Genomic DNA, 57,671 nt, shown 5'->3' on the forward strand with positions numbered 1-57,671 from the left:
GGTTGATAGGCCAGATATGGAAGCGCCGTAAGGTGTGGAGTTGACTGGTACTAATAGGCCGAGGGCTTGTCCTCAGTTGCTCGCGTCCACTGTGTGGTTCCCGGGTTGCGAACAGTCGCAATCGCTGGTTGAACCAAGTTTCACCTTTTAATTGAAGAGTGTGCTTGTTCGCTAGAACCCGATAGGGTTTCGGTGGTCATTGCGTTAGGGAAACGCCCGGTTACATTCCGAACCCGGAAGCTAAGCCTTTCAGCGCCGATGGTACTGCAGAGGGGACTCTGTGGGAGAGTAGGACGCCGCCGAACAAATTTTACGCTCCGGCCCCCGGAAACCAGTGATGGTTTCCGGGGGCCGGAGCATTTTTGCGTTCGGTCATAGGTGGCCGTGTGGGCGTAACGCCGTGTTCACCTCGCGTGGTCAGGATCCGCGGCATGGGGACTGTGGAGACGCTCAAGTCGGCCGGGGTGCGCGCCGGTGACGAGGTCGTGGTGCCGGCGTACGGCAACGCCGAAGTGGCCGAGGCGGTGGTGGAGTTGGGTGCGCTGCCCGTCTTCGCCGACGTCGACGGAGAGAGCTACTGCCTCGATCCCGCCGCGGTGTCCGACGTGGTGACGCACCGTACCGCCGCCGTCGTCGCGATACACCGCTTCGGGCGGCGGGCCGACGACGGCTGGATACGGGAACTGGGGCGACGGCACGGACTGTTGGTGCTGGTGGTGGACGAGCCGGGGGCGGCGTCGGAAGGGGCCGAGCGCCGGCGGGCGCACGCGGCGTACCTCGACGGACGGCTCAAGGGGGTGGAGACGCCGGCGCCCGCCGCGGGGCACACCTATGAGCAGTACGTGGTGCGGGTCCCAGGAAACGGCCGCCCGGACCGGGATGCGTTCGCCAGGGCGTTGCGGGCCAAGGGCGTCGGCTGCCGGATACCCGTATCGGCGCCCGTGTACCGGATGCCGGGGCTGCGGCGGGACGTTTTCCTGCCGCAGACCGAGCGGGCCGTGGACGAGACGCTGGCGTTGCCGCTGCGGGCGGGAATGGAACGGCGGGAATTGCAGCGGATGGTGGGCGCCTGCAATGCGCTCGGGGGGTTGCTGCAGCCCGCGATGTGACGGGGCGACGGGCGGTTCGCGGAGTGATCCGTGCGCGATTCGGAGCTTCGGCGCAGGTCATGTATGATCTATTCCGCTGGCTCGCCCCAATAGCTCAGTCGGCAGAGCGTCTCCATGGTAAGGAGAAGGTCTACGGTTCGATTCCGTATTGGGGCTCAGAAGAAAAGGCCCCCGCCATCTTGGCGGGGGCCTTTTTGCATGTGGTGGACAGGAGGAGCGTCTCTTTCCCGCCGGGGCACCGGGCGGGAAAGAGACGGCCGCTCTACTGCTGTGCGGTGGGGATTTCGGGGACGCGCATCGCGAGGATTGCCATGTCGTCCGAGGCCGGTTCGGCCGCGAAACGCTCCACGGCGCGCAGGACCCGGGTGGCGACCGCGCCCGCCGTCAGGCCCGTACACGTCGTCAGGACATCGGTGAGGCCGTCGTCGCCGAGCATGCGGGTGCCCTCGCGGCGCTCGGTGACGCCGTCGGTGACGCAGAGGAGGACATCGCCCGGGTCGAGGGTGACGGTCTGTTCGTACAGCTCCAGGTCGTCCATGACGCCGAGGAGGGGCTGGGGTTCGGCGGCCGGTTCGACCGAGCCGTCCTGGCGGAGGCGGAGCGGCAGCGGATGGCCGGCGCAGACGACCTTCAGCAGGGCGCTGCCGTCCTCCTGCGGCCACAGTTCGCCGTAGAGGAGCGTCAGGAAACGGCTGCGGGCGCCCTCGTCGAGGATCGCGGCGTTGAGGCGCTCCAGGACGGCGGGGCCGCCGAAGCCCTCGCGGGCCAGGAGGCGCAGGGCGTGCCGGGCCAGGCCCGTGACGGCGGCGGCCTCGGGGCCGGTGCCGCAGACGTCGCCGATGGCGAAGCCGTACGCGCCGTCGCGGATCGGGAAGAGGTCGTAGAAGTCGCCGCCGACCTCGTTGCCCTCACCGGCGGCGCGGTAGATGACCTCGACCTCGACGTTGGGGACGTCCGGCAGTTCCGGGGGGAGGAGGCTGCGCTGGAGGGACTGGCTGATGGCGGTGCGCTCGGAGTACAGGCGGGCGTTGTCGAGGGCGAGCGCGGCGCGGCGGGAGAGGTCCTCGGCCAGCTCCAGGATCTCCTGGCGGAAGTGCTCCTCGGTCGGCTTGCCCAGGGTGAGCATGCCGATGACGCGGTTGCGGGCCACCAGCGGCAGGACGACGGTCTCGCCGCCGACCGCGGAGGCGGTGGCGAGGGAGGCGCCGGGGCCCGTGGAGGGCCGTGCGGAATCGCCGAGGCCCAGGCTGCGCAGGGAGGTGCGCAGCGCGGCGTCGTGTGCGGCGTCGGTGGGGGCGGTCCACACCCGGGCGCCCGGGGTGGGCACCGGCTCCGGCGGGTCGACCTTCAGCAGCAGGGTCTTGAGGCCGTCGATGCGGTCCTCGTCCTCGTGCAGGACGTAGGACAGCTCGGGCTCGGACGCCTGGTCGGCGACGGTGTAGACGGCGCACCAGGTGGCGAGGGTGGGGACCGTCATCTGGGCCATCAGCGCCAGCGTCTGGTCGCGGTCGAGGGTGCCGGCGAGCAGGTCGGACGCCTCGACGAGGAAGGAGAGGGAGCCGCGGCGGAGCTTTTCCAGCTCGGTCAGGCGGGCCCGTTCGACGGCGAGGGCGATGCGGTCGGCGGCGAACTGCAGATGCAGCGCCTCTTCGTTGGTGTAGCGGCCGGCGCTCTCCGCGGCGACGCCGAGCGAGCCGGTCAGGCGGCCCTCGACCTTCAGCGGGACGGTGACGACGGAGCGCATGCCCGTGTCGTTGAGAAGGGGGACGGCGCCGGGGACGGCGGTGAGGTCTTCGTGGACGGACGGCATCCGGGCGGAGCCGTAGCGGCCCGAGCCGGTCTCGACGGGGACGCGGGCGAAGCGCTGGCGGGCGGAGGGCAGGCCGGTGGAGGCGCGGACCTCCAGCTCCGTCTCGTCGTCGGTGGCGAGCAGCAGGTAGGCGGCGTCGCCGTCGAGCATGTCGCGGGCCCGCTCGACGGTGCGCTGGAGCAGGCCGTCGAGGTCGTCGGGGGCGGGGGAGCCGATGAAGACCTCGAACGGGTCGGACGGGCGGCCGTCGGCCCGGGAGGTCTGCGAGGCGGCGTCCGGTGCGGGGGTGCGGGTCGGGCTCTGCAGGACGGCGCGTTCGTGGTCGCGGACGAGGAGGCAGACGGTGGACGCCTCGCCGTCGGCGTCGCGGACCCGCAGGTGGGAGGCGTAGACGGGCAGGACGCGGCCGTCGGCGCCACGGACGCCGTACGAGCCCTCCCAGCGGGAGAGGCGCAGGGCCTCGGCGATGCCGGTGCCGGTGCCGGGGGTGTGCGGCCAGGCGGCGATGTCGGTGAGGGGCTTGCCGACGACCTGCTCGGCGTCGTAGCCGAAGAGGCCGGTGGCGTCGTCGTTCCAGGCGCTGATGGAGCCGGTGCGGTCGATCTGGACGACGGCGACGCGGACGCGGTGGTCGGCGACGGGCAGGGCGTCGACGGGGAGCGCGGGGCCGGCGGCGCGGGTGCCCGCCGGGCGCTCGGGCAGGTCGAGGCGGAACCAGACGTATTTGCGGTCGGGGGAGTACTCGACGCCCCAGCGGGCGGCGAGCGCGCCGCACAGGAGCAGTCCGCGGCCGCCCTCGCGGTCGGGGTGGACCAGGACGCGGCCGGTGTTCTGGAGCGGGATCTCGCGCTCGGGGTAGCGGTCGGCGACGGAGATGCGGACGCCGCTCTCCTCGCGCAGGCACAGGACGTCGGCGGCGGTGCCGGCGTGCACGACGGCGTTGGTGACCAGTTCACTGGTAAGGACGACGGCGTCGTCGACGATGTCGCCGTATCCCCAGCCCTGGAGGGTGTCGCGGACGAACGCACGGGCCTGGGCGACCGAGCGCCCGACCGGCTCGAAGGTGGCGGCGGCCCGCGCGGTGATCACTGGTCTCCTCATGCGTGTGTCGGTGATCTGGTCCCCCATACCTGCGGCGCCCCTCCGATTACCTGTCGTGCGTGTGCCACCGTCTCGGGCGGGAAGCCGTGCGGGTGGACAGCCCGGTGCCAGGTTACTTACCTTCGCCGCGGCTGCGGATGCCGGTCACGGGTGATTCCGCCCCGATCGTGCCCAGGGACGGTATGCGATGCTGCCGAACTGTTATGGCCTGGTTGGGCCATGGTGAAACACTGGGCAGGCATCAGGAGAAAGCCCGGGAACGGTCGACCCTTTCGGGAGGGACACGGTGGAGTCTGGCGCAGCGGCGCGGGGCGCAGGCACGCGCGCGAAAGGCGGACGATCCCGGAACAGCGGGACGACCGAGGTGGACACGGCGGCGCTGAACCGGCTGCTGGTCGCCCTGGCCGCCATGCGGGACGGCAACTTCCGCAAGCGGCTCACGGTCTCCGGCGACGGGGTCATGGCCGAGATCGCGGCGGTGTTCAACGAGGCAGCGGACCGCAATCTGCATCTGACGGGCGAGCTGGCCCGGGTGCGCCGGGTCGTCGGACGTGAGGGAAAGCTCACGGAGCGGCTGGAGGTCGGCGCCTGCGAGGGGTCCTGGGCGGCGGCGATCGACGCGTCCAACGCGCTCGTCGACGATCTCGTACGGCCCGTCTCCGAGGTGGGCCGGGTGCTGTCGGCGGTGTCCGAGGGCGATCTGGAGCAGCGGATGGATCTGCGCTCGCGCAGTTCGGACAGCTCCTCGGAGCATCCGCTGCGCGGGGAGTTCCTGAAGGTCGGGCGGACGGTCAACGGTCTGGTCGACCAGTTGTCGGCGTTCACCGACGAGGTCACGCGGGTGGCCAGTGAGGTCGGTACGGAGGGCAAGCTCGGCGGTCAGGCGCGGGTGCGCGGGATGTCGGGCTCCTGGAAGGACCTCACCGAGTCCGTCAACACGATGGCGGCGCGGCTGACCGCGCAGGTGCGTGACATTGCTCTCGTCACCACGGCGGTGGCCAAGGGTGACCTCTCGCGGAAGGTCACCGTCCACGTCGAGGGCGAGATGCTGGAGCTGAAGAACACCGTCAACACGATGGTGGACCAGCTCTCGTCGTTCGCCTCCGAGGTGACGCGCGTCGCCCGCGAGGTCGGCACCGAGGGGGAGCTGGGCGGTCAGGCCCAGGTGCCCGGTGTCGCCGGGGTGTGGAAGGACCTCACCGACTCCGTCAACCTGATGGCGGGCAACCTCACGGCGCAGGTGCGGGGGATCGCGCAGGTCACCACGGCGGTCGCCAACGGCGATCTGTCGCAGCGGGTCACGGTCAGTGCGCGCGGTGAGGTGGCGCAGCTCGCCGACACGATGAACACCATGACGGAGACGCTGCGGACCTTCGCGGACGAAGTGACGCGGGTGGCGAACGAGGTCGGGGCCGAGGGACAGCTCGGCGGGCAGGCGCAGGTGCCGGGCGCCGCCGGCACCTGGAAGGACCTGACGGACTCGGTCAACACGGCGTTCCGCAACCTCACCGCGCAGGTGCGGGACATCGCTCAGGTGACGACGGCGGTGGCCAACGGTGACCTGTCGCAGACGGTCACGGTCGATGTCGCCGGTGAGATGCTGGAGTTGAAGAACACCGTCAACACGATGGTGGGGCAGCTCTCCGCGTTCGGTGCGGAAGTCACGCGGGTGGCGCGGGAGATCGGCGTCGAGGGTGAGCTGGGCGGTCAGGCGGCGGTGCCGGGCGCGGCGGGCACCTGGAAGGACCTCACCGACTCGGTGAACACCGCGTTCCGCAACCTGACGGGACAGGTCCGCAACATCGCGCAGGTGACGACCGCCGTCGCCAACGGCGACCTCTCGCAGAAGGTGACCGTCGACGTCTCCGGCGAGATGCTCCAGCTGAAGAACACCGTGAACACCATGGTGGATCAGTTGTCGTCCTTCGCCGACCAGGTCACGCGGATGGCCCGGGACGTGGGGACGGAGGGCCGTCTCGGCGGTCAGGCGCGGGTGGACGGCGTCAGCGGCACCTGGAAGGAGCTGACCGACTCCGTCAACTTCATGGCGGGGAACCTCACCTCGCAGGTGCGGCAGATCGCGCAGGTGACGACGGCGGTGGCGCGCGGCGACCTGTCGCAGAAGATCGATGTGGACGCGCGCGGCGAGATCCTGGAGCTGAAGAACACCATCAACACGATGGTCGACCAGCTCTCCGCCTTCGCCGAGCAGGTCACCCGTGTCGCCCGGGAGGTCGGTACCGACGGTCGGCTGGGCGGTCAGGCGCAGGTGCCGGGCGTCGCCGGGGTGTGGCGGGATCTGACGGACTCGGTGAACGGCATGGCCGGGAACCTCACCGCGCAGGTCCGCAACATCGCGCAGGTCGCGACGGCGGTCGCCCGCGGTGACCTGTCGCAGAAGATCGACGCGGATGCCCGGGGCGAGATCCTGGAACTGAAGAACACGCTGAACACGATGGTGGACCAGCTGTCGTCGTTCGCGGACCAGGTGACCCGGGTGGCCCGGGAGGTCGGCACCGAGGGCATCCTCGGCGGCCAGGCCGAGGTGCAGGGCGTCAGCGGTACGTGGAAGGACCTCACCCAGTCCGTCAACGGCATGGCGAACAACCTGACCTCGCAGGTGCGCAACATCGCCGAGGTGACGACGGCGGTGGCCGACGGCGATCTGTCGAAGAAGATCACCGTCGACGCCAAGGGCGAGATCCTCGAACTGGTCACCACCGTCAACACGATGGTCGATCAGCTCTCGTCCTTCGCGGAGCAGGTCACGCGGGTCGCCCGTGAGGTGGGTACCGAGGGGCAGCTCGGCGGGCAGGCGCGGGTGCCGGGCGCCACCGGCATCTGGCTGGACCTCACCGACAACGTCAACCTGATGGCCAACAACCTGACGATCCAGGTGCGGAACATCTCGCAGGTCGCGGCGGCGGTCGCCAACGGTGATCTGACGAAGAAGGTCACGGTCGAGGCGCGCGGTGAGGTCGCGCAGCTCGCCGACACCGTCAACACCATGGTCACCACCCTCTCGTCGTTCGCCGACGAGGTGACGCGGGTGGCGCGTGAGGTGGGCACCGACGGCATCCTGGGCGGCCAGGCGCGGGTGCCCGGTGTCGCGGGGACGTGGAAGGACCTCACGGAGTCGGTGAACTCCATGGCCAACAACCTCACCGGCCAGGTCCGCAACATCGCGATGGTCACCACCGCCATCGCCAAGGGCGATCTGACCAAGAAGATCGACATCGATGCGCGCGGCGAGATCCTCGCGCTGAAGACCACCATCAACACCATGGTCGACCAGCTGTCGTCCTTCGCCGAGCAGGTCACCAGGGTGGCCCGGGAGGTGGGTACGGAAGGTCAGCTGGGCGGTCAGGCGCAGGTGCGGGGCGTGGCCGGCACCTGGAAGGACCTGACCGAGTCGGTGAACGAGATGGCGGGCAATCTCACCCGTCAGGTGCGGGCCATCGCCGCGGTCGCCGCGGCGGTCACCCTCGGCGACCACAACGTCCGTATCGACGTCGACGCGGCGGGCGAGATCCTGGAGCTCCAGGACAACGTCAACACCATGATCTCCACGCTCCGCGAGACCACGCTCGCCAACGAGGAGCAGGACTGGCTCAAGGGCAACCTCGCCCGGATCTCCGGTCTGATGCAGGGCAGGCGGGACCTCAAGGACGTCGCCACGCTCATCATGAGCGAGCTGTCGCCCGCGGTCTCCGCCCAGCACGGCGCGTTCTTCCTCGCCGCCCGGCCCGACGGCCAGGAGCTGGGCGCCGACGGCGGTGAGCGCGGCGCGTACGAGCTGCGGCTGATGGGGTCGTACGGCTACGCGATGGGGACGATGCCGACGACGTTCAAGCCGGGCGAGACACTGATCGGGACGGCTGCCGAGGAGGGCCGCACGATCCTGGTGGAGAACGTGCCCTCCGGCTATCTGAAGATCGCATCCGGTCTCGGGGAGGCGCCCCCGGCGAACGTGATCGTGCTGCCGGTGCTCTTCGAGGACAAGGTGCTGGGCGTGATCGAGCTGGCGTCGTTCCAGCCGTTCACCCAGATCCAGAAGGACTTCCTCAGCCAGATCGCCGAGATGATCGCGACAAGTGTCAACACCATCTCGGTCAACACCAAGACGGAGGTGCTGCTCCAGCAGTCGCAGGAGCTGACCGAGCAGCTGAAGGAGCGTTCCGCCGAGCTGGAGAGCCGGCAGCGGGCGCTGGAGCTGTCCAACTCCGAGCTGGAGGAGAAGGCCGAGCAGCTGCGGGCGCAGAACCGCGACATCGAGGTGAAGAACACCGAGATCGAGGAGGCGCGGCAGGTTCTGGAGGAGCGCGCCGAGCAGCTCGCGGTCTCGATGCGCTACAAGTCGGAGTTCCTGGCGAACATGTCGCACGAGCTGCGGACGCCGCTCAACTCCCTGCTGATTCTCGCCAAGTTGCTGGCCGACAACGCCGAGGGGAACCTCTCCCCGAAGCAGGTGGAGTTCGCCGAGACGATCCACGGGGCGGGCAGCGATCTGCTCCAGCTGATCAACGACATCCTCGACCTGTCGAAGGTCGAGGCGGGCAAGATGGACGTCTCGCCGACGCGGATCGCGCTGGTCCAGCTCGTCGACTACGTCGAGGCGACGTTCCGGCCGCTGACCGCGGAGAAGGGCCTGGAGTTCGCCGTCCGGGTCTCGCCGGATCTGCCCGCCACCCTGCACACCGACGAGCAGCGGCTGCTGCAGGTGCTGCGCAATCTGCTGTCGAACGCGGTGAAGTTCACCGACAGCGGCAACGTCGAACTGGTCATCCGGCCGGCCGGGTCGGACGTCCCGGTGGCCATCCGCGAGCAGCTCCTCGAACACGGTTCGCTGCGTGACCCGGACGCCGAGATGATCGCCTTCTCGGTGACCGACACCGGTATCGGCATCGCGTCCAGCAAGATGCGGGTGATCTTCGAGGCGTTCAAGCAGGCGGACGGCACGACCAGCCGGAAGTACGGCGGTACGGGCCTGGGCCTGTCGATCAGCCGGGAGATCGCGCGGCTGCTGGGCGGCGAGATCCACGCCGCGAGCGAACCGGGCCGCGGCTCGACGTTCACGCTGTACCTGCCGCAGAACCCGGGCGGGCTGCCGCCGCAGGGCTACCCGGCGCTGGTGGCCGGGGGCCTGGCGATGGACGCCGAGGCGCGCGAGACGGAGGTCGGGCGGCAGGCGGCCGAGGAGGCGGCGCGGGTGGCCGAGGAGCAGGCGTCGGTGGGCGCGCTGAGCCGCCGGCGCCGGCGCGGGCTGACCGGCGGCGCACGCCGACCGGCGCTGCCCGCCCCGCAGCGGCCCGAGAGCGCCGCGCCCGAGCCGCCGGTACGGCAGCCGGAGGAGCACTGGCTCGGCAACGGCCAGGATCTGGTGGAGCCGGCCGCGAGCGGCGGCTTCCACGGTGAGAAGGTGCTCATCGTCGACGACGACATCCGGAACGTCTTCGCGCTGACCAGCGTCCTGGAGCAGCACGGTCTGTCGGTGCTCTACGCGGAGAACGGCCGGGAGGGCATCGAGGTCCTGGAGCAGCACGACGACGTCGTCCTGGTACTGATGGACATCATGATGCCGGAGATGGACGGCTACGCCACGACGGCGGCGATTCGGAGGATGCCGCAGTTCGCGGGGTTGCCGATCATCGCGCTGACCGCCAAGGCGATGAAGGGCGACCGGGAGAAGAGCATCGAGTCCGGCGCCTCGGACTACGTCACCAAGCCCGTCGACACCGACCATCTGTTGTCGGTCATGGAGCAATGGATGCGCGCGAGGTGACGGAGCGTCCAGTATGGAAGCGGAAGAGGATCACCGGGTGCTGAGGCACGGTGGCCGCGGGCGTGGCGCGACGCACGGCGGGGGAACCTTCCGGCCCCCTCCGGCGTTTCCGCTACGTACACGGTGACATCGCGGTGACAGGGTGTGGCGACGAGCGGGGTGCAGCTACGATGACCGGCACAAGGACGGGCGGCATGACGGAGTCGCCCCTTGGGGCGGCGTCCGGTTCTTCCCCAAGTCCTTCGGACAGGGGAGGCCCCATGCCGGGGCGAGGAGGTCGGGCCATGGTGCAGAAGGCCAAGATCCTCCTGGTCGATGACCGGCCGGAGAATCTGCTGGCGCTGGAGGCGATCCTCTCCGCGCTCGATCAGACGCTGGTGCGGGCATCGTCCGGGGAGGAAGCGCTCAAGGCGCTGCTCACGGATGATTTCGCGGTGATCCTGCTCGATGTGCAGATGCCGGGGATGGACGGTTTCGAGACCGCGGCGCACATCAAGCGCCGCGAGCGCACCCGTGACATCCCGATCATCTTCCTGACCGCGATCAACCACGGTCCGCACCACACCTTCCGGGGCTATGCCGCCGGTGCGGTGGACTACATCTCCAAGCCGTTCGACCCGTGGGTGCTGCGCGCGAAGGTCTCGGTCTTCGTCGAGCTGTACATGAAGAACTGCCAACTGCGGGAGCAGGCGTCGCTGTTGCGCCTCCAGCTGGAGGGCGGCCGGGTCGACGAGGCGAAGGAGTCGGCCGGGCTGCTCGCGGAGCTGTCGGCGCGGCTCGCGGCGGTCGAGGAGCAGGCGGAGGCGCTGTCCAAGCAGCTGGACGAGTCGGCGGACGCGGCGGCGGTGGCGACCGCCGCCCATCTGGAGCGGAAGCTGACCGGGCTGCGGCGGGCGCTGGATGCGCTGGAGCCGGGCGCGGGCGGCTCCGCGGGATGACCGCCACGCCGCCGCCGTTCGGCTGACGACGGCTCACGTACCGCGGGGGACACCCACCCTGACATTCCGGTACGACACGTTCGGGTGAAGCGCCGTGCGCTCGTGTCTGCTCCGGCGGCGCCTGTAATCTCGTCACCATGGCCTCACGTACGTCCGGCAAGGGAACCCCACGCACGGCGGGCCCCTCGAAGCAGCGCGCCGGAGCGTCCGAGGGCGCCGCCAAGAAGACCGCCGCGAAGAAGACGGCGGCGCGCAAGCCGCCGGCGAAGAAGACCGCCGCGAAGGCGCCGCCCCGCAAGGCACCCGCCAAGCGGGCCCCGGCGAAGAAGGCGCCGCCGAAACCCGCACCGTCCCCGACCGGTGGCATCGTCCGTCTGCTGCGGGGCTGCGGCCGGGCGTGCGGGGTGGTCTTCCGCGGTATGGGCCGCGGCGCGAAGAACCTCGACCCGGCACACCGCAAGGACGGCCTCGGGCTGCTGCTGCTCGGCATCGCCCTGGTCGTCGCGGCCGGTACCTGGTCCAACCTCAGCGGTCCGGTCGGCGATCTCGTCGAGCTGCTGGTGACCGGCGCGTTCGGGCGGCTCGACCTGGTCGTGCCGATCCTGCTGGCCGGGATCTCCATCCGGCTGATCCGCCACCCCGAGCAGCCCGAGGCCAACGGCCGGATCGTGATCGGGCTCTCCGCGCTGGTCATCGGCGTCCTGGGACAGGTCGCGATCGCCTGCGGGTCGCCGGGGCGGGACGACACCGCGGGCGTGCGGGACGCGGGCGGCTATGTCGGCTGGGCGGTCTCCAAGCCCCTGATCTTCACCCTCGGGCAGATGCTGGCGGTGGCGCTGCTGGTGCTGCTGACGGTGTTCGGCCTGCTGGTCGTCACGGCCACCCCGGTCAACGCCATCCCGCAGCGGCTGCGCGCGCTCGGCGCCCGGCTCGGGGTGCTGGAGACCGGGCCGGAGGCGGAGTGGGTGGACTGGGCCGACGACGAGGAGGAGTGGGAGGAGCGCCCGGCGCGCCGCTCGCGCCGGTCCACCGCCGCGGAGGCGGGCGACCCGGACGCGCTGGAGGCGGAGGCGCTGGCCGGGCGGCGCCGCTCCCGCAAGGAGCCGGCGGCGCCCGCCGTGGCGCGGCCCAAGGACGCGGTGGACGTCGCGGCGGAGGCCGCGGCGGCGCTGGACGGCGCGGTGCTGCACGGCGTCCAGCCCTCCCCGATCGTCGCCGGTCTCAGCAGCAGCATCTCCGGCGAGCGCCGGGGCGGCGGCGAGGGGAGCGCCCCGTCCGGCGCGGTGCCCTCCGCCCGCGCCGCGCAGCCGCCGGCGGACGAACCGTCGTCGGTGCCGGACTTCACCAAGACGCCGAAGGAGCCGGACGGTGCGCTGCCCGCCCGCGCGGAGCAGCTGCAGCTGGCGGGCGACATCACCTACTCGCTGCCCTCGCTGGACCTGCTCGCCCGGGGCGGTCCGGGCAAGACCCGCAGCGCCGCCAACGACGCGATAGTGGCCGCGCTGACCAACGTCTTCCAGGAGTTCAAGGTCGACGCGGCGGTCACCGGCTTCACCCGCGGGCCGACGGTCACCCGGTACGAGGTCGAGCTGGGCCCGGCGGTCAAGGTCGAGAAGATCACCGCGCTGGCGAAGAACATCGCGTACGCGGTGGCCAGCCCGGATGTGCGGATCATCAGCCCGATCCCCGGCAAGTCCGCGGTCGGCATCGAGATCCCCAACACCGACCGCGAGATGGTCAACCTCGGCGATGTGCTGCGGCTGGCCGACGCGGCGGGCGACGAGCATCCGATGCTGGTGGCGCTCGGCAAGGACGTCGAGGGCGGCTACGTCATGGCCAACATGGCGAAGATGCCGCACATCCTCGTCGCCGGTGCCACCGGTTCCGGTAAGTCCTCCTGCATCAACTGTCTGATCACCTCGGTGATGGTCCGGGCCACCCCGGAGGACGTGCGGATGGTGCTGGTCGACCCCAAGCGCGTAGAGCTGACCGCGTACGAGGGCATCCCGCACCTGATCACGCCGATCATCACCAACCCGAAGCGGGCGGCCGAGGCGCTGCAGTGGGTCGTGCGCGAGATGGATCTGCGCTACGACGACCTCGCGGCGTACGGCTACCGCCACATCGACGACTTCAACGAGGCGGTCCGGGCCGGCAAGGTCAAGCCGCCCGAGGGCAGCGAGCGCGAGCTGGCGCCGTATCCGTATCTGCTGGTCATCGTGGACGAGCTGGCGGACCTGATGATGGTGGCGCCGCGGGACGTCGAGGATGCGATCGTCCGGATCACGCAGCTGGCGCGGGCGGCCGGTATCCACCTGGTGCTCGCCACCCAGCGGCCGTCGGTCGACGTCGTCACGGGTCTGATCAAGGCGAACGTCCCCTCCCGGCTCGCCTTCGCCACGTCCTCGCTCGCCGACAGCCGGGTCATCCTCGATCAGCCGGGCGCCGAGAAGCTGATCGGCAAGGGCGACGGCCTCTTCCTGCCGATGGGCGCCAACAAACCGGTCCGGATGCAGGGCGCGTTCGTCACCGAGGCCGAAGTGGCCGCGGTGGTGCAGCACTGCAAGGATCAGATGGCGCCGGTCTTCCGCGACGACGTGACGGTCGGCGGCAAGCAGAAGAAGGAGATCGACGAGGACATCGGCGACGACCTCGACCTGCTGTGCCAGGCCGCGGAGCTGGTGGTCTCGACGCAGTTCGGCTCCACCTCCATGCTCCAGCGCAAGCTGCGGGTGGGCTTCGCCAAGGCGGGCCGGCTGATGGACCTGATGGAGTCGCGGAACATCGTCGGGCCGAGCGAGGGCTCCAAGGCCCGCGACGTCCTGGTGAAGCCGGACGAGCTGGACGGAGTGCTCGGAGTTATCCGGGGGGAGGCTTCCGGGTAGAAAAAACCCGGGCATTCACCCGTACGAGTCATGCGTGCGGGCGCCAAAGCAACCGTTTCTCCTGCCGATACGTCAAGTTGAGGGAGGTGAGGGAACGATGCTTCACCAGCGGAGCCGGAGGCGTCGCCACCGGCGTACCGATGGCGTACGGACTCCGTCCGCCCGCTTGCCCGTCCCTTTCGGTCCACCCCTAGACTGAACGTCCAGCAGGTGGCTACACGCTCGAAAGGCGCCCCCGTGTCCATCGGCAACTCCCCAACTGACGACCGGCCTTCCGTCGGTCGAGCCATCCAGCAGGCCCGTATCGCGGCGCGGCTGACCGTCGAAGAGGTCAGCGCGTCGACACGGGTGCGTATCCCCCTTGTCCATGCGATCGAGCAGGACGATTTCTCCCGCTGCGGCGGCGACGTCTACGCCCGGGGCCACCTGCGTACGCTCGCCCGCGCCGTCCATCTCGATCCCGGTCCGCTGATCGAGCAGTTCGACGCCGAGCACGGTGGCCGGCCCGAGCCGACGCCCGCCGCGCCGCTCTTCGAGGCCGAGCGGATCCGGCCCGAGCGGCGTCGCCCCAACTGGACGGCCGCGATGGTCGCCGCGATCGTCGCGGTGGTCGGTTTCGTCGGCTTCACGCTGTTCAGCGACGGCGGACAGGGCGGCGGCATCTCCGTCGCCGGGGGCGACACCAACCCCGAGACGAAGCCCACCCCGCAGCCCCGCACCACCCCCGCCAAGCACCCCCGGCCCGACCCGGAGCCCTCCGACAGCGCCATCGCCGGGCTGCCGAAGGACAAGGTGACGATCAAGGTCATCGGCCGCGGCGGCCAGAGCTGGATCTCCGCGAAGGACGCCAACGGCAAGCTGCTGGAGGACGGCCTGCTGCGGGAGGGCGAGTCCAAGACGTTCACCGACAAGGAACGCATCGACCTCGTCCTCGGCAACGCCGGAGCCGTGCAGCTGTACGTCAACGGCAAGGAGGTCAAGGAGGTCGGTGACCAGGGCTCCGTGGAGCGGCTGAGTTACACCCCGGGCGACCCGCAGGCCGGCTGAGCAGGCCGGGCATCCTCCGCCGCCGTGCGCTTCCGGACACCGGAAAGCGCACGGCGGCGGACCTGCACGCGAGGGGTACGTCCGGGACGAAGTAGGCTGAGCCCCATGCCCGAACGCCGTACCGTCGCCCTTGTCACTCTTGGCTGCGCCCGTAACGAGGTGGACTCGGAGGAGCTCGCAGGCCGCCTGGCAGCGGACGGCTGGGACCTCGTCGAGGACGCCGCCGATGCCGATGTCGCCGTCGTCAACACCTGCGGCTTCGTCGAAGCCGCCAAGAAGGACTCCGTCGACGCCCTGCTGGAAGCCAACGATCTGAAGGATCACGGCCGCACCCAGGCCGTCGTCGCCGTCGGCTGCATGGCCGAGCGCTACGGCAAGGAGCTGGCCTCGGCGTTGCCCGAGGCCGACGGTGTGCTCGGCTTCGACGACTACACCGACATCTCCGACCGCCTCCAGACCATCCTCAGCGGCGGCAACGTCGAGGCGCACGCACCGCGCGACCGCCGGGCGCTGCTGCCGATCAGCCCCGCCGAGCGGCAGAGCGCCGACGCGGTCGCGCTGCCCGGCCACGCGCAGGACACCCCGCCCGAGGACCTGCCCGAGGGCGTCGCGCCGGCCTCCGGGCCGCGGGCACCGCTGCGCCGCAGACTCGGCAGCAGTCCGGTGGCGTCGGTCAAGCTCGCCTCCGGGTGCGACCGGCGCTGCTCGTTCTGCGCCATCCCCTCGTTCCGCGGCTCGTTCATCTCGCGGCGCCCCTCGGACGTCCTCGGCGAGACCCGCTGGCTGGCGGAGCAGGGCGTCTCGGAGATCATGCTGGTCTCCGAGAACAACACCTCCTACGGCAAGGACCTCGGCGACATCCGCCTGCTGGAGACGCTGCTGCCGGAGCTGGCCGCCGTCGACGGCATCGAGCGGATCCGGGTCAGCTACCTCCAGCCCGCCGAGATGCGGCCCGGGCTGATCGACGTCCTCACCTCCACCGACAAGGTGGCCCCCTACTTCGACCTCTCCTTCCAGCACGCGGCACCCGGGGTGCTGCGCCGGATGCGGCGCTTCGGTGACACCGACCGCTTCCTGGAGCTGCTGGAGCAGATCCGCGCCAAGGCGCCCGAGGCCGGTGCCCGCTCCAACTTCATCGTCGGCTTCCCCGGCGAGAGCGAGGACGACGTCGCCGAGCTGGAGCGTTTCCTCACCGGTGCCCGGCTCGACGCGATCGGCGTCTTCGGCTACTCCGACGAGGACGGCACCGAGGCCGCCTCGTACGCGGACAAGATCGATCCGGACGTCGTCGCCGAGCGGCTGGCGCGGGTGTCGCGGCTGGCCGAGGAGCTGACCGCACAGCGCGCCGAGGAGCGCATCGGCGACACCGTCCGGGTGCTGGTCGACCGGATCGACGACGAGGAGGGCGTGGTGGGCCGGGGTGCCCACCAGGCGCCCGAGACCGACGGCGTCACGCTGCTGCGGGGCGCGGACGGCCTGACGCCCGGCCGGATGGTCGAGGCGAAGGTCGTCGCGAGCGAGGGCGTGGACCTGATCGCCGAGGTGTGCACCTCCGAGGGGGCGAGCAGATGACGCCGCTGCCGGCTTCCGCCACCGGCGGGCCGCGCCCGGCGGCGGTCCGGCAGGCCGGGCTGTGGAACATCGCCAACGTCCTGACGATGCTGCGGCTGGTCCTGGTGCCGGCCTTCGTGCTGCTGCTGATGCACGGCGACGGCCGGGACCCGGCGTGGCGCTCGTTCGCCTGGGCCGCCTTCGCCGTCGCCATGATCACCGACGTCTTCGACGGTCATCTGGCCCGGTCGTACAACCTCGTCACCGACTTCGGGAAGATCGCCGACCCGATCGCCGACAAGGCGATCATGGGCGCGGCGCTGATCTGTCTGTCGCTGCTGGGCGATCTGCCGTGGTGGGTGACGGGCGTGATCCTCTTCCGGGAGCTCGGTGTCACGCTGCTGCGGTTCTGGGTGATCAAGCACGGCGTGATTCCGGCCAGTCGTGGCGGCAAGATCAAGACATTGGCACAGGGCACCGCGGTCGGGATGTACGTCCTGGTGCTCACCGGTCCGCTGGCCACGTTCCGCTGGTGGGTGATGGCTCTCGCCGTGGCACTGACCGTCGTGACCGGCCTCGACTACGTACGTCAGGCCGTCGCGCTGCGCCGGGCCGGTCTCGCCCGTGAGCGCGCCGAGCAGGACGCCGTACGGTGACCGGGTCGGCGGCGCGGGCGCTGGGGCTGCTCGCCGCGCGGGGTGAGACCCTCGCGGTGGCCGAGTCGCTCACCGGCGGCCTGGTCGCCGCTGGGCTGACCGCCGTGCCCGGGGCCTCGCGGGTGGTGCGCGGCGCGGTGACCGCGTACGCCACCGATGTCAAGCGTTCCGTCCTGGGCGTCGACGGCGAGCTGCTCGCCGCGCGGGGCGCGGTGGACGGCGAGGTCGCGCGGCAGATGGCCTGCGGGGTGCGGCGGCTGCTGGACGCCGACTGGGGCGTCGCCACCACCGGGGTGGCCGGTCCCGACCCGCAGGACGGGCAGCCGGTGGGCACCGTTTACATCGCGGTCTGCGGCCCCGGTCGGGCGACCGCGGTGCGGCGGCTGGCCCTGGAGGGCGACCGCGAGGGGATCCGCGCGGGCAGCGTCGCGGCCGTGATCAGGCTGCTGCTCGGCGAACTGGCAGAAAATACGGGGGCACAGGATACGGAACAACACGGGGGGAAGGGATGTTTGCAGCCCTGAGTGAACACGTACTCGCGCCCGGCACGCCCACGGCCCAAGGCGGTACGGTGGGGCGAGAAGGATCCGGATCCGAGGTCCGAGGAGGGAGCCAGCGATGATTCTGCTTCGTCGCCTGCTGGGTGACGTGCTGCGCCGACAGCGTCAGCGCCAAGGCCGCACCCTGCGCGAGGTCTCTTCCTCCGCCCGGGTGTCGCTCGGCTATTTGTCCGAGGTCGAACGAGGACAGAAGGAAGCGTCGTCCGAACTGCTCTCGTCGATCTGTGACGCGCTGGATGTGCGCATGTCCGAGCTGATGCGTGAGGTCAGCGACGAGCTGGCGCTCGCCGAACTGGCACAGTCCGCGGCCGCGACCGACCCGGTGCCCGCACCGGTGCGGCCCACGTTCAACGCCGTGTCCGTCGCCTCCCTGACGGGTGTGGCGGAGGACCGCGTGACGATCAAGTCACCGGCCGATGTGGTGGCCGGCGTCGCCGCCTGACGCACTGCACAGACCGTCCATGGAGCCCCGCCCGGTGATCACCGGGCGGGGCTCCATGGCGTTCGGGCCCGGGCGGGACCGGTGGCATACGCACGGATCCTTGGGCCGAACGGGCCCGGTGCCCCGCGCAGCCGCTCGACCGCTCACCGTCGGCCGATCATCTGTACGATGGTCAAACTCGTACATTCCCGAGCGTTTCGGGCCTCTGGTGCCGGGGCGTTCGTCCCCTGGAGGAGGAGCTGGATGTCTGTGGTCACGAGCACGCTGTCCGACGCCGACCGCGCCGTCGTGGGGAAGGCCCTGCAGGGCGCCCTGGTCGACCTGGTGGATCTCTCCCTCATCGCCAAGCAGGTGCACTGGAACGTCGTCGGCCCGCGGTTCCGCTCCGTCCATCTCCAGCTCGACGAGGTGGTCGCCTCGGCGCGGCTGCATGCGGACGAGGTCGCCGAGCGGGCGTCCGCGGTGGGGGTGTCGCCGGACGGCCGGGCGGGGACGGTCGCGAAGACCACCGGTATCGCGGAGATCGCGGACGGCTGGATCAAGGTCGAGGCCGGGGTCGAGGCGCTGGTCACCGCGTTGGGCGTGGTCATCGGGCGGATGCGGGAGCGGATCGACGCGACCGGGACGCCCGACCCCGTCACCCAGGACCTGCTGATCGGCCTCACCGGCGACCTGGAGAAACACCACTGGATGTTCCAGGCCGAGGCCCACTGACGGCCGCCGGACGCCCGCCCCGCACGGCCGCGCCGTCGGCGTGGCCGTACGAGGGCGTCGCGCCGTCGGTGCGGCCCTACGGGGGCGTGCGCGGGGCACCGGGCGGTGGGCGGGGGCGGCGCACGCATGCGCCGGGGGAGCGCCGATGCGCCCTGCCACACCGTCACCGGGCGCCACTAGCGTCGTACGGGGCACCGGCGGAGCCCGGACGGCGGCCCGGCCGGAGGAGGCGACGATGAGCGGATACGGAGCAGCCAGGCTTGCATCGGCCGGCCGGAGGGCCGGTCGGCCGGGTCCGCGGGCGGTCTCCAAGGTGCGGGTCGCGGTCGCGGTGCTGGCCGGGGCGGTGTGGTGGTGGGCGGTGGCCCGGCTGGTGTGGTGGCCCGCAAGCGCGGGGCCGGTCGAATCGGCGGTGGCCGCGGGCGGCTGGGGGCTGAGTCTGCTGCCGGTGCACTGCGTGCCGTGGGCGGGACGGCGCCGGACCCGCGGCGGACGGGGGCCGGGGATCCTGCCGCCCGGCGGGTGGCGGGCCGTGGGGGAGGACGTGGTGCGGGGGGTGTTCCGGGAGGAGCGGGGCTGAGGGCCGGAGCGGTGGGGTGAGCGGGGGCGGTGCGGGAGCCCGGCTTCGGGCGGGGAGGGGAAGGCGGGACCGGGCGGGGCTTGGCGCGGAGCGTTCGGGTTGGCGGGCGTGGTGGGGCCGGGCGACGGGGCGAGGCGGGGCGCGGGCGTTCGGGCGGGCCAGGTGGGACGGGTGGGGCGAGGGTGGGGCCGTCATCCGTCAGGGTTCGGGGGCGGGTCCGGCTGGCAGGTGGGGCACCAGTAGGTGACGCGTGCGTCGGGCGTGGGGCCCGGTGCGGTGTGACGTACCGGGGTGCCGCAGCGGAGGCAGGGGCGGTCCGCCCGGTCGTAGACCCAGAGGCGGCGGTCGGGACGGGCGCCGGGAACGGTGCGGCGGGCGGGGCGGTCCTTGTTGGCGTCCAGGAGTCTCCGGGCGAGGGCCGGTGCGCGGGCGGGGTCGGGGAGCCGCCCGATCGGCAGCCAGGGGGAGGCGCCGAGGAGGAAGCACAGCTCGCACTTGTAGACGTTGCCGAGCCCGGCGAGAAGCCGCTGGTCGAGCAGGGCTTCGCCGAGCGGGCGGTCCGGGGCGGTGAGCAGACGGCGCAGCGCCTCCTCGGGGTCCCAGTCCGGGCCCAGCGGGTCGGGGCCCAGGTGTCCCACGACGCGGTTCTCGTCGGCGGTCCGCACCAGCTCCAGCACCGGCAGCCGGAAGCCGACGGCGGTGCGGTGCGCCGTGCCGAGCACCGCCCGGACCTGGTGCGCGGGGCCGCCGCGCCATCGCTCCCCGGGCGCGTGGATCCGCCAGGAACCGTCCATCCGCAGATGCGAGTGGAGGGTCAGACCGCCCTCGACGCGGAGGAGCAGATGCTTACCGCGCGACACCACCTCCCGGACCGTCCGGCCCGACAGATCGGCCGTTGCCAGCCGCGGCACGCGCAGCTCGCACCGGACCAGCACCTCCCCGGCCAGCGCCTCGTGCAACTGCCGGGCGAGCCGCCAGACCGTGTCACCTTCGGGCATGGCTCCATGATGCCGCGGTGGGGGCGTACGGGGCTGCCGCCTTCGCCGGGGTGTGCGCGGTGCGTGGCCGCCCGGCCCGGTGCGCGCCGGGCGGGACCCCGAGGCGCCGCGGGCCCGCTTCCCGGACCGCCTTCAGGCCCGCATCCGCAGCCCCCGCGGTGTGGGGTGGAACCCCGCCTCCTCCAGGAGGGCGGCGAACGGGGAGGTCAGGGCGGATATGCCGTTGATCCGCTCGGTGGTGACCGTGCCCAGGGCGCCCGCGCGGGCGAGGGCGGCCAGCGCCTCGACCGCCTGCCGCAGCCGGGCGTCCGGCCGGGGGCCGTCCGCGTCCGTGCCGAGCGGCCACAGCAGCAGGGTCTTGCCACCGCGCTCCATGTAGAGGGCCAGCTCGCCGTCGACCAGCACGACCAGGGAACCGGCCTTGCGGCCCGGTTTGTGGGTGCAGCCCGCGGGCGGCTCGGGCCACGGCAGGGCCGCGCCGTAGGCGTTGGCCGGGTCGGCCGCCGCGAGCACCACCGCCCGCGCCGGGCCGTCGCCCGGTCGGTCCGGCGCGGGGGCGAAGTCGTCCGTGGCGTCGCGCTCGCGGCGGTTGTGCACCGCGCGGAGCCGGTCGACCGCGCCGTCCATCGCGAACTGGGCCGCGCCCAGCCCTTCGACGACATAGCCACGGCGCGCCTGCCCGCTCTCCTCGAACGCGGCCAGCACGCGGTACGCCGCCGAGAAGCCGCCCTCGACGCCCTCCGCCGCGACCGCGCCCCGGGTGACGATGCCGTGGCGGTCCAGGAGCGTACGGGCCAGGGCGTGTGCGCGGTGCGTCGGATCGGGCTCCAGGGCGGGCAGCAGCGACCAGCGGCCCCCCGCGGTCGGCGGGCCGGAGCGCGATGCCGTCGGCCGGCCGGTGCGCATCGTCGAGGCGGCGCCGTAGCGGCCGCGGGGCACAGAGCGGCGGGCGCGGTGCGCGGTGGAACCGGCCGTGCGGCCCGAGCCGAGGAGGGCGCGCAGCGGGGCCAGGGTGTCGTTGGTGAGCCGGCCCGACCACGTCAGCTCCCAGAGGGCGTCGGCGAGTTGCGGATCGGTGACCTCGGGGTGCGTGGTGGCGCGGACCCGGTCGGCGAGCTGACGGAAGAACAGGCCGTACCCGGGCGCGAGGGCGTCCAGGACGGAGGCGTGCAGCGCCGACACCTCCAGGGGCAGCGGCGGCGCCAGCGACAGCGGTGCGGTGTCGGCGAGATGGAGGGTGAGCCAGCCGTCCTTGCCCGGCAGTGCGCCCGCGCCCGCCCACACCACCTCACCGGTGGCGGTGAGCTCGTCCAGCAGCGCGGGGGAGTAGTCCGCGACGCGGGACGGCAGGACGAGCTTCTCCAGCGCGGAGGCGGGCACCGGCGCGCCCTGCAACTGCTCGACGGCGCGCACCAGCCCGTCGAGACCGCGCAGCCCGGGGGCGGCGCCCTGCGGCGGACGGGTGGCACCCGGGGCGAGGCGGGGCGTGCCGACCTGCTGCCACCGGGGCAGGAACGCGGCCAGCGCGGCGGGCGGCACCGGCTCCAGCTCCTCGCGCAGCGCCGCCAGCGAACGGCGCCGCAGCCGCCGCAGCACCTGCGCGTCGCACCACTCCTGGCCGGTGCCATGGACGGGGGCGGTGCTTCGCGCTTCCGGGGAAGGGGAGTGGGCGACGGGCGGGCGGAACTCGCCCTGCACCAGGCGGCCGGCGGCCGACAACCGCTGCAGGGCGCCGTCGGTGACGGCCGGGCCCAGGCCGAAGCGGGCCGCGGCCTGCTCGGAGGTGAACGGGCCGTGGGTGCGGGCGTACCGGGACAGCAGATCGCCCAGCGGATCGGCCACCGGCTCGGTGAACGCCTCCGGGACACCCACCGGCAGCGCCGTGCCCAGGGCGTCGCGGAGCCGCCCGGCGTCCTCGATCGCGGCCCAGTGCGCGGTGCCCGCCAGCCGCACCGGGATCGCCCGGCGGGCCGCGGCCAGCTCCTCGGCCCACGCCGGGTCGGCGCCCCGCTCGGCCAGCTCCGCGTCGGTCAGCGGCCCCAGCACCCGCAGCAGATCGGCGACGCCCTCGGCGTCCTTGACCCGGCGGTCGTCGGTGCGCCACTGCAACTCCCGCTCCAGCTCCGCCAGCACCTCCGGATCCAGCAGCTCCCGCAGCTCCGCCCGGCCCAGCAGCTCCGCCAGGAGCCGGGAGTCCAGCGACAGCGCGGCGGCCCGGCGCTCGGCGAGCGGGGAGTCGCCCTCGTACAGGAACTGCGCGACGTAGCCGAAGAGGAGGGAGCGGGCGAACGGGGACGGCTCCGGGGTGGTGACCTCCACCAGACGGACCCGGCGGGCCTCGATGTCGCCCATCAGCTCCGTCAGCCCGGGGACGTCGAACACGTCCTGGAGGCATTCGCGGACCGCCTCCAGGACGATCGGGAACGAGCCGAACTCGCTCGCCACCTGGAGGAGCTGCGCCGCGCGCTGCCGCTGCTGCCACAGCGGGGTGCGTCTGCCGGGGCTGCGCCGCGGCAGCAGCAGGGCGCGCGCCGCGCACTCCCGGAAGCGGGAGGCGAACAGCGCCGAGCCGCCCACCTGGTCGGTGACCAGCTGATCGACGTCACCGGCGTCGAGGACGACATCGGCGGCGCCGACCGGCGACTGCTCCGGGTCGAACTCCGCGCCCGCCGCGGGCCCCGCGCCGCCGCCCGGCCCGTCGAGGAGGTCGAGGCCCAGCAGGTCCGCGTCGGGCAGCCGCAGCACGATGCCGTCGTCGGCGTGCATCACCTGGGCGTCGATGCCGTGGCGCTCGGCCAGCCGCGCCCCGAGGGCGAGCGCCCACGGGGCGTGCACCTGTGCGCCGAAGGGGGAGTGCACCACGACGCGCCAGTCGCCCAGCTCGTCCCGGAACCGCTCCACGACGACGGTGCGGTCGTCCGGCACATGGCCGCACGCCTGCCGCTGCTCGGTGAGGTAGCCGAGGACGTTGTCGCAGGCCCAGTCGTCGAGCCCGGCGGCGGCGAGCCGGGCCCGCGCCTCCTCGTGCGTCAGCGCGCCGACCTCACGGAGGAACGCGCCGAGCGCCCGGCCCAGCTCCAGGGGGCGGCCCAGCTGATCGCCCTTCCAGAAGGGCAGGCGACCCGGCACTCCGGGGGCGGGGGTCACCAGGACGCGGTCGCGGGTGATGTCCTCGATGCGCCAGGAGGTCGTGCCGAGGGTGAAGACGTCGCCGACACGGGACTCGTAGACCATCTCCTCGTCCAGCTCGCCGACCCGGCGGCCGCCGCCCTTGCCGTCGCCGCCGGCCAGGAAGACGCCGAACAGTCCGCGGTCGGGGATGGTGCCGCCGGAGGTGACGGCGAGCCGCTGGGCGCCGGGACGGCCGGTCACCGTCTGCGCCACGCGGTCCCACACCAGGCGCGGCCGCAGCTCGGCGAAGGCGTCGGAGGGGTAGCGGCCGGCCAGCATGTCCAGGACGGAGGTGAACGCCGACTCCGGGAGGGAGGCGAACGGCGCCGCGCGGCGCACCAGGGCCAGCAGCTCCCCGACGTCCCAGGTGTCCAGCGCGGTCATCGCCACGAGCTGCTGTGCCAGGACGTCGAGCGGATTGGCGGGCACCCGCAGCGCCTCGATGGCGCCCGTCCGCATCCGCTCGGTGACCACGGCCGCCTGCACCAGGTCGCCGCGGTACTTCGGGAAGACGATGCCCTTCGACACCGCGCCCACCTGGTGCCCGGCCCGGCCCACCCGCTGGAGCCCGGACGCCACCGACGGCGGCGACTCGACCTGGATCACCAGATCGACCGCGCCCATGTCGATGCCCAGCTCCAGGCTGGAGGTGGCGACGACGGCCGGCAGCCGCCCCGCCTTGAGGTCCTCCTCCACCAGGGCCCGCTGCTCCTTGGAGACCGAACCGTGGTGGGCGCGGGCCAGCACCGGCGACGCGCCCTTGGCGGCGCCGGACTCGGCCATCAGCTCGGCCGGGGAGTGGTGCTCCGGCAACGGCTCGCCGGTGGCCCGCTCGTGGGCGATCTCGTTGAGGCGGTTGCAGAGCCGCTCGGCCAGGCGGCGGGAGTTGGCGAAGACGATCGTCGAGCGGTGGGCCTGCACCAGATCGGCGATCCGCTCCTCGACCTGCGGCCAGATCGACGGCTTCTCCCCGGCCTCGCCCTCGCGTACGGGCGAGCCGCCCAGCTCGCCCATGTCCGCCACCGGGACGACCACCGACAGGTCGAACCGCTTCCCGGACGGCGGCTGCACGATCTCCACCCGGCGCCGCGGCGACAGATAGCGGGCCACCTCCTCCACCGGGCGGACCGTCGCCGACAGCCCGATGCGGCGGGCCGGGCGCGGCAGCAGCGCGTCGAGCCGCTCCAGGGACAGCGCCAGGTGTGCGCCGCGCTTCGTCCCGGCGACGGCGTGCACCTCGTCGAGGATCACCGTCTCGACGCCCTCCAGCGCCTCCCGTGCCGACGACGTGAGCATGAGGAACAGCGACTCGGGGGTGGTGATCAGGATGTCGGGCGGGCGGGTGGCGAGCGCGCGGCGTTCGGCGGCCGGGGTGTCACCGGAGCGGATGCCGACGGTGACGTCCGGCTCGGGCAGCCCGAGGCGGACCGCCTCCTGCCGGATGCCGGTCAGCGGGCTGCGCAGATTGCGCTCGACATCGACGGCGAGGGCCTTCAGCGGCGAGACGTACAGCACCCGGCAGCGCTTCTTCGGCTGCGCCGGGGGCGGGGCGCTCGCCAGCGCGTCCAGCGAGGCGAGGAAGGCGGCCAGCGTCTTGCCGGAGCCCGTCGGCGCCACCACCAGGACGTCCGAGCCCTCGCGCAGCGCGCTCCAGGCACCCTCCTGCGCCGCCGTCGGCGCGTGGAAGGCGCCGGTGAACCAGCCGCGGGTCGCGGCGGAGAAGGAATCGAGCGCTGTCCCGTCCATGCCCCCCATCGTGCACCGGCCCACTGACAACGCCGCCGGGACACGGCATCCGCGCAGCTCACGGCGGGTGCGGCGGGCCGTGCGGAACAGCCCTGCGCCCACCTTCGCCCCGGCACGACCGCCACCCGGCCCCCGCTCAGCCCAGCGGCCGACCGTGCGCGCGCAGCGTCAGCAGGGCCCGCAGGGTGATGACCGGACGGCTCTCCGCCGCGGTGCCCGGCGCCCGCACGTACGCGTCGGCGGGCCAGCCGCCGTCGTCGCGCTGGAGCGAGGCGAGATGGTCCAGCGACCGCGCCAGCTCCGCGTCCGTGAACCAGCCGCGGGCCGGCGAACCGGGCGTCGCCGCGTAGTCGTACGCGAAGTGGTGTTCCCCGGGGGCGTACCCGCGGGCGAGCGGGGCGTCCGCGGCCCGCGCCGGATCGAGGACGACCAGGCCCCGGTCCCGTACCAGGGTGCCCAGGCGGTGTGCGGCGGCCGCGGCGCGGGGACGGTCCGGGACGCCGTCCAGGAAGGCGAGCGCCGCCCGGACCTCGTAGGGGTGGGTGTCGGTCAGGGCGTCCACGGCGGCCCAGCAGTACTCCGTGGCGCGGAACAGCCACGCGTGCCAGGCGTCGTTGCGGTGCAGCACGCCCACCACGGGCCCGGTGGCCAGCAGGGAGCTGGGCGGGTCCCCGGCGGCCGGCAACCACGGCGCCACCGGGTGGCCGTGCGTCGGCGGCCGCAGCGCGGGCAGCGCCCCGTCCCGGGTCGAGATCCGCGTCAGATAGCGGCAGACGTGCTCGATGTGGCGGCTGTCGCAGCGCCCGATGCGGTCCAGCACCCCCAGGGCGTGCGCGGTGTGCAGCGGCTGGCTGGCCGGACCGCGCAGCTCCGGCTCCAGCGCGTGGCCGTACCCGCCGTCGTCGTTGCGGTACGCGGCGAGCGCCCGCTCCACCGGGGTGTCACCGCCGCCCAGGAAGTGGTACGCGAAGAGCCGCTGTTCGAGCACCCGGGCGGTGAGCCACATGAAGCGCTCGGCACGGGCCAGCGGGGACGGCGGACTTGCGGTTTCGGCCATGCCCCGCACCGTAGGGCCGGACCGCGCCCCGGCGCACCGCACCGGGGCCCACGCCCTCCCAGGGCGGGACACCGGGGGCGCCGGATTGACGGCGAGAGCCCCGCCCAGGAGGGCATACGCTCGGGGAGCACGGTGCCGCTCCGGCCGCGGACCGGCGGACGGACGGGGCCGGGGCCATGAGGAGACGGGATTCATGAGGCTGACGGATTTCTGGCAGCGGATGGCGGACCACTTCGGACCGGCGTACGCCGACTCGTTCGCCCGCGATCATGTGATGTCCGGCCTCGGTGGCCGCACCGTCCACGAGGCGCTGGCGGCGGGCTGGAGCGCCAAGGAGGTGTGGCGGGTGGTCTGCGTCACCATGGACGTACCGGACGAGCGGCGCTGACCTGCGCCCCGGTGCGGGTGGACGGTTGCCGGACTCCGGGTGACGACGGGGAACGCCGCACGGGTGCGCGACACTGGGCCGGTGCCCGCGATCGAAGACACGCTCAGCGACGACGCCCGACGACCTCCCGAGCCACCGGATGCGCGGATGCCGCGCTGGCTGCCGCGCGCCATGGTGCTGGCGCTTGCGCTGGTGGCCTGTTTCCAGCTCGCCAGCTGGGGGTTCCACCAGCTCATCGGCCTGCTGCTGAACATCCTCATCGCCTTCTTCCTCGCGCTGGCCGTCGAGCCCGCGGTGGACTGGATGGCCGCCCGGGGCGTCCGGCGCGGCCTCGCCACCGGCGTGGTCTTCCTCGGGATCCTCGTCGCCGCGGCGGGCTTCTTCACCCTCCTCGGCTCGATGGTCGCGGGCCAGATCGCGACCATGGTCGAGGAGTTCCCGCAGTACCTGGACTCCGTGATCAGCTGGGCGAACAGCACCTTCCACACCCATCTGTCCCGGCTGGAGGTGCAGAACAACCTCCTCAACTCCGACTGGCTGCAGAAGTACGTCCAGGACAGCGCCAACAACGTCCTCGCCGTCTCCGCGACGGTGCTGGGCAGTCTGTTCAACCTGCTGACGGTGGCGCTGTTCTCGTTCTACTTCGCCGCCGACGGCCCCCGGTTGCGGCGCGCACTGTGCTCCGTGCTGCCGCCGAGCCGTCAGGCGGAGGTGCTGCGCGCCTGGGAGATCGCGGTCGCCAAGACGGGCGGCTACCTCTACTCGCGCGGCCTGATGGCGCTGATCTCCGGGATCGCCCACTACATCCTGCTGGAGATCCTCGGGGTGCCCTACGCGCCGGCGCTGGGCGTCTGGGTCGGCCTGGTCTCGCAGTTCATCCCGACCATCGGCACCTATCTGGCAGGGGCCCTGCCCATTCTGATCGCCTTCACCGTCGACCCCTGGTACGCGCTGTGGGTCTTCGCGTTCGTCGTGGTCTACCAGCAGTTCGAGAACTACCTGCTGCAACCCCGGATCACCGCGCGCACGGTCGACATCCACCCCGCCGTCGCCTTCGGCTCCGTCATCGCGGGAACGGCGCTGATGGGCGCCGTCGGCGCACTGATCGCGATCCCCGCGACGGCGACCTTGCAGGCGTTCTTGAGCGCGTATGTGAAGCGGTACGAGGTGACCGATCCGAGGGTCCACGGCGGACGCCGCTACCGCCGCGCCTCCGAGGCGTTGGCCCGGGTACGGCGGGGACTGCACCGCGACGTACCCGAGGGGGCGCGGTCGAAGACGGCTCCCGACGGGCCGGAGGTACCCGGGGAAGACGCCCCCTAGGCGCGGGCGCCGGCGGTCACTCCTCCAGGGCCGCCGCGATCTGGTCGAGGTCGGTCAGGAGCGCGGTGACGCGCCGGGCCGGGAGCGCGTCGATCATGCGCTGTTCGACGGCGTGGACGGCGGCCTGGACCGTGGCCAGCCGGGCCCGCCCCTCGTCGGTGAGCCGGGCGGGCCGGGCGCGCCCGTGATCGGGGGTGGTGGGGCGGGTGATCAGCCCGGCTTCCTGGAGCCCCCGCAGGACGACGTTGCCGGACTGCCGGGTGACGAAGGTCGCGCGGGCGAGGTCGGCGTTGGACATCCCCGGGTGCAGCGCCAGCAGTTCGAGCGTGGAGTACTGCGGCACGGTCAGCCCGTGCTCGCGCAGCACCTTGTCCATGGCGCCGCGCAGGGCCGCCTGGGCGCGTTTGAGCAGATAACCCAAGTGGTGGGTGATGTCGTCCGCGGGGCGGGGCGGCTCCGGTGGCACACTCTCGTTCATGTCAGCATTTTGACATGCCCGCGGGGTGGGCCCTAGCCTCCCCCATGTCAAAGTCCTGACATTAGAGTGAGTGAGGGAAACCCATGTCTGTTGCCGTCGACGGTCCCGGCTTCGTCGCCCTGCAGGTCCGTGACGTGGAGGCCGCAGCGGCCTTCTGTGAGCGTCACCTGGGGTGGCGCCGCTCCCCGTCCTCGCCGCCCCACGCGGTCGTCTTCGACACCGCGCCGATCCCGTTCGCCGTCCGTGAGCTGTTCCCGGACGTCGACCTCGCCGACGCCGCACGCCCGGGCCTCGGCGTGGTGCTCTGGTTCCGGACCCCGGACGCCCAGCAGCTCCACGACCGGCTCGTCGCCGCCGGGGTCACGATCCTCGCGCCGATGGCGGAGAGCCCCTTCGGGCCGATGTTCTCCTTCGAGGGGCCGGAGGGGTACCGGCTCACGGCGCACGGGGGGTGAGCAGGGGTGCGCTGAAGCGTTGAGCGGGCGATACCCGCCGGGAATGGGTGGTGCGGGCGTCGACGCGCGGCCGCCGGGCCGGGTGGAGTCCGCTTGACAGTAAAATCGAACATCCATTCTCATGAGGGTCCGACCTGTACGCCGGAGCGAAAGTTCCGGGGCTTCATCGCCGAGTTGTCCACAGGCCGGAGCCGGGTCCGGGCGCATTGTCAGTGGCAGGCGTTAGCGTCGTGGACGTGAAGCGATCGACTCAAGCAAATCGGGTGGAACCCATGGCAGGCACTGACCGCGAGAAGGCGCTCGACGCCGCGCTCGCACAGATTGAACGGCAATTCGGCAAGGGCGCCGTGATGCGCATGGGGGAGCGGCCGAACGAACCCATCGAGGTCATCCCCACCGGGTCGACCGCGCTCGACGTGGCGCTGGGTGTCGGCGGTATCCCCCGCGGCCGCGTGGTGGAGGTCTACGGACCGGAGTCCTCCGGTAAGACGACCCTGACCCTGCACGCGGTGGCCAACGCGCAGAAGGCCGGCGGCTCCGTGGCGTTCATCGACGCCGAGCACGCGCTCGACCCGGAGTACGCCAAGAAGCTCGGCGTGGACACGGACGCACTGATCCTGTCCCAGCCGGACAACGGTGAGCAGGCCCTGGAGATCACGGACATGCTGGTCCGCTCCGGCGCCCTCGACCTCATCGTCATCGACTCCGTCGCGGCCCTGGTGCCGAAGGCGGAGATCGAGGGTGAGATGGGTGACTCGCACGTCGGTCTCCAGGCCCGGCTGATGAGCCAGGCGCTGCGCAAGATCACCAGCGCGCTCAACCAGTCCAAGACCACCGCGATCTTCATCAACCAGCTCCGCGAGAAGATCGGCGTGATGTTCGGCTCGCCGGAGACCACGACCGGTGGCCGCGCCCTGAAGTTCTACGCCTCGGTGCGTATCGACATCCGCCGCATCGAGACCCTCAAGGACGGCACGGACGCGGTCGGTAACCGCACCCGCTGCAAGGTGGTCAAGAACAAGGTGGCCCCGCCCTTCAAGCAGGCCGAGTTCGACATCCTCTACGGCCAGGGCATCAGCCGCGAGGGCGGCCTGATCGACATGGGTGTGGAGCACGGCTTCATCCGCAAGTCGGGCGCCTGGTACACGTACGAGGGCGATCAGCTCGGCCAGGGCAAGGAGAACGCCCGCAACTTCCTCAAGGACAACCCGGACCTCGCCAACGAGGTCGAGAAGAAGATCAAGGAGAAGCTGGGCATCGGCGTCAAGCCGCAGGACCCGGCGGCGGAGCCCGGTCCGGACGCGGCGGGTCCGGCCGAGTCCGCGAAGTCGGCTCCGGCGCCCGCGGCCAAGGGCGCCAAGGGTGCCAAGGCCACCGCGGCCAAGAGCTAGTCCGCCATGACGCGGCGAACGGAATGGCCCGACGGCGGTCACGCCATGGGCGGTGCCGAACACCGTAAGAGCCGTGGCGGCCGTGACGACAGCGGCGACCCCTCCCCGTCGAGGGCCGGGCAGGGGTCCCCGCGCACGCCCGAGGAGCAGGCACGGGCGATATGCCTGCGCCTGCTCACCGGGTCACCGCGCACCCGCAGCCAGCTCGCGGATGCCCTGCGCAAGCGGGACATCCCCGAGGAGGTTGCGGAGGAGGTGCTCTCCCGCTTCGTGGAGGTCGGGCTCATCGACGACACGGCGTTCGCCGATGCGTGGGTGGAGTCCCGGCACCACGGGCGGGGCCTGGCCCGGCGGGCGCTCGCCCGCGAGCTGCGGACCAAGGGCGTGGAGTCCGAGGTCATCGACGAGGCGATCGGCCGCCTCGAACCCGAGCAGGAGGAGGCCACCGCCCGGGAGCTGGTCGAGCGCAAGCTCCGCGCCACCCGGGGCCTGGACCGCGACAAGCGGCTGCGGCGGCTCGCCGGGATGCTGGCCCGCAAGGGCTACCCCGAGGGCCTGGCGCTGCGGGTGGTCCGCCAGGCGTTGGAGGAAGAGGGGGAGGACTCCGAACTGCTGGAGCAGTGGGCGCAGGAGTAGCGGTGCGGCGCCGACCGAGGCCGCACCGCGTGTAAGGGAGCCACGGCGGCGTCTCGCGCCGGTTGTCCCTCCACGCTCCGTTACCCGGCGTGCCCTCGCGCCGGGGAACCCGTTACGCCTCCGGTCTCCCCGGCCCCCTCCCGGCCACCGGCCGCCCGATGCTCCCGGTGCCGGGCCACGGCATGCACGGGCAAGCCCTGGCCACGACCGGGCCGCGGCCAAGGGCGCTGCCGGGCCCCGGTCAGCCGTTGGTCTGCCCCGTGCCGGGGATCACGGGGAGGCCCGCGGCGCGCCACGCCTGGAAGCCGCCGATCAGGTCGGTGGCGCGGTGCAGTCCCAATTGGTGGAGGGAGACGGCGGCGAGGCTCGATGCGTACCCCTCGTTGCAGATGACGACGGTGTGGAGGTCGTGGCCGGTCGCCTCCGGGGCGCGGTGGTCGCCGGTCGGGTCGAGACGCCACTCCAGCTCGTTGCGCTCCACGATCAGTGCGCCCGGGATGGTGCCGTCGCGGGTGCGCAGCGCCGCGTAGCGGATGTCGACGAGGAGGCCGCCCGCCTGTTGCACGGCCGCCGCCTGAGCGGGGTCCAGCCGGTGCAGCCGGGCACGGGCCTGCTCCAGCAGGGTGTCGATGGCGCTCAACTTCCCACCTCCGCCTCTCCGCCGTGGCGCCATGGCCGCCGCGAGACCTCCGTGGTGACGCTCACCCCGGCCGCGCTCACCCCCAGTCCTCCGGCCGTTCGACCTCTTCGAGGCGGAGGAGGGGGCCGGTGCGGCTGTAGCGCCGCATCAGGGGGAGCGGTGGGTGGTACGCGTGCACCGATATGGCGTGGGCGGTGGGTGAGGTGTTCCGCACCTGGTGGACGTGGTGGGGGCCGAAGGCACGGCCCCGGCCGCCGGTCAGGGTGCGGGTGCGGTCGACGCCGTCGGCCAGTTCCAGCACCGTCCAGCCCTCGGTGGGGAGCGCGACGGTGAGGGAGTCCTCCGTCAGCGCGCCGGTGGCCGCGGCGAAGGCGCCGCGGGAGCCGCCGTGGTCGTGCCAGCCGGTGCCGGTGCCGGGCGGCCAGCCGATCAGCCATGCCTCGCTGCCGTCCGGACCGTCAAGACGCAGCCAGGTGCGGCCTTCGGGATCGAGTGGGAGGGAGGCGACGAGGGAGGTGTCCGCGGCGGTGCGGCGGACGAAGCCGAGGAGTTCCGAGGCGCTCGGACCGCCGGTGGGCGGGGCGGTCCGAGGGCGGGCAGGGGAGGGGAGACCGGGCACGGGAGACCGTCCTGAGTGATCGCGAAGAGACGCGCTCGCCACGGCCGGACGGCCGGGAGCACGCGGGGCAGGAACTGCGGATCAGCAGGACGGACGACAGGTGCAGCCCGCGTAGCGGACCAGGTCGAGATGGACCCTCCGCCAGAAACGCGCGCCGTGATCAGTCACGTTCGGAGTGAAACACGGACGTTCCCACAGGGTCAACCACGGATTCCGCGCCCGGTGAACCGCCGTCCACCGTGGCGCCGGCGGCCGGGTCCTCGCCCTCGGCCGGCGGCCTGTGCGCCGCTCCGCCGGAGGCCCCGCCGCGTACCGCGTCCGCACAGGCGTACAGCTCGGCCGGGCGGACGCCGGACAGCGCGGTGACCAGATGGCCGTCCGGACGGACCAGCAGCACGGTGTGCGCGGCCGCCCCCGGATACTCCTCGGCGACCAGGACCTCGGTGGCGACGGGCAGCCCCTCGGCCGCGCCGGTCAGCCGCGGCATCAGCCCGGCGCTCCGCCAGTGCCGCGGCTCCCACACGCCCGTACCGGGCGCGACGAGCACCAACAGCAGCCCCCGGCCCAGCCGTTCGCGCAGCGGCACCACCGCACCATCGACGGTCGTCACCGGGACATCGGCGACCGGCGCGCCGGGCAGCGTGCCCACCGGGGCCGCCGCGGTGTGCGCCGGTGCCGGGGCGAGCGGCGAACGGGAGTGGGCCGGCGGCGCGCCCAGCGGCCCCCGCCCCAGATGACCGTCGGTCAAGAGCGCCGAGCCACCGCGCGCGGCGCCCGGCAGGGCGCGCCGCAGACGGCCCGCACCGCCGTCCCGCAGCAGTGGAAGTGCCTGGTCGGCGGCGCGCAGCCGGGCGGCCACCGCACCGCGCCGCTCGGCCTGGTAGCTGTCCAGCAACGTCTCGGACGCCCCGTGGTGCCAGGCGAGCGCCAGCTTCCAGGCGAGGTTCTCGGCGTCCCGCAGCCCCTCGTCGAGGCCCTGCGTCCCGAGCGCGCCCAGCAGATGGGCCGCGTCCCCGGCGAGGAAGGCCCGCCCGTGCCGCCACCGCCGCGCCAGCCGGTGGTGGACGGTGTGGACACCGGTGTCGAGCAGCTCGTACGGCGGTACGGGGCGGGCCTGGCCGCGGCCGCGGGACTGCTGCGGGGCGGCCTCGGTGCCGGTCGCCAGGGCCGGTTCGGCGGCCCAGTCCGCCAGCGAATCGCGGATCCGGGCGACCAGCGCGTCCGGCGTGACCAGATCGCGGCCGGGCGGCAGCAGCCAGTCCAGCCGCCACACCCCGTCCGGCAGCGGCCGGGCGCAGACCTCCGTGACGCCGTGCCGCCCGGGGGCGCGGTGCAGCAGCGCCTCGCCGGGCCAGGGCAGGTCCGCGCGGACGGCGGCGACCGCGTGCCGTTCGACGGAGGTGCGGCCCGGGAAACGGATCTCCAGCAGTTTGCGGACGGTGGAGCGCGGACCGTCGCAGCCGATCAGATAACTCCCGCGCCACCAGGTGCCGCCGGGGCCGCGGGTGTGGGCGCTGACGCCGCCGGCGTCCTGCTCCAGCTCCACCAGACGGCTGCCGCCGACGATCCGGGCCAGCTCCTCGCCCTCCAGCGCGGTGCGGAGCGCGCCGGTCAGTGCGTGCTGCGGAAGGTGGACGGGCGAGGCGGGCGCGTCGTCGGCACCGGGCGTCCAGGGGCCGCCGGGGCCGAACTCCACGCGCTCCATCAGCCGTCGCCTGCGCACCGTGCGCCAGGCGGTCCAGCGGGTGCCGGCCGAGGCGAGTGCCGGGGCGCAGCCCAGCCGTGCCACGTACGCCGCGGTGTCCTCGCGCAGCACCGCGGTACGGGCCGGGCGGACGGGCTCGGGGCCGGTGGTGTCGTCGAGGACGACGGAGGGGACGCCCAGACGGGCGAGCGAGAGGGAGAGGGCGAGGCCGACCGGGCCCGCCCCCACGACGATCACCGGGTCCACGAGGTGGCTCCCCGGCCCCGGAGGGGCGAAGCGGCGGTACGGGAACTGGCAGTTGAAGCCCGGTGCGTGATCACACAGCGTATGCAACCCACTGCGACCGCCCGCGTCAAGTGACCGGGGCGGCGCCGTCCCCGCCGCCGCCCCCGCACCCTCCGTTTGCCCCGCCGCCCGGCGGCCGGTCACGGTGTGGCGGCCGGGTCCTTCCCGGTGTCGGCCGCGGCGGCCGGATCACCCGCGGGAGCTGCGGTGGCCGGGGCGACCCCGGTCTTCGTACGGCGGCCGCGCCGCTCGATCCAGGTCGCCAGACCGGACAGCGCCAGGCACATCGCGACGTAGATGAGGCCCGTCACGATGATGACCGGAACGTACGTGTCGGAGCCGTTCACGATGATGTTGGTGCTCATCTGGCGGGCTGTGTAGAGGAGTTCCTCGAACGTGATGATGTAGCCGAGGGAGGTGTCCTTCAGCGTCACCACCAGCTGGCTGATGATCGTCGGCAGCATGGCCCGCACCGCCTGCGGGATCAGCACCACCGTCATGACCTGCGTCTTGCGCATACCCAGCGCGTACGCCGCCTCGGCCTGCCCGCGCGGCACCGCCACGATGCCCGCACGGAGCACCTCGGCCTGGACCGAGCCGTTGTACGCGGTCAGGCCCACCACCAGCGCCCAGAACTGCGGGCCGTTGCCGGACAGACCGAGCGCGTCGCGGTTGACGAGGAGGATCACCCACAGCACGTAGATGGTGATCAACAGCGGGATGGCGCGGAAGAGTTCGACGAAACCGGTCGCCAGCCAGCGCACCGGCTTGTGGTCGGAGAGCCGTGCCACCGCCAGCAGCACGCCCAGCGCCAGCGAGAGGACCGCGGCGACCGCGAAGACCTCCAGCGTGGTCAGCACGCCGTCGCGCAGATTGTTCCGCACGTCCGCGTAGTTGAAGATGTTCCACATCTCGGGCTTGAACTGGCCCTTGGCGTTGAGCCGTTCGATGACGAAGGCGATCAGGGCCACCACCGCCACCGTGCCGACGATGCTGTAGAGGCGGTTGCGCGCCTTCGTCTTCGGGCCCGGTGCGTCGTAGAGAACGCTGGCGCCGCTCATGCCGATACCTCGCTTCGATCCGCCCCGCCTGCGCGCGGCACCCACGTCGTACTGATCCGCCGTCCGGCCTCGCTCACCGGGCCACCCCCATCCGCCGCTCCAGCACCCGGAAGAGGCCGCTGATCGCGAAGGTGATGACGAGATAGGCCAGGGCGATCCACAGGAAGATCCAGCCGATGGCGAAACCCTGGTCGCTCAGCAGCTTCGAGACGTTGAACAGCTCGGTGACGCTGAAGGCGCCCGCGATGGCGGAGTTCTTCGTCAGCGCGATGAAGATCGAGCTGAGCGGCGGCAGCACCGTGCGGGTGGCCTGCGGCAGCACGATCATGCGCAGCGTCTGGGAGAACGTCATGCCCAGCGAACGGGCCGCCTCCGCCTGCCCGATCGGCACCGTCGAGATGCCCGAGCGCACCGCCTCGCACACGAACGACGAGGTGTAGAAGCCCAGCGCCAGCGTCGCCAGCACGAAGGGGCTGGTGCCGGGGAAGAGGACCTGCGGCACGACGAAGAAGGCGACGAGGAAGAGCAGGGTGAGCGGGGTGTTCCGCAACACCGTGACCCAGGCCGTCCCGAACGCCCGCAGCGGCGGGATCGGGGAGACCCGGAAGCCGGCTATGAGGAGGCCGAGCACCAGCGCCAGCAGCGCGCTGGCCGCGGTGATCGCCAGGGTTCCGAGGAAGCCGTCGCGGAACTCGGGAAGATGATCGAGGAGTACGTTCATGGGGTCTCCGCGGTTGCGGTCGGGTCGGCGGCGGAAAGGGGGCGGGGCCCGCGCGGCGGACGGCAGCGCGCCCCGCACACCCGGCGCGGCGGGCGTACGGGGCGCAGCCCTGATGGTGCGGTGGGGGCGCGTCCGCCCGCCCCGGTGGGCGGACGGACACGGTCACCTCCGAAGCGGGGCGTGAGCGCGTCAGCCTCGCGGAAGCGGCAGCTCCGGCGCGGTGTCGTTGGTGAACGGCGAACCGGACTTGCCCAGCGTGCCCTCGTACGCCTTCTTGTAGTCGCCGTTCTTGATGTGCTTCTCCAGCGCGTCGGTGATCGCGCCCTGGAGCGCCTTGTCGCCCTTCTTCAGGCCGACGCCGTAGGGCTCCTTGGTGAACGGCTTGTCGACGACGCGCAGCTTCTCCTTGCGCTGCGCGGCGTAGCCCTTGAGGATCGCGTCGTCGGTGGTGACGGCGGCGACCTGGCCGTCGAGCAGCGACTTGACGCAGTCCGAGTACTTCGACAGCTCGATGGTGTCGGCGCCGTACTTCGGCTTCTTGATCTCCTGCAGCGGCGTGGAGCCGACGATGGAGCAGACCTTCTTGCCGCGCAGCGACATCGGGCCGGTGATCGACTTGTCGTCCCGCGCCACCAGCAGGTCGGCGCCCGCGGTGTAGTACGGCCCGGCGAAGTCGACCTGCTTCTTGCGCTCCTCGTTGATCGAGTACGTACCGACGTAGAAGTCGACCTGGCCCTTGGAGATGGTGGTCTCACGGACGTTGGAGTCGATCGTCTTGAAGACGATCTCCTTCTCGGAGAAGCCGAGGTCGGCGGCGACCATCTTCGCGATCTCGATGTCGAAGCCGGTGTACTTGCCCGACGTGTCCTTGAAACCGAGGAACGGCTGGTCGGCCTTGACGCCGATGGTGATCTGGTGTGCCTTCTGGGCCTTCTGCAGCACGGGGGAGTCGACCTTGACGCCGGACGCGGGCGTGTAGGTGCCGCTGTAGACGTCGCCGCCGGCCGGCTTGTCGCCCGCCGTGCCCGACTCGCCGCCGCACGCGGTCGCCGTCGCCGCCAGCGCGAGCACCGCCGCGCACGCCGTGGCCGTCTTACGCATCCTCATGGTGAAAGTCCTTTGTCTGCAACAGGTGTTGACGGTCATCGTGGCCCGACCGCGGGCTCAGTGGTGGAGGATCTTCGAAAGGAAGTCCTTCGCGCGGTCGCTGCGCGGATTGTTGAAGAACTGGTTCGGCTCCGCTTCCTCGATGATCCGGCCGTCGGCCATGAACACCACGCGGTTGGCGGCGGAGCGGGCGAAGCCCATCTCGTGGGTGACGACGACCATCGTCATCCCGTCCCGGGCGAGCTGCTGCATGACCTCCAGCACCTCGTTGATCATCTCCGGGTCCAGCGCCGACGTCGGCTCGTCGAACAGCATCACCTTGGGATCCATGGCCAGCGCGCGGGCGATGGCCACCCGCTGCTGCTGACCGCCCGACAGCTGTGCGGGGTACTTGTCCGCCTGGGTGCCCACGCCCACCCGGTCCAGCAGGGCGCGCGCCTTCTTCTCGGCGGCCGCCTTGTCCGTGCGGCGGACCTTGGTCTGTCCCAGGACCACGTTCTCCAGCACCGTCTTGTGCGCGAAGAGGTTGAAGGACTGGAAGACCATGCCGACATCGGCACGGAGTCTGGCCAGTTCCCGGCCCTCCTGCGGCAGCGGCTTGCCGTCGATGCTGATGGCGCCGGTGTCGATCGTCTCCAGACGGTTGATCGTGCGGCACAGCGTCGACTTGCCGGACCCGGAGGGCCCGATCACCACGACGACCTCACCACGGTGGATCGTCAGGTCGATGTCCTGGAGCACGTGCAACGCGCCGAAGTGCTTGTTGACGTTGTCCAGCACGACCAACTGGTCCCCGGCCGGTGCGGGGGCCTCGGTGCTCCCGGTCCCCGATACTTCGCTCATCGGCGTGTAGCTCCGTCCTCCTCGGTTGCCTGGACAGTAGGACGGCCTGCGACCTGCGTCATTACATCTGAGCGGAACTTGAGGATCACAATCCGGCCGCGACGGCCGGAACCCGCCGCCCCGGTTCGGGGACGCCGGTGCGCGGCGCGCCCGTACGGTGCGCCGACCGCTCTTCCGCACCCCTCTGCCACACTCCGGAGCCGCCCCGGTGTCCCCGGGCGTACCGGCTGCGTAACGGATGGCGTCCGGGGCATGGCCGCCCCTTGACGTGCACACCGTTCATCGCCGTAGATGCCCTGTGGTTCCCGTACACCGTCAGCGCACACCGTCACCGAGGAGGAGGCCGGGCCGATGAGACTGCTGCTCGTCGAGGACGACGACCATGTCGCCGCGGCCCTGTCCGCGGTGCTCGGACGGCACGGCTTCGCCGTCGTGCACGCCCGCAGCGGCGAGGAGGCCCTCCAGGCGCTCCTGCCCGACCACGACGAACCGTTCGCGGTCGTCCTGCTCGACCTCGGCCTGCCCGACCAGGACGGCTTCGAGGTCTGCGGCCGCATCCGCCGGATCCGCGCCGTGCCCGTCATCATGGTCACCGCGCGCGCCGACGTCCGCTCCCGCATCCACGGCCTCAACCTCGGCGCCGACGACTACGTGGTCAAGCCCTACGACACCGGCGAACTCCTCGCCCGGATCCACGCCGTCAGCCGCCGCGGCACGCCCGGCCCCGCCGAGCCGCGCGCCGAGGAGAGCGGCCCCGATCACGCGCTGCGGCTGGGCGCCGTCACCGTCGAACTGCCCACCCGCCAGGTCTCGGTGGACGGCACCGCCATCCCGCTGACCCGTAAGGAGTTCGACCTCCTCGCCCTGCTCGCCCAGCGCCCCGGGGTGGTGTTCCGGCGGGAGCAGATCATCAGCGAGGTGTGGCGCACCAGCTGGGAGGGGACCGGCCGGACCCTGGAGGTGCACATCGCCTCGCTCCGCGCCAAGCTGCGGATGCCCGCGCTCATCGAGACGGTCCGCGGCGTCGGCTACCGCCTGGTCGCCCCCGCCGCCCCGGTGCGCCCGCCCGCCGCCCCGGCCGGCTGAGGCCCGCCGGTCCGTGCGTACCCGACTCCTTCCGCTCCTCATCGTCCTGCTCGCCGGGGTGCTGCTCGCCCTCGGTGTGCCGCTCGCGGTGATCACCGCCGGTGTCGAGCAGCAGAAAGTGGTCATCGACCGCATCGACGACGCGGCGCGGTTCGCCTCCCTCGCGCAGTTCGTCACCGACCGCTCCGCCGCCAAGGCCCCCGGCGACGAGGACGAACGCCGCGCCACCCTCGCCGCCGAACTCGCCCGCTACCACGACCTCTACGGCATCCGGGCCGGCGTCTTCCACCGCGACCGCACCCCGATGGCCGTCGCCCCGGGCGGCTGGCCGGTGGCGCGGGACGGCAAGGGCGCCCAGGCGTTCAAGGAGGCGCTGGCCGGATACCGCAGCCACGACCCCGACCAGATCTGGCCGTGGGACGACACCGGCCGGATCCCGGTCGCCTCGCCCGTCATCCGCGACGGTGACGTGGTCGCGGTCGTCGTCACCGACTCGCCCACCGGGCAGCTGCGCCACCGCATCCTGCGCGGCTGGCTGCTGATCGCCGCGGGGGAGTGCGCGGCGATGCTCGCCGCCGTCGCCGCCGCGTTCCGCCTCACCGGCTGGGTGCTGCGGCCGGTGCGGGTCCTCGACGCGGCCAGCCACGACATCGCCACCGGCCGGATGAAGTCCCGGGTCGCCGCCACCGCCGGGCCGCCCGAACTGCGGCGGCTGGCCCGTTCGTTCAACGAGATGGCCGACCATGTCGAGGACGTCCTGGAACAGCAGCGCGCCTTCGTCGCGGACGCCTCCCACCAGCTGCGCAACCCGCTCTCCGCACTGCTGCTCCGCATCGAACTGCTCGCCCTGGAACTCCCCGAGGGCAACGCCGAGATCGCCTCCGTACGCACCGAGGGCAAGCGGCTCGCCCGCGTCCTGGACGACCTCCTCGGCCTCGCGCTCGCCGAGCACGCCGCGGCCGACCTCCAGCTCACCGACATCGCCGCGCTCGCCGCCGAGCGGGTCGACTCCTGGCGCCCGCTCGCCGACGACAAGGGCGTGCACCTCACCTACGAGGGGCACGCCGCCGTCACCGGCTGGGCCGACCCCGTCGCCCTCTCCAGCGCCCTCGACGCGATCGTCGACAACGCCCTGAAATTCACCCCGCCCGGCGGGCCCGTCACCGTCTCCGTCACCCCGCGCGGCCACGGCGTACGGATCACCGTCGCCGACAGCGGGCCCGGCCTCACCGACGACGAGCTGGCCCGGATCGGCGACCGCTTCTGGCGCAGCGGCCGCCACCAGAACGTCTCCGGCTCGGGCCTGGGCCTCTCCATCAGCCGCGCCCTGCTCGCCGCGGGCGGCGCCACGCTGCGCTTCGCCACGCATGTACCGCACGGCCTCCAGGTACGGGTGACGGTGCCGCGGGACGCCCCGCACGGCGGATGACGGTCACGGCGCCACGGGGCGCGGCCGCGCTCACCGCACGGGGCGCCGGGGCTGTGCTACTGTGAACAGCGTTGCAGTTGTGGTACCCATGAACGTCGTGTGCGCCCGGAGGCTTGTAGCCCCGGGCGTTCCGTGTTTTACCGGAATCCTCCGGTGTCGGGCACTCATCTCGGCGACAGGGAGCCCGCGCAGTGCGGACTCCGTGCCCCATGAAGGAGAAAATTATGGCTTCCGGCACCGTGAAGTGGTTCAACTCGGAAAAGGGCTTCGGCTTCATCGAGCAGGACGGCGGCGGCCCCGACGTCTTCGCCCACTACTCGAACATCCAGGCCCAGGGCTTCCGTGAGCTCCTCGAGGGTCAGAAGGTTTCCTTCGACGTGACCCAGGGCCCGAAGGGCCCGCAGGCGGAGAACATCATCCCCGCCTGACGCCCACGCGTCTCGCGGACGGGGCCCGCACCGGCCAGCCGGTGCGGGCCCCGTCCCGTCTCCGCGGGGCACCGGGCGCGCCCCGCCCCCTCCGCCGCCTCTCCGGTGGACGGTGCGGATGCCGCGACCGCCCCGGCCCCGCCCCACCGCGCACCCGTACGCCTCGTGTCCCGAGTGCCGTCCCACGGGGGAGTGCGCGGTCGACACGACCACGCCTCACCCAACCGAAGGGCCTTCAGTGACACGAGCGACCGCACCGCGACGCAGCGCCGCACCCCGTACGCCGTCCCCCCGCACGCCCGCCCCCGCCCCGGTGGCCTCCTTCGAGGAGCTGCCGCTGGCCCCGGAGCTGCTGACCGCGCTGGGTGCGCAGGGCGTCACCGAGCCGTTCCCCATCCAGGCGGCGACGCTGCCCGCGACGCTCGCCGGGCGTGACGTCCTCGGCCGGGGCCGCACCGGCTCGGGCAAGACCCTCGCCTTCGGCCTCGCGCTGCTCAGCCGCACCGCCGGCCGCCGCGCCGAGAGCAGGCGGCCGCTGGCGCTGGTGCTCGTTCCCACCCGCGAACTCGCCGGGCAGGTCGCCGATGCGCTCGGCCCGTACGCCAAGGCGGTCGGGCTGCGGACCACCACCGTCGTCGGCGGGACCTCGATCAACCGGCAGACCGACGCGCTGCGCCGCGGCGCCGAGGTGCTGGTCGCCACCCCCGGACGCCTCGCCGACCTCCTCGACCGCGGTGCCTGCGCCCTCGACCAGGTCGCCGTCACCGTCCTCGACGAGGCCGACCAGATGACCGACATGGGCTTCCTGCCGCAGGTCACCCGGCTCATGGAGAAGGTCGACCCGACCGGTCAGCGGATGCTGTTCTCCGCGACGCTCGACCGCAATGTCGACAAACTGGTCCGTCGCTTCCTCACCGACCCGGTCACCCACTCCGTGGACCCGTCGGCCGCCACCGTCACGACCATGGACCACCACGTCCTCTACGTCGCCGACACCGACAAGCGCGCCACCACCACCGAGATCGCCGCCCGCGAGGGCCGCGTGATCATGTTCGTGGACACCAAGCGCGGCGCCGACCGGCTCACCAAGCATCTGCTCGCCCAGGGCGTCCGCGCCGCCGCGCTGCACGGCGGCAAGTCGCAGCCGCAGCGCAACCGCACCCTGGAGCAGTTCCGCACCGGCCACGCCACGGCGCTGATCGCCACCAACGTCGCGGCCCGCGGTATCCACATCGACGGCCTCGACCTCGTCGTCAACGTCGACCCGCCCACCGAGGCCAAGGACTACCTGCACCGCGGCGGCCGTACCGCACGGGCCGGGGAGTCCGGCACCGTCGTCACGCTCGTCACCCCGGGCCAGCGCCGCGACATGACCCGGCTGATGCGCCAGGCCAAGATCGACCCGGGCACCGCCACGGTCCGCCCCGGCGACACCGAGCTGATACGGATCACCGGCGCACGCACCCCCTCGGGCGATCCGGTCCAGCTCGCCGCGCCCGCCCCGCAGCAGCCCGCCCGGCGGCGCCCCGCGGGCGGCGGCGGACGGCGCACCCCCGCAGGCGGCGGTGCGGGCGGCGGCGCGACGGGCGCCCGCCGCCGGCCGCGCCGCAGCCGGTCGGGCCGCCGCCCCGGCGGCACGCCCGCAGCCTGAGCCGATGTGCGGCCCGGCCCCCGGTCTCCTCGGAGCCGGGGCCGGGCCGCACCGCTGTCAGGGCTTCTCGGACACGTAGTAGCGGCGAGCGCCCCGGTGCAGCGCCAGCGGATCGGTGAAGACCGCGGTCCGCAGGTCCACCTTCTGCGCGGCGTGCACCTCCCCGCCGATCGCGTCCCGGCTCCGTATCACCGTGCGGGTCATCGCCTCGGTCAGCGCCGCGTCCTCCCGGTCGGTGGTGACCAGCAGATTGGCCACCGCGATGGTCTTCACGCCCTGCCCGTGCTGGGCCCGCGGATAGGCGTCGGCCGGCATCACGGCCTCCCGGTAGTAGCGGGACTGCCCGCCCTGGCGGTGCAACGCGCCCGCCAGATCGCCGAGTTGCACCAGCCGCACCGGGAACCGGTCCTCCAGATGCTGCACGGCGGCGGTCGGCAGCCCGCCCGACCAGAAGAACGCGTCCAGCTTCCCGTGGCGCAGCAGCGTCGGCATGGTGTCGATGCCGACCCGCACCGGGTGGATGTCGCGGCCGAAGTCCAGCCCCGCCGCCGCCATCAGCCGCCGGGTGATCAGCTGGACGCCCGAACCGTCGGCGCCCACCCCCACCCGCAGCCCGCGCAGATCCTTCGCCGAGCGCACCGGCGACCCCTCCGGCACCACCAGCTGCATGTAGTCGTCGTAGAGCCGCGCGCAGGCCCGCAGCGAGCGCGCGCCCCGCTCGCCGCGCTCCCGGTACGCGGCGACCGCATCGGCCGTCGCGATGGTGAACCCCGCGCGCCCGGAGGTGAGTTGCCGCAGATTGTCGATCGACCCCTCGCTGCGCGTCAGCCGGACCTCCAGCTGCGGCGCGTCGTGCGCCAGGTCCTGCCTCAGCAGCTCGCCGTAGCGCGCGTACACACCGGTGGGCACGCCCGTCGCCAGCGTGACGGTGCCCCGGGGGGACGGGGCGCCGCCCAGGGGCAGCAGCCACCAGGCGAGCAGCGCGAGCGCCGCCGCGGCGCAGACCACGGCGGGCAGCGGGCGGCGCAGCGCCCCGGCCAGGCGGCGGGGGAGCGCGGAGAGCGACGGGATCGCCGGAAACATGACCGGAATCCTGCCAGTACGGGTCCGGAAGGGGGAGGGGTGTGGACAACCCGCGGCCCGCCGGCCGGACCGCGTGGTGCGCCCCGTTCCCCAACGCCCTTGCGGACAAAGGGCAATCACAAGGCAATCACAGAGCAATCACAAGGCAACGGGAGTGCAACCGGCGGGGGCCCTCCCGGAGTCCCCGTAGGTGACCTTCCGCCGCTCCCGGGTGCACCACCGACCCACACGGGGCGCGGAACGGCATCCCCTCGAAGGGGGACGGGGGCGGCGTCCGGCGGGTCCGGACACCGTACGAAGGCAGGCGTAGGGACTACGCGAATCACCGATCTCCAGGAGGCCGAGTGCGCAAGCGCACCAGGGGAGCGATAGCCGCAGGCGTGGGAGCCGTCGTCGTGGGGGCGCTCGCCGTCACCGCGGGCGCCGTCACGTCCGGCGGCAGCGATCCCGGCAGCACCCCCCGGGCAGCCGCCAAGAAGACCGTGCTGAAGGAGGACTTCAACGGCGACGGCTACAACGACCTCGTCGTCAGCGCCCCCGGGACGACGGGCAACCCCGGGTACATCGCCGTGGTCTACGGCTCCGCGCACGGGCTGGACCCGGCGACCCGTACCGTCATCGACGCCAAGACGCCCGGCATGCCGCCCGTCGAGGGCGTGTTCGGCGACTCGCTCGTCGCCCGCGACCTGGACGGCGACGGCATCACCGACCTCGCCGTCGTCGTGGCCGGGCCGGAGGAGGACACCCTGCTCGCCCTGTGGGGCACCAAGGGCAAGGGCCTGAGCGGCGAGGGTGCCGTCACGCTGGACCACGCCCGGAACATCGTGGCCGGCGACTTCAACGGCGACGGCCACCAGGACCTCTTCACCACCGCGTACATGGAGGAGAAGAAGGCCAAGCTGCTCCAGGGCCCGTTCACCCGGGACGGCAAACCGGCGCAGGCGCAGACCGTGTCGGTGGCCGACGGCGACTCCGAGGTGCTGTCGCTGACCGCGGGCGACTTCAACGGCGACGGCGCCGACGATCTCTTCGTCGCCCGCTCCATGGAGGAGTCCTCCCGGCCCGGCGCCCTCTTCCAGGGCGGTCCCAAGGGGCTGACCAAGCAGTCCGACAAGGGACCGGAGGCGCTCCCCGCCACCGTGGGCGACTTCAACGGCGACGGCCGCGCGGACCTCGCCTGGCGCGAGGCGCCGGACGGCATCATCGAGGGCCCCTGGACCGACTCCGGCACCGTCAAGGTCCGCTACGGTACCGCCTCCGGCCTCGGCAGCCGCACCGACACCTTCACCCAGGCCACGCCCGGCGTGCCCGGGGCCGACGAGGAGGGTGACGTGTTCGGCGCGTCCCTGACCGCCGGTGACACCGACGGTGACGGCCGCGACGAGCTGGCCGTCGGCGTGCCCGGCGAGGCCGTCGGCACCAAGAAGCAGGCCGGTTCGGTGGTGCTGCTCAAGGGCTCCGACAAGGGCCTGACCGGCACCGGTGCCCTCGCCTACAGCCAGGACAGCCCCGGCGTGCCGGGCACCGCCGAGGCGGGCGACCTGTTCGGCGCCGGCCTGCGGCTGCTGGACACCAACGGCGACGGCCACGCCGATCTGGCGGCCTCCGCACCCGGCGAGAACGACCGGCACGGCGCCGTCTGGTCCATCCCGTCCGGCGACCCGGCCCACGGCGGCGTGACCTCCTTCGCCCCCGCCGACGTCGGCGCCCCCGCGCACCCCGCCCGCTTCGGCGACATCTTCAGCGGCTCGACGCCCTCGCCCTACTGGGGCCTCGACGAGAGCTGACGCCCCCGTGCGCAGCGGCCCCCGCCCTCCTCCGGGCGGGGGCCGCCGCGCATGTCGCCGGGGCGCCCCGCGCACCCGCACGGGGCCCGCCCCGTCACCGTGGGAGAGCCGCCGCCCGCACCCCCTTACCCTTGTGGGGTGACCAGCAGCAGTGACCGGAGTAATGACGTGGGCGTTGAGCGAAGCTACGAGATCCGCACCTACGGGTGCCAGATGAACGTCCACGACTCCGAACGGCTCTCGGGCCTGCTGGAGGACGCCGGATACGTCCGCGCCCCCAAGGACGCCGACGGCGCCGACGTCGTCGTCTTCAACACCTGCGCGGTCCGGGAGAACGCCGACAACCGCCTCTACGGCAACCTCGGCCAGCTCGCCCCGAAGAAGGCGGCCCGCCCCGGTATGCAGATCGCCGTCGGCGGCTGCCTCGCCCAGAAGGACCGCGACACCATCGTCAAGAAGGCCCCCTGGGTCGACGTGGTCTTCGGCACGCACAACATCGGCAAGCTGCCGGTCCTCCTGGAGCGCGCCCGCGTCCAGGAGGAGGCGCAGGTCGAGATCGCCGAGTCCCTGGAGGCGTTCCCCTCGACGCTGCCGACCCGCCGCGAGAGCGCGTACGCCGCGTGGGTCTCCATCTCCGTCGGCTGCAACAACACCTGCACCTTCTGCATCGTCCCGGCGCTGCGCGGCAAGGAGAAGGACCGCCGCCCCGGCGACATCCTCGCCGAGATCGAGGCGCTGGTCTCCGAGGGCGTCTCCGAGATCACCCTGCTCGGCCAGAACGTCAACGCCTACGGTTCCGACATCGGCGACCGCGAGGCGTTCAGCAAGCTGCTGCGCGCCTGCGGGAAGATCGAGGGCCTGGAGCGGGTCCGCTTCACCTCCCCGCACCCGCGCGACTTCACCGACGACGTCATCGCCGCCATGGCCGAGACCCCGAACGTCATGCCGCAGCTGCACATGCCGCTCCAGTCCGGCTCCGACCGCGTCCTGAAGGCGATGCGCCGCTCATACCGCCAGGAGCGCTTCCTCGGCATCATCGAGAAGGTCCGCGCCGCCATGCCGGACGCCGCGCTCTCCACCGACATCATCGTCGGCTTCCCCGGGGAGACCGAGGAGGACTTCGAGCAGACCCTGCACACGGTCCGCGAGTCCCGCTTCGCCCAGGCGTTCACCTTCCAGTACTCCAAGCGCCCCGGCACCCCCGCGGCCGAGATGGACGACCAGATCCCCAAGGAGGTCGTCCAGGAGCGGTACGAGCGTCTCGTCGCCCTCCAGGAGGAGATCTCCTGGGAGGAGAACAAGAAGCAGGTCGGCCGCACCCTGGAGGTCATGGTCGCGGAGGGCGAGGGCCGCAAGGACGACGCCACCCGCCGCCTCTCCGGCCGCGCCCCCGACAACCGCCTCGTCCACTTCACCCGCCCCGAGGAGCCGGTCCGCCCCGGCGACATGGTGACCGTCGACATCACCTACGCCGCCCCGCACCACCTCCTGGCCGAGGGCCCCGTCTCCGCGGTACGCCGCACTGCCGCGGGCGACGCCTGGGAACGCCGCAACGCCGCCCCCGCCGCCAAGCCCGCCGGCGTCATGCTGGGCCTCCCCTCCATCGGCGCCCCGGCCGCCGCCCCCGCCCCGACGGGCGGCTGCGGCTGCGACTGACGGGCCGGCCCGGGAGCGCCCGCACCGTGTGCGAGCCGCTCCGGGGCGGACCCGGAGCGTTCGGGACGGGCTGCCGTGGGGCGGCCCGTCCTGCTGTGTCCGGCGGGGGCCGGGGCCCTGGCGGGTGCGGGGCGCACCGGGGCAGGCGGCTGTCCGCGGGGCCCCGGACCAGAGCGGGCGGCTGCATGCAGGGCCCGGGCCGGAGCGGGCGGCGCCGCACCACCACTCCGCCCCTCGCCCCTCCGCCGTCCACCGGTCCGCCGTCCGCCGGCCGCGGGCTACGCTGCTCGGCATGCTCGTAGCCGCCGCCCTGTGCCCGTGCCCGCCCCTGCTCGTCCCCGAGGTCGCCGCCGGTGCCGCGGCCGAACTGGACCCGCTCCGCGCCGCCTGCCGGGAGGCCGTCGACGCCCTCGCCGCGGCCCGCCCCGACCGGCTGGTCGTCGTCGGCCCCACGGACGGGGCCGGACAGGGGCCGTACCCGCAGGGCGCCACCGGCTCCTTCCGGGGCTTCGGCGTGGACCGCGAGGTCGCCCTGGGCACCGCGCCCCGCCTGCCCGAGCGCCCGCTGCCGCCCTCCCTGTCCGTCGGCGCCTGGCTGCTCGCCCACGCCACCCCCGTCGACGCCCCCGTGACGGGCCTGGGCGTGGACGGGACGCTCGCCCCCGAGGACTGCCTGGAGACGGGCCGTGAGCTCGCCGCCTCGGCCCCCCGGGTGGCGCTCCTGGTGATGGGCGACGGCAGCGCCTGTCGCACGCTCAAGGCCCCCGGCTACTACGACGAACACGCCGCGGACTACGACGCCACCCTCGCCCGCGCCCTGGCCACCGCCGACACCGACACCCTCGCCGCCCTCACCCCCGAGAAGGCCACCACCCTCAAGTCGACCGGCCGCGCCCCCTGGCAACTCCTCACCGGCGCCGCCCGCGCGAGCGACCCCCTCCAGGCGACGCTGCGCTATGACGAGGCGCCGTACGGGGTGGGGTATTTCGTGGCTTCGTGGGGGTAGGGCGGGGCGTGGCGCCGCCCCGTGCACCCGCCCCGGCACCCCGCCCACCGCGAGGTTTGGGAGACTGGGCGCGTGAACACCGCAGTCCCCGCTCCGCGGGTCATCGCCGTTGTCGGGCCCACCGCGGCCGGGAAGTCCGATCTGGGGGTCGCGCTCGCCGCGCACCTGGGCGGCGAGGTGATCAACGCCGACTCCATGCAGCTCTACCGCGGTATGGACATCGGTACCGCCAAGCTCACCGAGGAGGAGCGGCAGGGCGTGCCGCACCGGCTCCTCGACATCTGGGACGTCACCCGCGCCGCCAACGTCGCCGAGTACCAGCGCCTGGCGCGCGCCGAGATCGACCGGCTGCTCGCCGAGGGCCGCACGCCCGTCCTCGTCGGCGGCTCCGGGCTGTACGTACGCGGCGCCCTCGACGCCCTGGAGTTCCCCGGCACCGATCCGGAGGTCCGGGCACGGCTGGAGGCCGAGCTGGCCGAGCACGGCAGCGGCGTCCTGCACACCCGGCTCGCCGCCGCCGACCCGGAGGCCGCCCGCGCGATCCTGCCGGGCAACGGCCGCCGTATCGTGCGCGCCCTGGAGGTCATCGAGATCACCGGGCGCCCCTTCACCGCCAACCTCCCCGGTCACGAAGGCGTCTACGACACCCTGCAGATCGGCGTCGGCGTCGAGCGGCCGGAGCTGAACGACCGCATCGCCCGCCGCGTCGACCGCATGTGGGAGGACGGACTCGTCGACGAGGTGCGCGCCCTGGAGGCCGTCGGCCTGCGCGAGGGCCGCACCGCCTCCCGCGCCCTCGGCTACCAGCAGGTCCTCGCCCACCTGGCGGGGGAGTGCACCGAAGCGGAGGCGCGGGAGGAGACCGTACGGGCCACGAAGCGGTTCGCCCGGCGGCAGGACGCGTGGTTCCGCCGCGACCCCCGGGTGCACTGGCTCAGCGGCGCCGACGGCGACCGCGCGGAACTGCCCCGGCACGCGCTTGCCCTCCTCGAACGACCGGTCACAGCCTGATCACGTCATGGCATCGGGACGCCCCGCCCGTCATCGGGGCCCCTGAGCCCGTGTCATCATCAACCGTCGATCGAGCGTGCAGTCTGTAGTGGGGAGGGCACGTGGCAATGGAGGCCGGCCCTCGTAACGGAGCGCAGCAACCGGACCGGCACGGCACCGGCACGGCGCCGTGCGACGGTGCCGCCCCGACCCCGCACCCCGCGCCCCCGGGGCACGCCGACGCCGCCCCGTACGCCGTCCCCGGGGACCGCGACGGGCACACCGACGCCCTTCCCGAGCCGGACGGCACCGGACTCCAGGCCCCGTACAGCCCCGCGCTGGACGGCTCCGACGGGCCCGACGCCGAGGGGGCGGCCGCCGAGGGCGGTGAGTCGTTCCGGGAGCTGCGCCCGCCGCGGCGGCTGCGGCTGTGGCAGCTGGCGCCGGTCGTGGTGCTCGCCGCCGTCGGCTCCCTGATGTTCGCCTTCCCCCTCGCCTTCGAGTTCGGCGGTGACGGCGGCGCGCCCATCGCCATGCTCGGCCTGCTGCTGTGCTGCTGCGCCGCGGGCTGGGGCATGATGGCGGCCCGCCGTGTCGGCCACACCTGGCCCGGCCTGCCCGCCCGCGGCTCCGGGCGCCGCGCGAGCTGGCGCGTGGTACTCGCCTACACCGCCGTGGTGGTCGTCCCCGCGGCCCTCGCCATCTGGCGCGTCACCCGCCTGCGCTGAACCCACGGGGCGGCCGGTCCACCGCGGTGCCCGCCCCGTGCGCCGCCACCGTAGGCGCCCCGTGCCCGTCCGCCCCGCGCGCCGGACCGCCCCCGTGGCCCGTACGATTCAGGGGTGAGCACCGCAGCGCGTATCGACTTCCTCAAGGGCCACGGCACCGAGAACGACTTCGTGATCGTTCCGGACCCGGCGGGCCGCCTCGATCTGACCGCCGCCGAGGTCGCCCGGATCTGCGACCGGCGCGCCGGGATCGGCGCCGACGGTGTGCTGCGCGTCGTGCGCGCCGCCGCCCACCCCGAGGCGCGGGCGATGGCCGGCGAGGCCGAGTGGTTCATGGACTACCGCAACGGCGACGGCTCGGTCGCCGAGATGTGCGGCAACGGCGTCCGCGTCTTCGCCCGCTACCTCCTCCACGCCGGGCTGGCCGAGGCCGGTGACCTCGCCGTCGCCACCCGCGCCGGGATCCGCCGGGTGCACGTCGCCAAGACCGGGGACGTCACCGTCGGCATGGGCCGCGCCGAGCTGCCCGAGGGTGGCGCCGACATCACCGTGGGTGAGCGCACCTGGCCGTCCCGGAACGTCAACATGGGCAACCCGCACGCCGTCGCCTTCGTCGAGGACCTGGCGCACGCCGGGAATCTGCTCGACGCCCCGGGCGTCGCGCCCGCCGTGGTCTACCCGGAGGGCGTCAACGTCGAGTTCGTCGTCGACCGCGGACCGCGCCACGTCGCGATGCGGGTGCACGAGCGCGGCTCCGGCGAGACCCGCTCCTGCGGCACCGGCGCGTGCGCCGTCGCCGTCGCCACCGCCCGCCGGGACGGCACCGACCCGGCGCTGACCGGCACCCCCGTCACGTACACCGTCGACGTCCTCGGCGGCACCCTGGAGATCACCGAACTGCCCGACGGTACGGTGGAGATGACCGGGCCCGCCGTGATCGTCGCCGAGGGGACCCTCGACCCCGCGTGGCTCGCCGAAGGGACCGCCTGACGCGACGTCGCCGCACCGCCGCCCTCCCAAGACACGGCCGTCACCGGGAAGTTCGCTCGAACGGGTGATCCGTTTCGTAGGGGGGAGGGGGCGGGCGAACGGCGCGTGGTGGGCTCGGTAGCATCAACCACCGGCCCGGCCGCTCAACCGACGGCGCCTGACCGCCGGTCGACTCGCTGCCGGAGGTGCCCATGAGCGCAGAGGCCACGAACCCTGGAAACCCGGACACGGCCCGGAGCCGCCGTGGCCTGCCCCGCCCCGCACTGCGCGGACTGCGCCGTATCGGCCGGGCCGCGCTGCTCGGCCCGGCGCCGCGCGATGGCCTCCCCGACGCGCTGGAACACGTCGCCAAGGTGCACCGCGGCCACCATCCACAGGCCGATCTCGCGATCCTCGCCAAGGCGTACACGCTCGCGGAGTCCTCGCACCGCGGCCAGATGCGCAAAAGCGGCGAACCCTACATCACCCACCCGCTCGCGGTGACCCTGATTCTCGCCGAACTCGGCGCCGAGACCACGACGTTGACGGCCTCGCTGCTCCACGACACCGTCGAGGACACCGAGGTGACGCTCGACCAGGTGCGGGCGGAGTTCGGCGCCGAGGTCCGCTATCTCGTCGACGGCGTCACCAAGCTGGAGAAGGTCGACTACGGCGCGGCGGCCGAGCCGGAGACGTTCCGCAAGATGCTCGTCGCCACCGGCCACGACGTCCGCGTGATGTCCATCAAGCTCGCCGACCGGCTGCACAACATGCGCACCCTCGGCGTGATGCGCCCGGAGAAACAGGTCCGGATCGCCAAGGTCACCCGCGACGTCCTCATCCCGCTCGCCGAACGCCTCGGCGTCCAGGCCCTCAAGAGCGAGCTGGAGGACCTGGTCTTCGCGATCCTGCACCCGGAGGAGTACGCCGCCACCCGCCGCCTGCTGCGCGAGCACGCCGGCCGCCCCGATCCGCTCGCCGCGCTCGCCGCCCGGATGCGGACGGTCCTGACCGACGCCGGGATCGACGCGGAGGTCCGGCTGCGGCCCCGCCACCTGGTCTCGGTGCACCGGGTGCGGCGGGCCCGCGGCGAGCTGACCGGCGCGGACCTGGGACGGATCCTGGTGCTGGTGCCCGAGGACGCCGACTGCTACGCGGTCCTGGGGGAGCTGCACACCTGCTTCACGCCCGTCGTCTCGGAGTTCAAGGACTTCATCGCGGCGCCCAAGTTCAACCTCTACCAGTCGCTGCACACCGCGGTGGCGGGCGAGGCGGGGGAGATCGCGGAAACGTTGATCCGCACCCACCAGATGCACCGCGTCGCCGAGGCCGGGGTGATCGCGCTGGGCAATCCGTACGCTCCGGCGGCCGGTGCGGATCCCGCGGAGGACGAGCGGGCCGACCCGACGCGCCCCGGATGGCTCTCCCGCCTCCTGGAGTGGCAGAGCGCCACCCCCGACTCGGAGACCTTCTGGTCCTCGCTCCGCGACGATCTCGCCCAGGACCGCGAGATCACCGTCTTCTGCCCCGGGGACGTCCCGCCGGGCGGCCGGACGGCGGGCGCCCGGCCCGTCGGGCTGCCCGCCGGGTCGAGCTGTGTGGACGGTGCGTACGCCCTGCACGGCGAGGACGCGCACCGCTGCATCGGCGCCCGGGTCAACGGCCGCCTGGCGACCCTCTCCACCGTGCTGCACGACGGCGACAGCCTCCAGCTGCTGCTGGGCCCCGACGCGGCCGCCGGCCCCTCCCCGGAATGGCTCGACCACACCCGTACCCCGGCCGCCCGCCTCGCCATCGGCCGCTGGCTGGCGGAGCGCGGCGGGCAGCCGGGCGCGGGGCAGACACCGGGCGAGGCACCGGCCGAGGGCGCCCCGCCCGCCTCCGTGGCCCCGGAGGGTGCGCCCTCCGCCGCCCACGAGCCGTCCCCGCCCGCCCCGGAGACGGACGGTGAGGGGGCGCACGAGGCCGGGGCGGACGCCCCCGGGGCCGACGACCTTGCCCCCGAGGCGTTCACCGTCGACGGGCCGCCCGGTGCCGCCGTCCGGCTGGCCGGCTGCTGTACGCCGACGCCGCCCGATCCGGTCACCGGCTTCGCCGTCCGGGGCGGCAACGTCACCGTGCACCGCGCCCTGTGCCCCGTGGGGGCCCGGATGGCCGCCACCGGGCGGGAGCCCGTCGGGGTGCGCTGGCACGGCTCCGGACCGGCCGGCCACGGCTGCCGGGTCACGCTCCGCGCCGAGGCGTTCAGCCGCGCCCACCTCCTCGCCGACCTCACCGAGGCCATCGCCGTCCAGGGCGCCGCCGTCGTCTCCGCCGCCGTCGAGCCCCCCTACGAGCAGCGCGTCCGCCACACCTACACGCTCCGGCTGCCGGACGCCGCCGCGCTGCCCGCCCTGCTGCGCGCCATGCGCCAGGTGCCGGGCGTCTACGACGTCATCCGGGAAGGAAAGCCCCGCCGGGCCCCTGCGCCGCGCCCCTGACCGCCCGCCGCGCAGGAGCGCATCCGCCTGAGAACGCGCCCCACGCGCACACCGAACACACCCCCGCCGCACGCCTGCGTATACGGGCCCCGGCGCGCCGTCCGCCGCCCGTTCGGGTGCCGGAGGGGAGAGCCGCCACCGGGGGAGCGGGCGGCGCTGGTAGCCGTGGCCCATGCTGCTTTCCCCCTACCTCCGGCGCCGTCCGCGCACGGCGCGCTCCGAGCCGTTGCCGCGCCCTCGGGGCGGCGGACGCACCGCGCGCCGCGGCCGCCGCGCCACCTCCCTCGTCCTGGCCGCCGTCGCCGCCCTCGGCGCCGCACCTCCGGCGCCCGGCCCGGCGGGCATCGGCGACCGGCTCTTCCCCCAGCTCGGCAACCCCGGCTACGACGTCCTCGCGTACGACATCGCCCTCCGCTACAGCGGCCACAACGACCGGCCGCTGCCCGCCGTCACCACCGTCATGGCCCGGGCCACCACGCCGCTCGACCACGTCAATCTCGACTTCGCCCGCGGCACCGTCTCCTCCGTCACCGTCGGCGGACTCCCCGCCCGCTTCGCCCGCCGCGGCGAGGACCTCGTGGTCACCCCCGCCGTGCCGGTGCCCGCGGGGGCGCCGCTGCGGATCGTCGTCCGCCACACCAGCGACCCCCGCGGCGCCGCCGACGGCGGCTGGATCCGCACCCCCGACGGCCTCGCCATGGCCAACCAGGCCGACGCCGCCCACCGGGTCTTCCCCTGCAACGACCACCCCTCCGACAAGGCGTACGTCACCTTCCACCTCACCGCGCCCCGCGGCGTCACCGCGGTCGCCGGCGGCGTGCCCGTCCCGGGCGGCGACGACGGGCCCCGCCCCACCCGCACCTTCCGCTCCGTTCACCCCGTGGCCACCGAGCTGGCGCAGGTCTCCTTCGGGAAGTCCGCCGTGCTCACCCGCCGGGGGCCGCACGGCCTGCCGGTGCGCGACGTGGTGCCCGCCGCCGCCCGCGCCGCCATGGAGCCCTGGCTCGCCCGCACCCCGGCCCAGATCGCCTGGATGGAGCGCCGGGTGGGCCGCTTCCCCTTCCCGCTCTACGGGCTGCTCATCGCCGACACCCGTACCGGCTTCGAGCTGGAGACCCAGACCCTCTCCCTCTTCGAGAAGGGCCTCTTCACCGAGGACCGGAGGCCCTCCTGGTACGTCGAGTCGGTGATGGTCCACGAACTGGCCCACCAGTGGTTCGGCGACAGCGTCAGCCCCCACCGCTGGTCCGACCTCTGGCTCAACGAGGCCCACGCCACCTGGTACGAGGCGCTCTACGCCGAGGAGCGCGGTGGCCGCAAGAAAGCCGCCCTGGCGGACCGGATGCGCCAGGCATACACCGAGTCGGACGGCTGGCGGGCCGACGGCGGTCCGCTGGCCCGGCCGAAGCGGCCCGTCGCCGGGCAGAAGATCAGCATCTTCCGCCCGGTCGTCTACGACGGCAGCGCGCTGGTCCTGTACGCGCTCCGCCAGAAGATCGGCCCGGCCGCCTTCGACCGCCTGGAGCGCGCCTGGGTCGTCCGGCACCGCGACGGCAACGCCTCCACCGCCGATTTCACCGCCCTCGCCTCCGAGATCTCCGGCCGCGACCTCTCCGGCTTCCTGCACGCCTGGCTGTACGACCGGAAGACCCCGCCGATGCCCGGCCACCCGCAGTGGAAGTCCCGGCACGTCACGTGACCACCCGGGGCCGCCCCGTGCACGGCGCACGGGGCGGCCCCGCCGCCGCTCCGGGATCCGCCGTACCGCCCAGGTGTGCGCCCGTCCGCCGGGAATCGCCGGAAACACCGGGAAACTCGCGTGACGGCCCCCACCGCCCGTGCGACCATCGACGGGTCGACTCCGGCGGCCGGGAATCTCCGGCGCGGTCCGGGCGTTGTCACCACCGACAGTCCCAGCGCGGCCGACCGGCCTCCCGAGGACTTCCCGACGACACAAAGGATCAAATGACCTCCTCTTCTCTTCCTGCGGACCGCCAGCGCCTCCCCGAGAGCCTCCGGGCCGACGCCCTGATGGAAGAGGACGTCGCCTGGAGCCACACGGTCGACGAGGAACGTGACGGCGAGCAGTACGACAGGTCGGAGCGCGCCGCCCTGCGCCGCGTCGCCGGACTGTCCACCGAGCTCGAAGACGTCACCGAGGTCGAGTACCGCCAGCTCCGCCTGGAGCGTGTGGTGCTCATCGGCGTCTGGACCTCGGGCACCGCGAGCGACGCGGAGAACTCCCTCGCCGAGCTGGCCGCCCTCGCCGAGACGGCGGGTGCCCTCGTGCTCGACGGCGTCATCCAGCGCCGCGACAAGCCCGATCCGGCCACCTACATCGGCTCCGGCAAGGCCCTGGAGCTGCGGGACATCGTCCTCGAATCCGGTGCCGACACCGTGGTCTGCGACGGTGAGCTCTCCCCGGGCCAGCTGATCCATCTCGAGGACGTCGTCAAGGTCAAGGTCGTCGACCGCACCGCGCTGATCCTCGACATCTTCGCCCAGCACGCCAAGTCCCGGGAGGGCAAGGCGCAGGTCTCGCTGGCGCAGATGCAGTACATGCTGCCCCGGCTGCGCGGTTGGGGTCAGTCGCTCTCCCGGCAGATGGGTGGCGGTGGCTCCGGTTCGGCGGGCGGCGGTATGGCCACCCGTGGTCCCGGTGAGACCAAGATCGAGACGGACCGGCGCCGGATCCGCGAGAAGATGGCGAAGATGCGCCGCGAGCTCGCGGAGATGAAGACCGGCCGGGACATCAAGCGCCAGGAACGCCGGCGGAACAAGATCCCCTCGGTCGCCATCGCCGGTTACACCAACGCCGGTAAGTCCTCGCTGCTCAACCGCCTCACCGGCGCCGGTGTCCTGGTGGAGAACGCCCTGTTCGCCACCCTGGACCCGACCGTCCGGCGCGCCGAGACCCCCGGCGGGCGGCTCTACACCCTCGCCGACACCGTCGGTTTCGTCCGGCACCTGCCGCACCACCTCGTCGAGGCGTTCCGCTCCACGATGGAGGAGGTCGGCGACTCCGACCTGATCCTGCACGTCGTCGACGGCTCGCACCCGGCGCCCGAGGAGCAGCTCGCCGCCGTCCGTGAGGTCTTCCGCGACGTCGGCGCGGGCGACGTCCCCGAGATCGTCGTCGTCAACAAGGCCGACGCCGCCGATCCGCTGGTCCTCCAGCGGCTGCTGCGCCAGGAGAAGCACGCCCTCGTGGTCTCCGCCCGCACCGGCCAGGGCATGGCCGAGCTGCTGCAGCTGCTCGACGAGGAGATCCCGCGCCCCGAGGTCGAGATCGAGGCGCTGGTCCCCTACACCCAGGGGGCGCTGATCTCCCGGGCGCACGCCGAGGGCGAGGTCATCTCCGAGGAACACACCGCGGACGGCACGGTCCTCAAGGCCCGCGTCCACCAGGAACTCGCCGCCGAGCTCCAGCCGTTCGTCCCCGCCGCCTGACCGGCGCAGGTACGCACGCCGAAGGGCCGCTCCCCCGAGGGGAGCGGCCCTTCACGCTATCGGGTCGTCAGGGGCGGATCAGCCCTTGGCCGCCCAGCGCTTGCTCATCGCGTGGAACATGTTCCGGGCCTCCGGGCCCAGGTGCGGACCGGCCGCCCACTTGGCCGGACGCGGACCCATCGACATGTTGGAGATCAGCTCCGGCTGCCCGTCGGCGCCCTTCGCGAACCAGGGACCACCGGAGGAACCACCGGTCATGGTGCAGCCGATGCGGTACATGGTGGGCTTGGCCGCGTCCATCGACAGCCGGGTCGGCCTGTCGGTGCACTGCTCCTGGAGCGCACCGTCGAACGGCGCCTCCGCCGGGTAGCCCTGCGCCGTCAGGCTGGGGATCTTGCTCATCGCGGGCGCGTTGAAGTTGACGGTGTACGCGCCACCGGCCATCTCCTCCAGCGACTTGCCGCTGCTGCCCTCCTCCGGCTTGACGTGCATCAGCGCGAAGTCGTACGGCGCCATCGGGACGCCCGGCACCGCGCCGCCGTCCTTGATCCACTCGCTGGAGGTGGCCATGTCGTCGGCCCACCACTTGCCCGCCGGGACGCGGTCCTCGAACGGCGCGGTCTTCATCTCGGCGGCGGACGCGCCGTTCCGGTTGAAGTTCGGCACGAACATCATGTTGCGGTACCAACCGCCGTTCTTACCGGCGTGCACGCAGTGCGCGGCCGTCCACACCAGGTTGGACTTGCCGGGGTGCGCCGGGTCCTTCACGACGGTGGCCGAGCACCGCGACTCACCCTCGGGGGTGCTGAAGAGCAGCAGGCCCACGCCGGGCGCGGTGGAGGTGTAGGGCGTCTGCACCGCCCGCGCCGGCACCGCTGCGGGCTCCGGGTCGGTCTTGCCCTGGTCCTCGGAGATGTCCTCGGGCTTGCTGGGGTCCTGCGGCGGCTTGACCTTCTCGATCTTGTCCGGGTTCCAGAAGTCCTTGATGATCGGGTTGATGAACTCGCCGGCCTGCCGGAGCCACTTGTCGCGGTCCCAGTTCTTCCACTCGCCGTTCTTCCACTTGTCCAGGTCGAAGCCGTGCTTCTTCAGCTTCTCCTGGACGTCCTGCGGAATCTTGATCTCGGTG

General features: G+C 73.0%; 43 protein-coding genes, 1 tRNA gene and 1 rRNA gene (1 of these 45 running past the window's edge). 31 read left to right on the forward strand and 14 right to left on the reverse strand.

What is annotated here, in order from left to right; all coding sequences use genetic code 11:
• The first annotated feature begins 188 nt into the window (after positions 1–188).
• The 3 genes from rrf (at position 189) to ACZ4U4_RS04405 (ending at position 1,265) form a co-directional block, all read left to right on the forward strand.
• Positions 189–305, forward strand: a 5S ribosomal RNA gene (rrf, locus tag ACZ4U4_RS04395).
• A gap of 126 nt (positions 306–431) precedes the next feature.
• The gene (locus ACZ4U4_RS04400) at positions 432–1,109 is read left to right on the forward strand and encodes a DegT/DnrJ/EryC1/StrS family aminotransferase (protein WP_467868948.1); all 678 of its coding nucleotides are present in this window, start codon (positions 432–434) and stop codon (positions 1,107–1,109) included.
• Positions 1,110–1,192: 83 nt separating this feature from the next.
• A tRNA-Thr gene (locus tag ACZ4U4_RS04405) sits at positions 1,193–1,265 on the forward strand.
• Between the two features lie 106 nt (positions 1,266–1,371).
• On the opposite strand, the gene ACZ4U4_RS04410 is transcribed toward ACZ4U4_RS04405, so the two are convergent.
• Positions 1,372–4,020 carry a SpoIIE family protein phosphatase gene (locus ACZ4U4_RS04410; protein WP_467868949.1) on the reverse strand — a complete coding sequence of 883 codons (2,649 nt, stop codon included), beginning with the start codon at positions 4,018–4,020 and terminating at the stop codon, positions 1,372–1,374.
• Positions 4,021–4,306: 286 nt separating this feature from the next.
• Between ACZ4U4_RS04410 and ACZ4U4_RS04415 the strand changes: the two genes are divergently transcribed.
• The 10 genes from ACZ4U4_RS04415 (at position 4,307) to ACZ4U4_RS04460 (ending at position 19,175) form a co-directional block, all read left to right on the forward strand.
• Complete coding sequence (locus ACZ4U4_RS04415) at positions 4,307–9,802, forward strand: HAMP domain-containing protein (protein WP_467868950.1); 5,496 nt, start codon at positions 4,307–4,309, stop codon at positions 9,800–9,802.
• Between the two features lie 284 nt (positions 9,803–10,086).
• Complete coding sequence (locus ACZ4U4_RS04420; RefSeq protein WP_030289359.1) at positions 10,087–10,740, forward strand: response regulator; 654 nt, start codon at positions 10,087–10,089, stop codon at positions 10,738–10,740.
• A 137-nt stretch (positions 10,741–10,877) separates the two neighbouring features.
• Entirely contained in the window at positions 10,878–13,625 is a 2,748-nt protein-coding gene (locus ACZ4U4_RS04425) for a DNA translocase FtsK (protein ID WP_467868951.1), read from the forward strand.
• A 237-nt stretch (positions 13,626–13,862) separates the two neighbouring features.
• On the forward strand, positions 13,863–14,672 hold the full coding sequence (locus ACZ4U4_RS04430; protein ID WP_467868952.1) for a helix-turn-helix domain-containing protein: 810 nt from the start codon (positions 13,863–13,865) through the stop codon (positions 14,670–14,672).
• Positions 14,673–14,777: 105 nt separating this feature from the next.
• Positions 14,778–16,244, forward strand: a complete 1,467-nt coding sequence (rimO, locus tag ACZ4U4_RS04435; protein WP_467868953.1) for a 30S ribosomal protein S12 methylthiotransferase RimO — start codon at positions 14,778–14,780, stop codon at positions 16,242–16,244.
• Entirely contained in the window at positions 16,241–16,879 is a 639-nt protein-coding gene (gene pgsA, locus ACZ4U4_RS04440) for a CDP-diacylglycerol--glycerol-3-phosphate 3-phosphatidyltransferase (RefSeq protein ID WP_467868954.1), read from the forward strand. The genes rimO and pgsA overlap by 4 nt, the downstream gene beginning before the upstream one ends.
• Positions 16,876–17,403: a CinA family protein gene (locus ACZ4U4_RS04445; RefSeq protein WP_467868955.1), complete on the forward strand. Its 528-nt coding sequence runs from the start codon at positions 16,876–16,878 to the stop codon at positions 17,401–17,403. Before pgsA ends, ACZ4U4_RS04445 begins: the two co-directional genes overlap by 4 nt.
• 94 nt (positions 17,404–17,497) lie before the next feature.
• On the forward strand, positions 17,498–17,881 hold the full coding sequence (locus ACZ4U4_RS04450; RefSeq protein WP_345086987.1) for a helix-turn-helix domain-containing protein: 384 nt from the start codon (positions 17,498–17,500) through the stop codon (positions 17,879–17,881).
• Between the two features lie 243 nt (positions 17,882–18,124).
• Positions 18,125–18,595, forward strand: coding sequence for a Dps family protein (locus ACZ4U4_RS04455; protein ID WP_467868956.1), 471 nt, complete (start codon positions 18,125–18,127; stop codon positions 18,593–18,595).
• 235 nt (positions 18,596–18,830) lie between these two features.
• Positions 18,831–19,175: a hypothetical protein gene (locus ACZ4U4_RS04460; protein WP_467868957.1), complete on the forward strand. Its 345-nt coding sequence runs from the start codon at positions 18,831–18,833 to the stop codon at positions 19,173–19,175.
• A gap of 191 nt (positions 19,176–19,366) precedes the next feature.
• Here ACZ4U4_RS04460 and ACZ4U4_RS04465 read toward each other — a convergent pair whose 3' ends face one another.
• From ACZ4U4_RS04465 to ACZ4U4_RS04475, 3 genes are all read right to left on the reverse strand, one after another.
• The gene (locus ACZ4U4_RS04465; protein ID WP_467868958.1) at positions 19,367–20,173 is read right to left on the reverse strand and encodes an Fpg/Nei family DNA glycosylase; all 807 of its coding nucleotides are present in this window, start codon (positions 20,171–20,173) and stop codon (positions 19,367–19,369) included.
• A 132-nt stretch (positions 20,174–20,305) separates the two neighbouring features.
• A complete protein-coding gene (locus ACZ4U4_RS04470; protein ID WP_467868959.1) occupies positions 20,306–25,090 on the reverse strand; it encodes an ATP-dependent helicase in 4,785 nt (1,594 codons plus the stop codon).
• Positions 25,091–25,226: 136 nt separating this feature from the next.
• A complete protein-coding gene (locus tag ACZ4U4_RS04475; protein ID WP_467868960.1) occupies positions 25,227–26,147 on the reverse strand; it encodes a hypothetical protein in 921 nt (306 codons plus the stop codon).
• 193 nt (positions 26,148–26,340) lie between these two features.
• Between ACZ4U4_RS04475 and ACZ4U4_RS04480 the strand changes: the two genes are divergently transcribed.
• Positions 26,341–26,535, forward strand: a complete 195-nt coding sequence (locus ACZ4U4_RS04480) for a DUF3046 domain-containing protein (RefSeq protein WP_030288116.1) — start codon at positions 26,341–26,343, stop codon at positions 26,533–26,535.
• A gap of 90 nt (positions 26,536–26,625) precedes the next feature.
• Positions 26,626–27,858, forward strand: a complete 1,233-nt coding sequence (locus ACZ4U4_RS04485; RefSeq protein WP_467869753.1) for an AI-2E family transporter — start codon at positions 26,626–26,628, stop codon at positions 27,856–27,858.
• A 16-nt stretch (positions 27,859–27,874) separates the two neighbouring features.
• Here the strand turns inward: ACZ4U4_RS04485 and ACZ4U4_RS04490 are convergent, their stop codons facing one another.
• The gene (locus tag ACZ4U4_RS04490; protein WP_467868961.1) at positions 27,875–28,336 is read right to left on the reverse strand and encodes a MarR family winged helix-turn-helix transcriptional regulator; all 462 of its coding nucleotides are present in this window, start codon (positions 28,334–28,336) and stop codon (positions 27,875–27,877) included.
• Between the two features lie 83 nt (positions 28,337–28,419).
• Here ACZ4U4_RS04490 and ACZ4U4_RS04495 point away from each other — a divergent pair, with 83 nt between their 5' ends.
• From ACZ4U4_RS04495 to recX, 3 genes are all read left to right on the forward strand, one after another.
• A complete protein-coding gene (locus ACZ4U4_RS04495; protein WP_467868962.1) occupies positions 28,420–28,791 on the forward strand; it encodes a VOC family protein in 372 nt (123 codons plus the stop codon).
• A 272-nt stretch (positions 28,792–29,063) separates the two neighbouring features.
• Positions 29,064–30,182: a recombinase RecA gene (gene recA / locus ACZ4U4_RS04500; protein WP_467868963.1), complete on the forward strand. Its 1,119-nt coding sequence runs from the start codon at positions 29,064–29,066 to the stop codon at positions 30,180–30,182.
• Positions 30,183–30,188: 6 nt separating this feature from the next.
• On the forward strand, positions 30,189–30,818 hold the full coding sequence (gene recX / locus ACZ4U4_RS04505) for a recombination regulator RecX (RefSeq protein ID WP_467868964.1): 630 nt from the start codon (positions 30,189–30,191) through the stop codon (positions 30,816–30,818).
• A gap of 241 nt (positions 30,819–31,059) precedes the next feature.
• Here recX and ACZ4U4_RS04510 read toward each other — a convergent pair whose 3' ends face one another.
• From ACZ4U4_RS04510 to ACZ4U4_RS04540, 7 genes are all read right to left on the reverse strand, one after another.
• Positions 31,060–31,491, reverse strand: coding sequence for a rhodanese-like domain-containing protein (locus tag ACZ4U4_RS04510; RefSeq protein WP_467868965.1), 432 nt, complete (start codon positions 31,489–31,491; stop codon positions 31,060–31,062).
• A gap of 43 nt (positions 31,492–31,534) precedes the next feature.
• Positions 31,535–32,077, reverse strand: coding sequence for a cupin domain-containing protein (locus ACZ4U4_RS04515; protein WP_467868966.1), 543 nt, complete (start codon positions 32,075–32,077; stop codon positions 31,535–31,537).
• A 160-nt stretch (positions 32,078–32,237) separates the two neighbouring features.
• On the reverse strand, positions 32,238–34,028 hold the full coding sequence (locus tag ACZ4U4_RS04520) for an FAD-dependent monooxygenase (RefSeq protein ID WP_467868967.1): 1,791 nt from the start codon (positions 34,026–34,028) through the stop codon (positions 32,238–32,240).
• Positions 34,029–34,207: 179 nt separating this feature from the next.
• Positions 34,208–35,128, reverse strand: coding sequence for an amino acid ABC transporter permease (locus ACZ4U4_RS04525; RefSeq protein ID WP_467868968.1), 921 nt, complete (start codon positions 35,126–35,128; stop codon positions 34,208–34,210).
• Positions 35,129–35,201: 73 nt separating this feature from the next.
• The gene (locus ACZ4U4_RS04530) at positions 35,202–35,849 is read right to left on the reverse strand and encodes an amino acid ABC transporter permease (RefSeq protein WP_467868969.1); all 648 of its coding nucleotides are present in this window, start codon (positions 35,847–35,849) and stop codon (positions 35,202–35,204) included.
• Between the two features lie 189 nt (positions 35,850–36,038).
• Positions 36,039–36,956 (reverse strand): glutamate ABC transporter substrate-binding protein, encoded by a 918-nt coding sequence (locus ACZ4U4_RS04535; protein WP_467868970.1) that lies wholly within the window; start codon positions 36,954–36,956, stop codon positions 36,039–36,041.
• Positions 36,957–37,013: 57 nt separating this feature from the next.
• Positions 37,014–37,799 carry an amino acid ABC transporter ATP-binding protein gene (locus ACZ4U4_RS04540; RefSeq protein ID WP_467868971.1) on the reverse strand — a complete coding sequence of 262 codons (786 nt, stop codon included), beginning with the start codon at positions 37,797–37,799 and terminating at the stop codon, positions 37,014–37,016.
• A 351-nt stretch (positions 37,800–38,150) separates the two neighbouring features.
• Between ACZ4U4_RS04540 and ACZ4U4_RS04545 the strand changes: the two genes are divergently transcribed.
• The 4 genes from ACZ4U4_RS04545 (at position 38,151) to ACZ4U4_RS04560 (ending at position 42,393) form a co-directional block, all read left to right on the forward strand.
• Positions 38,151–38,885, forward strand: coding sequence for a response regulator transcription factor (locus tag ACZ4U4_RS04545; protein WP_467868972.1), 735 nt, complete (start codon positions 38,151–38,153; stop codon positions 38,883–38,885).
• Between the two features lie 13 nt (positions 38,886–38,898).
• Positions 38,899–40,314, forward strand: a complete 1,416-nt coding sequence (locus ACZ4U4_RS04550; protein WP_467868973.1) for a sensor histidine kinase — start codon at positions 38,899–38,901, stop codon at positions 40,312–40,314.
• Between the two features lie 224 nt (positions 40,315–40,538).
• The gene (locus tag ACZ4U4_RS04555; protein WP_030288153.1) at positions 40,539–40,742 is read left to right on the forward strand and encodes a cold-shock protein; all 204 of its coding nucleotides are present in this window, start codon (positions 40,539–40,541) and stop codon (positions 40,740–40,742) included.
• 118 nt (positions 40,743–40,860) lie between these two features.
• A complete protein-coding gene (locus ACZ4U4_RS04560; RefSeq protein ID WP_467868974.1) occupies positions 40,861–42,393 on the forward strand; it encodes a DEAD/DEAH box helicase in 1,533 nt (510 codons plus the stop codon).
• Positions 42,394–42,450: 57 nt separating this feature from the next.
• Here the strand turns inward: ACZ4U4_RS04560 and ACZ4U4_RS04565 are convergent, their stop codons facing one another.
• Positions 42,451–43,476: a TAXI family TRAP transporter solute-binding subunit gene (locus ACZ4U4_RS04565; protein WP_467868975.1), complete on the reverse strand. Its 1,026-nt coding sequence runs from the start codon at positions 43,474–43,476 to the stop codon at positions 42,451–42,453.
• A 344-nt stretch (positions 43,477–43,820) separates the two neighbouring features.
• On the opposite strand from ACZ4U4_RS04565, the gene ACZ4U4_RS04570 reads away from it, so the two are divergent.
• The 9 genes from ACZ4U4_RS04570 (at position 43,821) to hflX (ending at position 56,542) form a co-directional block, all read left to right on the forward strand.
• Positions 43,821–45,263: an FG-GAP-like repeat-containing protein gene (locus ACZ4U4_RS04570; RefSeq protein WP_467868976.1), complete on the forward strand. Its 1,443-nt coding sequence runs from the start codon at positions 43,821–43,823 to the stop codon at positions 45,261–45,263.
• Positions 45,264–45,401: 138 nt separating this feature from the next.
• A complete protein-coding gene (gene miaB, locus ACZ4U4_RS04575) occupies positions 45,402–46,919 on the forward strand; it encodes a tRNA (N6-isopentenyl adenosine(37)-C2)-methylthiotransferase MiaB (RefSeq protein WP_467868977.1) in 1,518 nt (505 codons plus the stop codon).
• A gap of 292 nt (positions 46,920–47,211) precedes the next feature.
• A complete protein-coding gene (locus tag ACZ4U4_RS04580; protein WP_467868978.1) occupies positions 47,212–47,925 on the forward strand; it encodes a class III extradiol dioxygenase subunit B-like domain-containing protein in 714 nt (237 codons plus the stop codon).
• Between the two features lie 72 nt (positions 47,926–47,997).
• A complete protein-coding gene (gene miaA / locus ACZ4U4_RS04585; protein ID WP_467868979.1) occupies positions 47,998–48,936 on the forward strand; it encodes a tRNA (adenosine(37)-N6)-dimethylallyltransferase MiaA in 939 nt (312 codons plus the stop codon).
• Positions 48,937–49,043: 107 nt separating this feature from the next.
• Positions 49,044–49,643, forward strand: coding sequence for a hypothetical protein (locus tag ACZ4U4_RS04590; protein ID WP_467869755.1), 600 nt, complete (start codon positions 49,044–49,046; stop codon positions 49,641–49,643).
• Positions 49,644–49,757: 114 nt separating this feature from the next.
• On the forward strand, positions 49,758–50,633 hold the full coding sequence (gene dapF, locus ACZ4U4_RS04595) for a diaminopimelate epimerase (protein WP_467868980.1): 876 nt from the start codon (positions 49,758–49,760) through the stop codon (positions 50,631–50,633).
• A 191-nt stretch (positions 50,634–50,824) separates the two neighbouring features.
• The gene (locus ACZ4U4_RS04600) at positions 50,825–53,092 is read left to right on the forward strand and encodes a RelA/SpoT family protein (RefSeq protein ID WP_467868981.1); all 2,268 of its coding nucleotides are present in this window, start codon (positions 50,825–50,827) and stop codon (positions 53,090–53,092) included.
• A gap of 172 nt (positions 53,093–53,264) precedes the next feature.
• Positions 53,265–54,791 (forward strand): M1 family metallopeptidase, encoded by a 1,527-nt coding sequence (locus ACZ4U4_RS04605; protein WP_467868982.1) that lies wholly within the window; start codon positions 53,265–53,267, stop codon positions 54,789–54,791.
• Between the two features lie 266 nt (positions 54,792–55,057).
• On the forward strand, positions 55,058–56,542 hold the full coding sequence (gene hflX / locus ACZ4U4_RS04610) for a GTPase HflX (protein WP_467868983.1): 1,485 nt from the start codon (positions 55,058–55,060) through the stop codon (positions 56,540–56,542).
• A 78-nt stretch (positions 56,543–56,620) separates the two neighbouring features.
• Here hflX and ACZ4U4_RS04615 read toward each other — a convergent pair whose 3' ends face one another.
• Positions 56,621–57,671 carry the 3' portion of a trypsin-like serine peptidase gene (locus ACZ4U4_RS04615; protein ID WP_467868984.1) on the reverse strand. 170 nt of this gene lie beyond the right edge of the window, so the window shows 1,051 of its 1,221 coding nt (coding positions 171–1,221); its start codon lies off the right edge, out of view; it ends in the stop codon at positions 56,621–56,623.

It is taken from the genome of Streptomyces sp. NPDC029159, from assembly GCF_055564055.1.

Coding starts and splice junctions, on each gene's coding strand:
- ACZ4U4_RS04545 (WP_467868972.1), top strand. CDS start 38,151: ATGAGACTGCTGCTCGTCGAGGACGACGACCATGTCGCCGCGGCCCTG.
- ACZ4U4_RS04525 (WP_467868968.1), bottom strand. CDS start 35,128: ATGAGCGGCGCCAGCGTTCTCTACGACGCACCGGGCCCGAAGACGAAG.
- recX (WP_467868964.1), top strand. CDS start 30,189: ATGACGCGGCGAACGGAATGGCCCGACGGCGGTCACGCCATGGGCGGT.
- ACZ4U4_RS04420 (WP_030289359.1), top strand. CDS start 10,087: ATGGTGCAGAAGGCCAAGATCCTCCTGGTCGATGACCGGCCGGAGAAT.
- pgsA (WP_467868954.1), top strand. CDS start 16,241: ATGACGCCGCTGCCGGCTTCCGCCACCGGCGGGCCGCGCCCGGCGGCG.
- ACZ4U4_RS04490 (WP_467868961.1), bottom strand. CDS start 28,336: ATGAACGAGAGTGTGCCACCGGAGCCGCCCCGCCCCGCGGACGACATC.
- ACZ4U4_RS04455 (WP_467868956.1), top strand. CDS start 18,125: ATGTCTGTGGTCACGAGCACGCTGTCCGACGCCGACCGCGCCGTCGTG.
- recA (WP_467868963.1), top strand. CDS start 29,064: ATGGCAGGCACTGACCGCGAGAAGGCGCTCGACGCCGCGCTCGCACAG.
- ACZ4U4_RS04495 (WP_467868962.1), top strand. CDS start 28,420: ATGTCTGTTGCCGTCGACGGTCCCGGCTTCGTCGCCCTGCAGGTCCGT.
- ACZ4U4_RS04450 (WP_345086987.1), top strand. CDS start 17,498: ATGATTCTGCTTCGTCGCCTGCTGGGTGACGTGCTGCGCCGACAGCGT.
- ACZ4U4_RS04475 (WP_467868960.1), bottom strand. CDS start 26,147: ATGGCCGAAACCGCAAGTCCGCCGTCCCCGCTGGCCCGTGCCGAGCGC.
- rimO (WP_467868953.1), top strand. CDS start 14,778: ATGCCCGAACGCCGTACCGTCGCCCTTGTCACTCTTGGCTGCGCCCGT.
- ACZ4U4_RS04410 (WP_467868949.1), bottom strand. CDS start 4,020: ATGAGGAGACCAGTGATCACCGCGCGGGCCGCCGCCACCTTCGAGCCG.
- ACZ4U4_RS04540 (WP_467868971.1), bottom strand. CDS start 37,799: ATGAGCGAAGTATCGGGGACCGGGAGCACCGAGGCCCCCGCACCGGCC.
- ACZ4U4_RS04590 (WP_467869755.1), top strand. CDS start 49,044: ATGGAGGCCGGCCCTCGTAACGGAGCGCAGCAACCGGACCGGCACGGC.
- ACZ4U4_RS04470 (WP_467868959.1), bottom strand. CDS start 25,090: ATGGACGGGACAGCGCTCGATTCCTTCTCCGCCGCGACCCGCGGCTGG.
- ACZ4U4_RS04425 (WP_467868951.1), top strand. CDS start 10,878: ATGGCCTCACGTACGTCCGGCAAGGGAACCCCACGCACGGCGGGCCCC.
- ACZ4U4_RS04510 (WP_467868965.1), bottom strand. CDS start 31,491: ATGGCGCCACGGCGGAGAGGCGGAGGTGGGAAGTTGAGCGCCATCGAC.
- ACZ4U4_RS04480 (WP_030288116.1), top strand. CDS start 26,341: ATGAGGCTGACGGATTTCTGGCAGCGGATGGCGGACCACTTCGGACCG.
- ACZ4U4_RS04565 (WP_467868975.1), bottom strand. CDS start 43,476: ATGTTTCCGGCGATCCCGTCGCTCTCCGCGCTCCCCCGCCGCCTGGCC.
- ACZ4U4_RS04580 (WP_467868978.1), top strand. CDS start 47,212: ATGCTCGTAGCCGCCGCCCTGTGCCCGTGCCCGCCCCTGCTCGTCCCC.
- ACZ4U4_RS04400 (WP_467868948.1), top strand. CDS start 432: ATGGGGACTGTGGAGACGCTCAAGTCGGCCGGGGTGCGCGCCGGTGAC.
- ACZ4U4_RS04555 (WP_030288153.1), top strand. CDS start 40,539: ATGGCTTCCGGCACCGTGAAGTGGTTCAACTCGGAAAAGGGCTTCGGC.
- ACZ4U4_RS04535 (WP_467868970.1), bottom strand. CDS start 36,956: ATGAGGATGCGTAAGACGGCCACGGCGTGCGCGGCGGTGCTCGCGCTG.
- ACZ4U4_RS04460 (WP_467868957.1), top strand. CDS start 18,831: ATGAGCGGATACGGAGCAGCCAGGCTTGCATCGGCCGGCCGGAGGGCC.
- ACZ4U4_RS04560 (WP_467868974.1), top strand. CDS start 40,861: ATGCCGCGACCGCCCCGGCCCCGCCCCACCGCGCACCCGTACGCCTCG.
- ACZ4U4_RS04600 (WP_467868981.1), top strand. CDS start 50,825: ATGAGCGCAGAGGCCACGAACCCTGGAAACCCGGACACGGCCCGGAGC.
- ACZ4U4_RS04605 (WP_467868982.1), top strand. CDS start 53,265: ATGCTGCTTTCCCCCTACCTCCGGCGCCGTCCGCGCACGGCGCGCTCC.
- ACZ4U4_RS04530 (WP_467868969.1), bottom strand. CDS start 35,849: ATGAACGTACTCCTCGATCATCTTCCCGAGTTCCGCGACGGCTTCCTC.
- hflX (WP_467868983.1), top strand. CDS start 55,058: ATGACCTCCTCTTCTCTTCCTGCGGACCGCCAGCGCCTCCCCGAGAGC.
- ACZ4U4_RS04465 (WP_467868958.1), bottom strand. CDS start 20,173: ATGCCCGAAGGTGACACGGTCTGGCGGCTCGCCCGGCAGTTGCACGAG.